Here is a 57,671-nt window from a genome sequence, read left to right as displayed (position 1 = left end):
GCATTTCCGCCTCCAGCAGGACGCCCGGAATATAATTGTCCAAGCAGTGATTGCGGGTCAAAATGCTGCTTTCAAACAGGTTGGCATAACCGCTGACCACCGCGCAGCGGATTCTGTCGTCCATAGCAGCCGTAAAGCCTGCAACGAGCCCGCCGCCGGAAATGCCCATGATGGCAATATTATTGGAATCCACATCGGCCCGTTGCTGAAAATAATCAATGACCCTGGAAGTTTCATGGACGCGCAAGCCTGCAAGCGTGCGGCCCGTCAACAGCAAATGCGTGGCTAGCAGGAAGCAGGAGTTTTTTGCAGGTGAATCCGCAGCCTTGTCCTCATCCAGTCTACGGTCACCGAAGCCAATGAGCTCAGGAGCTGCGACCACGTAACCTTCCTTTACAAGCGCGATGGCAAAATCCTTATGCAAGCCCGGATCGTCAGTGCGATCCGAGCCGTCCGGATCAAGCCCGACGATTTCCCGGCTCCCGTAGCCGTGGCCATGGCAGGCAATGACAGCTGGGGCGGGAAAAGTGGCAGGGCTATCCGGCAGCAGCACATACATGGCCATCCGCAGTCCGTCTACCGTGGCGATTTCCACACGTTCCCGTACATAACCGTCACATGGTGTTCTTTCCGTCAGGCGCGGCTCCAGAAGCTGCTCGCTGCTTGCGGCATAATGACCGAGCAGCCGCCCAAACGCCTTCTTAACACTTTCCCGGCGCTCCTTAGGATTTGCGCCAGCGCTGACGGAATGTCGATCTATCGCTGCATGCTGAACGAGCGTTTGCAAATAATGCTCAAGCTTTATGGACATGCCGTTCCCCTCCCTATTTAGCAGTCTTATTGATTAGTAGCCTTCGGGATGCCAGCCCTCGAAGATGGCGATAATGCGATAGTTGGCCGCTTCGTCTGCCCCAAGCTGCCTTGACCAAGAAACGCGCGCTTCCGAAGCTGCTCCCGCTCCGAAGCTGCCAAACTCCTCATATCGGCTTGTCGCTTCGCGATCCGGCTGCCCCCAGTTATGCCAGCCTTCAGGTGTAATCGAGCCATCAATCGATGTGCGGATGAATGCAACATGGGCATAGGGCCGCCAAGGTCTGCCTAAATAAACGTCCACAACATCTTTGGCTCCGGTAATTTTGCAATCGAGGAATACATAGCCGAACGCGGCATCCTCGGGTGTCGAGGCGGCTGTAATATAGCCTCGGGAGCGTTTGTTATGCAAGTGGCAGCTCTCAAACACAGCCGTCGCTGCTCCGAAAATATAATCGACATCGCCCTCAATGTAGCATTCGCTATAATATTGTTTGCCTTTGCCCGTATACAGCGTGTCCTGATCACCCAGCAGCCTGACACGGCGGAATACAGCTCGATCCGCATCGACGAACGCGGCTACGGCCTGGCCTGTGCCGGGTCCGGAGGCGTTGCGAATGGTTACATTCTCCGCTGTGAATGCTTCTGCTAATACATTTAGCGTGCCTGAACGAAACGTTCCGAGCGGCTCTCCTTCCGGCCCTAGCGTATGGGCATTGTCTGACCAAGTCAGGATGGTTTTATCGCTGTCCTCGCCGAGCAGCAAAATAGGCGGGGCAGAGGCGGGAATCGTGACCTTCTCCTCATAGATTCCCGGACGGATGCGAATCGTGACCGTTTCGGCAAATCCCACTGGAATAGAGTCAATGGCCGCCTGCAAGCGGCTGTAATCAGCAATGCCTTCTTTGGATACGGTAATCAGCATAGCGAGCGCTCCTTTCAAATAAGCGAGGTTTTATCTATAATGGGAGTTATTATTGCGAACCTTGCATCCATACGGAGGAATGCCCATGACCGCGTCCGATAGCCTTAATCCAAAATACCATATGGAAGACGGCAAACTGAGCATTCAGCATATGAAGCGCAAAGGCGCCACCGCGATGCCCCGTCCACACAGCCATGCATCGGTCGAGCTGTATTATCTGCTGGATGGCGAGCGTGTCTATTTTGTAGACGGGCAGGTGGTTACCGTGCACAAAGGCGAGCTTATTATGATTGCCGGGCATGAAATTCATGCAACAGCCAGCTCCGAGGTTGCGGAATTCGAGCGAATACTCATTAACTATGAACCGGTCATTTTGCCGCAAGCTTTGCAAAGGCTTGAGCTGCTGCTTCATGGACGGAGGTTTCGCGTATTTCCGCTTTCGCTGCGCGAGCAGGGGGAGACGGAACGCCTCCTTAACAAAATGCTGGATGAAAGCCGGCAGGAAAAGCCTTATTACGAATCCTTTTGCCTATCCTTGCTGGCGGAGCTCATCATTTTGCTAGGCCGCTTCGAGACTACGGCAAGCCGCTCAAATCCTTCTCGTTACTCGCTGCATAATAAGGTGTCTGAAATCGCCACTTACGTGCGGGAGCATTATCGTGAAGCTGTGACACTGGAGGGTACGGCAAAGCATTTTTATTTGAGCAGCTCCTATCTCAGCCGAATATTTCATAGGCTTACGGGCTTTCGCTTTCGGGAATATATCATTCACATCCGGGTTCTGGAGGCGCAGCGGCTGCTTGCGGGCTCCCGCCAGAAAATTCAGGAAATCGCTTTAGCTGTAGGCTTCGAGCATTTATCCCATTTCAATAAGACGTTTAAAAAAGCGACTGGGCTCACGCCGATGGAATACCGCAAGCAGGCGAAAAACGGACAGGCTCCACCGCATCAGCCTTTGTAAGAACGGCTTCTTTTGCCATCATTTTTACTGAGCGATACTAAAGGCTATTCAATGATCGAATGATTGCATTGATAAAGCTGAATCTCGGGGAGCGCGGAAGTATGCAGCTTCAGCTTCTCCAGCTTTAATTGATCGGCATAGCGGGCGATCACCCCGTTTACAGCGGTTGCCTCCAGACCCTCAATCGTTAAGCCGCTAAGCGGCAGCTCGGGAAGCCCATTAATGAGCAAGGCTGTTGCAGCTCCGTGGCAGGTCAGCTCGCGCAGTGTAATATTGCGGAAGACGGGCGTCTCCTCTGTTACTTCAAAAAGCTGCTCATCGCAGCCCTCCGAGCCTTCCACCCCGGCATAAAAGAAATGAAAGGAAATAGCCTCGCGCACAATGTCCGTCATTTGAATTCTTTCCATTACAATATCTTCAACGACGCCGCCGCGGCCGCGCACGCTCTTGAAGCGCAGGCCAATATCCGTGCTGATGAACTGGCAGTCAGCTGCATACACGGCTTTGACGCCGCCGGACATTTCGCTTCCGATAACGATGCCTCCATGGCCATGGTAGACTGTGCAATGGCGTATCGTTACGAATTCGCAGGGCAGCGCCCGCCTTCTGGCTTCTTCGCCCTTGCCTGACTTCAAACATATGGCATCGTCGCCAACGTCGAAGGTGCAATGCTCGATGAGCGAGTGGCGGCAGGACTCCAGATCAAGGCCATCTCCATTTTGGGAATACCAAGGGTTGCGTACGTTCAGCCGCAGGATCGTTACCTGCTCACAGTTATATAGGTGCAGGCACCACGCGGGCGAATTTTGAAACGTTGGCCCATCAAGCCGTACTCTGGAGCAGCCGCGCAGACTAAGCAGAGTGGGACGGAGGTAGGCTCTTGCTGGCAAATATGCCTCGCAAGCCATCACACCGCGCTGGTGCAGTCCATGTGCAAGTGCTTCTCCTTCCATCGCTTCAAGCGACGGCCACCAGAGATTGCCTTCTTCATTAACGGCCCCGCCGGATTTCAGACGTTCATTCCACTGATCCTTGGTCATCTTAAAGCGCTTGACCGGACGCCAGCCCTGTCCGCCCCCATCGAAAATGCCTTTACCTGTAATCGCGATGTCCTCCAGACCCACACCCTCAAGCGGTGCTTGGCAGCGAACAGCCGATTCACCCTCAAAATGCGACTCCACCAGCGGATACAGCTCGGCCTTCGGCTCGAACAAAATGAGCGCGCCTTGCTGGGCGTGAAGCTCAATCCGGCTGTGAAGTCGCAGCGATCCGGTCCGCCATATGCCGGATGGAATGATTACCCGGCCACCGCCCGCTGCCGAGCAGGCGTCGATTGCCTGCTGGAACGATGCGGTGCACAGCGACAGGCTGCCCGGCGCAGCCCCATATTCCGTGACGAGGAAGCTGTTGTCTGGAATAACAGGCAATGCTGGAGTGGGATATCGCATTTTTTCCTTAGTATCCATTCGCCAATCCTCCTGCCTAGTCTGAAATCGGTTCGTAGCTGAACCAGTCGAAATCCGCATCGTGTACGCGCCCTGCACTAGTGCAGGCAGCATACATCCCCATGTAGGCGCCCGTAAAACCTCCGGCCTTGTCGGTACTGAGTAGGGTGCCGTCAGCTGCTCCGCCAAGCGGCAGCCAGCTTTGCGTCCCAGCTTCACGCCAGAAGAAGCTATAGCTTTGGCCAAGCGCCTCAACCTTCAAATCCAGACAGTTCCCGCTGAAAGGACTTGCCGCGAGCACCGTTTCTTCTCCTTGCCTCCGCTCGGTAAGGCGGATTTCCGTTCTCCCGTCATAGCTGCCGTATTCTGCGCGGAATTGATAGTCGGCGTTTTGCAGCAAAACGATGCCCGCCACATCGCCAGCTTGCTCTGGCGCAAACTTCATGGTGGTTTCGGCACGGAAATTCATATGCTGCTGTCTGCGTCCGACGAAGGAAGGGTTGCTATCGGAGGCAATGGAGTTCGGCTTCAGTTTAAGGCGCAAAGAACCCGGATTTTCCGTGAGACTCCAGAAATCGCCGCGCGGGGTGCGAAGGAAGTTCCAGATCGGCGAGAGCTCCGGCTGGTCGAAATCATCGCGGGCCGGCAGCTGCGGCCATGGCGTCTCTGGCAAGCTTGGAGCCAAAGCTTCCAGCTCCAAAATTCCTTTGCCGGGATTGACGACAGGCCAGTCCCGCTCCCATACAACGGGCACAAGGAAGGTTTCACGTCCCAAATTGCGGTAATAGCCGCCATATGGCCTGGAAGCGAGACAAAGCATCCACCAATCTCCATGCTGCGTTTCAATCAACTCGCCATGGCCGACGTTGACAATGGGATAGCTGCGGCCTAGATGGCGATGGGTAAGAATCGGGTTGCCCTTATAGCCTTCATAGGGACCGGCGACCGATTCGCTGCGCGCAATCGTAATCGCATGGGTATGTCCGGTTCCACCCTCAGCGATCAATAAATAGTACCAGCTGCCGATTTTGTACAGATGCGGACCTTCCTGAGCATGGGCCACCTTGAGTGCGCCTTGCCAGATGCTCGTCTTCGGTCCGACCAGCTTCCCGCTCGCGAGATCCAGCTCTTGCAGCCAAATGTCCATATGCTTCGGGTAAAGCTGGCCTTCAGGGGGAAAGCGGTTCCCCGTATAATAAACCTTGCCATCTTCATCAAAAAACAAGGAAGGGTCTATGCCCGGCGCATCCTCCAGCCATACCGGATCGGACCAGCTTCCGGCGGGATCGGTTGCGGTGACATAGAAGTTATGGCATTCCTTGTCGTTGTCCACAAAGGTAGTAATCATATAATAGATCCCATTATGATAGCGCAGCGTCGGCGCCCAGATGCCTCTTGATGGAGCAATAGCATCCAAATTAAGCTGGGAAGGACGATCGAGCACATGTCCAATTTGTCGCCAATTGACCAAATCCTTGCTGTGGAAAATCGGAACTCCGGGGAAAAACTCAAAGCTTGAAGTAACCAAATAATAGTCATCTCCGACGCGTATCGCTGACGGATCGGGATAAAAGCCGGGGAGAATAGGGTTTTGGAACTTGCGCATGCTTTTTGCCTCCTAGCAGTAAATAAAATGTAAGCCCATACAAGTATAGTTCAAAAAAACATCATAATCTTGAAACTTTCATGCTCAATTTTATTATTTTTATACTTTCTTGTCATAATTGCATAAGTTTCAAGCGGCAGGGCAGTTAACTTTCCTTGAAGAAATGTGTATAGTGGAAACTATAAAGGGGCGATAGCAATGGCAGGAGAGAAGCAACTGCAAGTCCGTTTTTTTATGAGCTTGGCGCTCATTTCTATTTGCTCGGTGCTCGTGCTGGCCACGGTTCTATTTTTCTGGTTCCGAGAAAAAACGATAGACAATGTCAATAAGGCGAATGTGACCGTCCTTCTCAACACGGAGACGGTATTTATGAAGTATATGGACATGGTGCAAAATTACACGATGGACTTTTACCACAATCCCAACATTTATACCGTCATGCAGAGCGGTGACAACAGCTGGAGCGACCAGCTATATAGTGCGCTGAGCCAAATTCGCGGGACGCTGACGATCAACGATTATATTGAAAACGCTTATATTTTGGGGCCGGAGGCTCCCGTCATGATGTTTGAGAACAACCCGCTTAATGGGGCAGCGAAGCAGGAGCTGTTCGAGCGGGTCAGTGACAGCGAAATTAGGCATTCCCCGTTTGTCTGGAATGCGACGCTGAATAATGGGCAAAGCGAAACGATGATGACGATTTTTTATAATGATCGCGCTTTCAGCAGCAGCGAATACAATGGTGCCATCGCGATGACGATCAACCTGAGGAAGCTGCAGGAAAACCTATTTAATAAAAGCAATGAAGGAGATACACGCTATGCTGTTCTGAATGCCGATCGCATCGTGCTCATGCAAAGCAGTTCATCGGATCAAGCTTTCGACAGCAGGCTGCTGCAGCAAATTGTTTCTGTAGAGGGCAAGGAGGGTACGCTTGTATGGAAAACAGAAGGTGGCGACAAAAAGCTGATTACGTATCACCAATCGCAAAATGGAGGGCTGTGGTTTATTTCAGAAACCTCCTATAAAAACAGCATCCGCGACATCGCAAGCGCCCGCAATATAATGGTCGGGCTTTGCCTTGTGCTGATCGCTGCTGCGTCTGCCGCTGCTGCCTTCGTGTCTTATCGCATGTACAAGCCGATAGGGACATTGTTTGGGACGATACGCAATTTATCCGACGACCGTCTTGCTTTCCCGCGTGGTGGCGGCTTTGATGAAGCCAACCGGGAGCTTGAGAAAATTGGTGATCGGGTCAAAGAGCTCAAGCAGGAAAATGAAGATAGCGCCCTGCTGCGCTGGCTTACGTCCCCTTATCGGGCTGGCGAGCATGTGCCTTCTGCGCTGCCCCCGATGAGTCAAACACACGATAATGGGGCATTTTGCGTGGCGGTGCTGCATGTTGAAATGTCCAGCGGAGACGGCAGCCTGCCCGCCACAAAGTGGAGAGAGCATATCCGCAGTCTTCCAGAGCTGACGGAGCAGCTGTTTGCTGGGACGGGCACTTGCCGCGGCTTCTTCCCGCATCATGAGGCTGCTGTTCTAATAGTCAGCGAGACGGCAAGCGGGAGCTTCGGGGATTATGGGACATTCCGTGAGCGCTGGGAGCAGCTAAGCTATTCGATCAGGGAATGGGAGGGGGGAACTTGCTCCATTGGCATAAGCTCCCTATCTGCCGATTCCTTACAGTTGAAGCTAATGTACGACGAAGCCAGCAGCAGCCTTCAATATATGAAGCTGCATGAGCAACTGTCTCTTAGCTTTGCAGACGACATCATGCATTTGAACAGCAGCTCCGTACCTGACAGCACGCTTGAATTTGTGCTTCAAGCGGTCAGAAGCCAGGACCGGGAACTGCTGCCCAAAGCGGTCGAGCGTTTGCTTGCAGTAGCATGCAGCTACAAAGTAGAGCAAGCGACGGTTGCGCTGTCCAAGCTGGCTTCCGATCTTCAGAAAATAGCGGAAACCGGTCTTGCCGAGAGCATGACGCGGCATGCGGATTTCCTCGATCATTATCAGCGGATTTGGCGTATACGCAGTCACGCTGAGCTGCGGGCCTGGCTGGAGAAGCTGTGTTTTGATGCATTTGGGAAGCTGAACGATTTAAATACGGTGCAAACCCGAAATTTGGCCAGCGAAGCCATCGCATATATCCGCAACCATTTCGGTGACCAGACACTTTCCTTGAATGGTCTTGCAGAGAAGCTGACGATTAGTCCGCCTTACTTGAGCCGCCTGATTACAGAAGCGACGGGCAGCAGCTTTCCCGATTTCGTCAATTTGGTCAGACTGGAGCATGCTCGCAGCATCCTCATTGCTGAGCTTGAACTCGACATCCGCCAAATTGCGGAACAATCAGGCTACAATAGCAGCACCTATTTTACAACGTTATTCAAAAAACGCTATGGCGTAACGCCGTCCAAGTGGCGCCTGAATTATATTTTGCACAAGGAAAATTGAAGATTATGGCGTAATCTAAGGGGTTCTATGGAAACTATTGGACGAGTTCGGAAGAGGCGTTGTTTAGCCAATGTGCGAGCTCAGTTGCAAAGGCCTCCGGCTGATCCTCTTGGACATATGTGCGCGAGTTTTGTATCAGCTTGAAGGTGGACTGTTGAAAAATAGCGTCGACCCGCAGCCCCAATTGCTGCGGAAACAGCTTGTCGTCGTCGGCTCCCCACAGGACAAGCACCGGTTGGCGAAATTGGCGAAGCTGCTCGGCAGCCTGTAGCGTGATGCGGGGAGACCACCCCTTTACAACCTTCCTGAAGTCGGCCCGAATGCCGCGTTGCCTAATAAACGATGAAATATAGAGCGTGGACGCCTCATGCTTGGTCAGGCGATGAGAGAGGAGACCGAGCACGAGAGGCGTTGTAAGCAAAGCTTTGCAACGGAATAATTGGGCCATGACCCACGTAAAGCCGGGAATGCGGACACCGGCTTTCAGCGAGGCAAACGCCTTGGGAGGGAAAACCTCAAATGCATCGGTGTTGCACAGAACAAGATGAGAAACACGATCCGGATAAAGCGATGCAAAAACTTGCCCGTAAGCGCCTCCCGTGTCATTGCCGACAAGAACGATGTTGTCAAGCTTCAAGGCTTCGATTAACTGTTCTAGAATGAGCGCAACGCCGTGCGGCGAAAGATCCGCCTTGTGGGCAAGCGGAATGGCATGACCGCCAAGCGGAAGGTCGGGTACAATGCAGCGGAATTCGCTCGACAAGAGAGGAACAACTTTCCGCCATGTATGTCCGTTGCTCAAAGCTCCGTGCAAAAAAACGATGGTTCTGCCGCAGCCCTCATCCCGGTAGCGAATGGTGCCTGCCTCAATAGTTACTGTTTTCAATCGCATCAGACTCCCCATTTGGTTGTGCAGAAAGTATAACATACTCTCGGTATGTATAACATACCAAGAGTATGTTATAGGCTAAAGCTTTTCCAAATAGGCGGGTCAGCAGTTATAATACAGTTATGAGCGAAAAACGACGAAAAAAACAAGATGCCGAATGGACGAAGGAAGCATTGCTGCAGCAGGCGCAATTGCAATTTGCCGAATACGGCTATGCGGGAACTTCAATTGATGAAGTTGTAAGACGGGAACAACTGACGAAAGGAGCAGTCTACTACTATTTCAAGGATAAAAAAGATTTGTTTGCCCAGGTGGTGGATCGGCTTCTAAATCGTATGGTGCAGCAAATCGCAACGACCATTGCACAAAAGAGCGACCCGTGGGAAAAAGCGTTGACCGCCATCGATACGTATTTGGAGGGATGCCTTGACAAGGAGTACCGGCAAATCGTATTGAGGGACGCACCGGTTGTGCTGGGCTGGACGGAATGGCGGGAGAAGGAGCGGCAAAGCGTGGTTGGCTTGTCGACTTTGCTGCTGGAGCAATTAATGGAAGCGGGACTTATGAAGAGGCAGCCTTTGGACATGCCCGCCTATATGCTGTTTGGCGCGGTAACGGAAGCGGGGATCGGCATTGCCGAATCAGACGATCCGGCGCGTGCCCGGGAGCAGGCCAAACAAGTAATTAGAAGTATATTGCAAGCTCTTTAAAGTTGCGAGGCGAGAGCTGCATATCGAATGGCACCTATGCAAGTGCAAAGCGATAGAACAAAAAAGTTGGACGGAAAACATGACATGTTTCCGCCCAACTTTTTATTTTGGGGACTTATTGGACAACCCCCTTTTACTATATAAGCCTTGTGATCCGCGCTGCAAAGCCCCATTTCTAGGGGCTTTTTTGATTTTTTAAACGATTTCACTTTTTTTAAGCTCGCTACTTTCACGCTATTTAAGCGTTTTCATTTATTTATGATTGCGCTTTCATTTTGCTCGGAGCTATATTGGACCCACAGCCCGAAACTAAATCCACAAGGAGTGAATCATCATGTCAGACGAAGCTTTACAGGCCGGCAAAGCAGCTGGCGGGAGGCGACGGTTCAAGTCGCTGCGCAATGACAGCTCGCTGTTTCTGCTTGCGCTGCCTGGCGTAATTGTACTTGTGCTATTCGCCTACCTGCCTATGAGCGGGCTCATACTCGTATTTAAAAACTACAATTACAACGGCGGCATATTCGGCAGCCCTTGGGCAGGCTTCGAAAACTTTGAATTTTTCTTCTCGAGCATGGACAATGCGATCCGCGCTACCCGCAATACCGTAATGCTGAACGTGCTGTACATGCTTACAGGAACGTTTTTCTCAGTTGCCATTGCTATCGTACTAAATGAGCTGAGAGGCAAGCTATTTATTAAGATTACGCAAAGCGTCATGTTTTTTCCTTATTTTATTTCCTGGATCGTCATTGGGGCGATATTGTTTTCCTTCCTCGACTTTGACAAAGGTGTCATGAATAAACTGCTCGAGGCAGTGGGCATGCAGCCCGTTGACTGGTACTCCAATCCTTGGCTGTTCGTAGTTGTCCTTGTGCTTGCGAATATTTGGAAAAGCGCAGGCTATGGCGCCATCATTTATTATGCGGTGCTGCAAGGCATCGATCCTTCTTATTATGAGGCTGCCCGCATCGATGGCGCCTCGCGGATACAACTGATTACACGCATTACGCTGCCCCTGCTTATCCCGTCGATCATCCTGCTTACTTTGCTTGGAATCGGGGGAATGCTCAAGGGCGATCTCAGCATGATTATGGGCGTCACCTTCCTGAATCCGCTGCTGCTTCCGACTACCGACATTATCGACGTGTATGTATATCGTACAGCTATCCGCTCCGGTGAATTTGGCTTCGCTTCAGCTATTACGCTGTATCAGTCCGTCTTCGGGTTTCTGCTCGTGCTGATCGCAAACAAGCTGGCAGGCTGGTATGACAAGGAAAGCAAACTATTTTAGGAGACATGTGCTATGGCTAATCAAGAAAACAGAATGCTTATTATCGTTTTTTATGCCTGCATCAGCCTATTCGCCCTTATTTGCCTGATTCCGTTTGTAATGGCCGTCTCAGGCTCATTCTCGACAGAGTCGAGGCTCGCAGCGGAAGGATATTCCTTCCTCCCACGGGGCTTTAGTCTGGATACGTATGCTTTTATGTTTGGCTCAAAGGCGGAGCAAATTTTGCAAGCTTATTTGACCTCGGCGATCGTTACGGTGCTCGGCACAGCGTCCGCTGTGCTCGTTACGACAGCCTACGCCTACGTTATTACGGTGAAGGGCTTCCGATACCGCAACTTTTTCGCCTTTATGGCTTATTTTACGATGCTGTTCAGTGGCGGCACGCTGCCTTGGTATATTTTAGCGACAAAATATTATCATCTGGACAATACGCTTGCCGGTCTGTTCGTTCCCTATTTGCTCAACGTATTTCTCATGTATTTGCAAGCCAACTATTTCAAAAGCATTCCCCATGAAATTATCGAATCTGCCCAAATCGACGGTGCGGGCCATATTCATATCTTTTTCCGCATTATGCTGCCGCTTGGACAGGTGGGTCTCGTTACGATCTCGCTGTTCTATGCGCTGCAGTTCTGGAATGATTTCTACTTGCCGCTGCTGCTCGTTTCGGAGGAGAGGCTGTATACGATTCAATACATGATGTACAACATGATGGCCAACATTCAATATTTGGCTTCTGGAAACAGTGCGCAGATTGGCGGCGCTATAATCGCTCCCCCTCTAGAGACGGCGAAGATGGCGATGACCTGTCTGACCGTGCTGCCAATCGCGATTTTGTACCCGTTTCTCCAGCGTTATTTCGTAAGGGGAATTATCGTCGGCTCCGTCAAGGGCTGATACGACTTTTTGCGGTTGTACATGGTATGATGGACGAATTCCTTCGTTTTAGATCAGCGTCCATGCTGCCATTGAACAATATACAAACATAAAAACATTACAGGAGGGTTCACACATGGTAAAAAAACGCGTATGGTCAGCTCTGCTCTTGGCAGCGCTGCTGCTTGTCTCCGCTTGCGGCACGGGAAGCAATAATGGGAAGGAAGCTGCAACGCCAGCTAATGGCTCGAATAATGAAAGCGCTAGCAGCGCACTTAAGCCGGCCAAGCTGAAAATCGTCCTTTATGGCGATGAATCCAGCCGCATGAAGGAGCTGTCCAAAGCCGAATTCAAGGATCTGATCAAAAAAGAAATCAACGCCGAAATTGAATTTCAGTTTCTGCCCTGGACGGAATACGGTGGCGGAAAAACCGATCTGATGCTGTCCACCGGCGAGGATTTTGCCACCTACACGGATACGAATTACATGGTCAAGTCAGTGGCAAAAGGGCTGTATACCGACCTGACGCCATTTATTGAAAATTCGGCTGGCGATATGAAAAAATCAATTGACGACAATTCCTTTACCGCCTTCCAGCTTGATGGCAAGCAGTATGCGGTTCCGGTAGGCAATAAGCCTAACTCCGGTGAGTTTTACAGCGTGCTGGCGCGTCAAGATTTGCTAGAGGAGGTTGGAATGAGTGCTATTTCATCCTTGGCTGAGCTTGAGGAGTTTTATGATAAGGTCCACGCGAAGCATCCTGAGCTGATTGGCTATGCAAGCACGGATGCCCGCAAAATGCTGATGTACGAGTACACGGACAAAAATTTGTTCTGGCAAAATGATATGCTCGCGATTGATGAATCGGCCAAGGATGACAAGGTCATCAGCTGGTTTGAAAGCGAGGAGTTCAAAGCGTATGCGGCAATAATGAGGGGCTGGTACCAAAAAGGCATTATTCCTAAATATGCGGCGACAAATTTGCCCCAATTGCAATCCGATTGGAACTCCGGCAAGGCGATGTTCTGGGCTGGAACGGCAGCGCGTCCGTTTGAAGGCGCTGCCTCGATTACGCAGGCTGTTCCGACAGCGAAGCTAGCCAACTATTTTCTAAGCAAGGATCTGCCAAAGATTAGCCGTGGCACGTATAGCACTGCATGGTTCGTATCGGCTAATGCGGCTGATCCCGAGCGTTATGTCATGTTCTTCAATTTGCTTCAGAAAAATCAGGAGCTATACGATTTGTTCGCTTATGGGATCAAGGATAAGGACTACACGCTTGATGAGAACGGCAGACTGACGCGCAATACGACCGATTCGCTTATTCCGGACTGGCTGCTGATGAACAAAAACTTTATGCGCTTCGACAATACCGTTCCAGATGATTTTATTGCCCAGTATAAAGCTTGGGATGATGATGCAATTATTTCCAAGGGTGCAGGCTTCAACTTCGACAATACGCCGGTGAAAAATGAAGAAACCAAAATCAATGGCGTTTTCTCGGAGCTGCTGGCGCCTATAGCCAGTGGTTTCCTGGATTACGATGCGCATTTCCCGAAGGCGCTGGAGAAGCTTAAAGCCGCAGGCTTTGACAAATATATAGCTGAATACCAGAAGCAGTTTTCTGAGTGGTATGCAGCGAAGCCGCAAGGCTAGTCCGATTTTTTAAAAGCAGATACGCAGAATAAGGCTTGTAAGCTTGAAAATTAAGGCGGTACAGCTGCTTGTTAAGCGCTGTGCCGTCTTTTTTTGTGCTGCCTGCCTCATTGACCTTGTAGTGAAGCTCGTAAAAATGAGCAAGCAAGCTGTTCAAATAACGTCTGATTAATCACGAATTCGCCGCTTTTAGATGGGGAATACAAATTAAAAGCGAGCTTAATTATATTATAATAGGCTTATGGCCCAGAACGAACCGGGACAAAGGGGCCGGAAGGAAGGTGATACGAGGCAAAATTGTTGAGACAGCCAAATTTTTCTGTGATATAATACTAAATACCTACTAATTGGAGCTGAAAATGACGATGAATAGGAATATAAGCCTCTATGAAGCACTTGGAGGAGATAGGTCTTTAAGACTTATTGTGGAAGCATTTTACCCGAAGGTACAGGCTCATCCCCTTCTTGGTCCGCTGTTTCCGGAAGATATTAATCCGGTTATGGAGAAGCAGCACATGTTTCTCACCCAGTTTTTTGGAGGGCCAACGCTGTTTTCCGATGCTTTCGGCCATCCGATGATGCGTGCTCGGCATATGCCTTTCGAGATTACGCCACAGCGTGCTGAGGCTTGGCTCGATTGCATGAACAGAGCGCTACAGGAAGTAGGCATTGAGGACGAGCTAAGACAGTTTGTAATTGAAAGACTATCAGGACCTGCCCATCATTTTGTAAACACACCGGAATAGGAGATGTGGTCTGTATGGAACCGCTATACGAAACGAAAGTACAATGCATTTGCTGTGAGACAAGCTTTATAACCTCGCGCGTGCGTCCTAGTTTTAAGAAAGCGGTGAAGTCAGACACAGACTTCTGCGGATATTATAAAGCGGATATAAATCCCGATTATTATGTCGTTCGCGTATGCCCAACATGCGGCTATGCGTCGACGGAGAATGGAACGGAACGGCTGAGCGATAAACAGAAGATGAGCTATTATGAAAATATTGGATCGCGCTGGGCTGCACGTGAGTTTAGCGGCGAGCGCACACTTCAACAGGCTATGGCTACGTACAAGCTGGCGCTGTTGTCGGCCCAATCGGTGAGCGAGTCCCAACGTGTTATCGCTGGCATTTTGCATCACATTGCATGGTTGTACCGCTATGAAGGCAACCACGCCGAAGAGCAGCGGTTTCTGAGATTTGCGCTGCAAGCCTATTTGAGAGTTTTTGAAGGGGAAGGCGCGGAGCTTAATGGCGCTAAGCTGATGTATTTGATTGGCGAGCTGAACAGACGCATCGGCGAACGTGCTGAGGCTGTGCGCTGGTTCTCGCGCATCGTGAATGACAAGCGCATTATGGATGCCGCGATGATACGGGCAAGCCGCGAGCAATGGCAGCTCATTCGCGAGGAGCAGGAAACGAGCAGAATGCTGGAGCAAGAGCCGCATGGCGAACTGACATCTGCTTAATACGAATCAGGCATGAAGCAGTCTGGTACAAATAAAGAAGCTTTCGCATTTCCGCTGTAAGCAGCGGGTGCGGAAGCTTCTTGTTTTTGCTGTGAGGCCAGCGGGCAATTGCCTGCTAGCCTGATTTAGTTGAACGGGAGCAGGAGGCTTCAGACAAGGGACAGGCGCTCAATTTTTCATAAAAGGCTTGGAGGGCTTGTTCGCGCTGCCTGGTTAGCTGCCTAGCTTGCGCAAGCGCTCAGTTGCCAGCAAATAGTCGCCATCTACATCGATGATCGTTACTCGGTTGTGGCAGCAGGGAAAGACCAGCAGCTTTTTTTTGCCTTGCTGAATGAGCGGAATTTCCTTGGGACGAATCGGGAGTAACACATTGCTGGCCTGGCAAAATGGACAAGCATGTACATAGATATCATTCATGATGATGTCGTAGGGCCAGGTGTTCTCAAACGGAATCATACAGGCTTGTCTCCTGAAGCTTCATCTTCAGAAGGGTTCGCAGCGGCTGCGCTCGCCTGTACTTCGGCTTTGGCGAGCTCCCCGAGCTTTTGCAGCAAAATGTGTTTTGGCATATGCATTAAGTGTTCAATCGGTATGCCGAGCTGCTTGGACAGCTTGATTGCGGTATCCGCTGAAATTTGTAAAGGCTGGGACATGGTAGAAATCCTCCAATCTGTATATAATTAAGTTATACACCGCCTCCGGAGAATGCGCAAATGAAAAGCGAATCTTGCGGGCGGTTTTTAGTGAAATAGAAGCAATTATAAGTTTCACACCTATTAATAGGCTGATGATTGGGCAAGGCAAGGAGAGGAGATAGACTAATGTCAGTTGGTCATTATTCATTAACATGGAATTTGGACTCTATTTATGCAGGAGGAGCGGGCTCGGAGGCTTTTGCAGCAGAGCTGGCTGCGGTGCAGCAGGAGCTGTCGGAGCTGGAGGAGCTGCTGGCAGCACCGCAGGAGGGAGCTACATATTTAAACAAGGCAACGGAGCTTGTACAGTCGGTTTTGCTGCGGATGCGCCAGTCGGATTCATTCGTAGCTTGCTTGACCGCGCAAAATATGAAGGACAAGGCGGCAACTGCTCTGAATGATCGCATTAAAACATTGAATGCGGCTTTTCAGGGCGCGCTGACGCGCTACGATAATGTGCTGCGGAGTGTGGACGATGCCAGCTGGGCAGCGTGGATCAGCGAAGGGCCAGCGTCTGAGATTGCATTCAGCTTGACGGAGCGCCGCGAGCAGGCGAAGGAGAAGCTGTCTCCGGAGCTGGAGTCTTTAATCGAAGATATGGCGGTGGACGGCTATCATGGCTGGGGAGATTTGTACAATCTCGTCGTATCGCGAGCGAAATTTAATGATGTCGATGCAGATGGCGAGAAGCGCGAGCTTTCGGCAGGACAGATGTTTAATAAGCTGTCAGCTAGCGACCGTACGGTGCGGCAGGCGGCTTTTGCCGAGTGGGAACGGGAATGGGGCGAACAGGCTGATCTGTGCGCAGACGCCTTGAACCGAATATCGGGCTTCCGCCTGAAATTGTATGGCAAGCGGGGCTGGGATTCGGCGCTCAAGGAGCCGCTGCAAATGAACCGGATGAGCGAGAAGACGATCGGGGCCATGTGGTCGGCGATCAATGAGGGCAAGCCGGAGCTGGTCAAATATATGCAGCGCAAAGCGAAGCTGCTTGGTGTCGAGCAGATGGATTGGCATGACATGTATGCGTCCATCGGTACGGCGGAGAAGGTTGTCAGCTATGACGAGGGCGCGGCGCAAATTTTAGAGCAGTTTGCGAAGTTCAGTCCGGAGCTGGCCGCTTTTTCGGAAAAAGCATTTGTAGATAAATGGATCGAGGTTGAGGATCGTCCGGGCAAACGTCCTGGAGGCTTCTGTACTTCTTTGCCGAAAAGCAAAGAGACAAGGATTTTTATGACGTATTCGGGTACGGCATCGAATGTGTCGACACTCGCGCATGAGCTTGGACATGCTTACCATCAGCATGTCATGAATGATTTGCCAGCCTATTCGCAGGAATATGCGATGAATGTGGCAGAAACAGCCTCGACGTTCGCAGAGCTGATCGTATCGGATTCCGCGCTCAAGGCTGCTACGGACAAAGATGAGAAAATCGCTCTGCTGGAAGAAAAATTGAGCAGCGCAGTGTCCTTTTTCATGGATATTCATGCGCGGTTTTTATTCGAGACGCGTTTCTATGAGCGTCGTGCCGAAGGCATGCTGACCGTGGAAGAGCTGAACAAGCTGATGGAGGAAGCGCAGCATGAAGCATTCTGCGGCGCATTCGGACAGGTGCATCCGTTGTTCTGGGCATCGAAGCTGCATTTCTACTTTACGGATGTGCCTTTCTACAACTTCCCATATACGTTCGGCTACTTGTTCAGCGCGGGCATTTATGCACGGGCAGTGAAGGAAGGAGCAGCTTTTGCTGACCGCTATGTGGCGCTGCTGCAAGATACCGGCCGCATGACGGTTGAGGATTTGGCACAGAAGCATTTGGGCGTCAACTTGGAGGAGCCGGATTTCTGGCGGGAAGCGGTCGCTTTGACGACTGCCGATGTAAAGCTGTTCCTAGAGATGACGGAGGAATAACGTAGTTCGCTTATGATTGAAGAAAAAGAAGCCAGCAGAGCCGGGAAAAGCTTCCCAAGCCCTGCTGGCTTCTTAGGTTTAGGCTTAAATTTAAGTTTCCATGCCAATGAGCTGTTTTAGCCGCTTTTGATCTGCTTCGTTAAAAGCGGACCCAAGGCTGGTCTCCGCTGGGTGCATGATGCTCATTTGGTATTCGTCGCTGACTTTAATCCGTTGCTGCGCTTCATGAATGTCCAAAGCTATGGAGGCGGGGGAGCCTGCAAGCAGAACAATTCTCGAACCAAGCCTTAATGCTTCATCGCAGTCATGGGTGACGAGGAGTACGGTAGGCTTGTCCTTCTCCCATAGATTAAGCAGCAGCTGATGCATGTTTAGCCGTGTGGCCGGATCAAGACTTTGAAACGGCTCATCCATCAGCAGCCATTCAGGGCTTGCGGCGAATGCCCGCACGAGCGAAACGCGCTGCCGCATGCCGCCGCTGAGCTGGTGGGGGTAGTGATGGATGGCAGAGGCAAGTCCTGCTTCGCGGAGCAGCTCAATGACCCTATCGCGAGCGCTGCTGTTTTTTGCAGACCTGGAGCTGCTTTGGCCCAGCACCCACAGTACATTATCCAGCACGGTTTTGCCGGGCAGCAAGCGTGGCTCTTGGAAAACGCAGCTGATGCGCTGCTTGATGCTGCTATTGCCTTTACTGATGTTGTTGCTGAAATTAGTGCTAGTGCAATTGCTAGTGAAATTGCTAGTGAAATTGCTGTTGCGAATCACCCGGCCTTGCTCGGGCTTCTCTAAGCCTGCTGCACAGCGAAGAAGCGATGTTTTGCCAATGCCGGAGGCGCCCATTAGGCAGGTGATTTTTCCCTCGCCCAATTGCAAGGAAAAATCATGGAATAACGTTTTGCCGCCAAAGCTCAGCTTGATGTTGTCGAACTGCATCAGCGATTCTCCTTCAAGATCATGTTAATCGGCAGCTGCTGGCCCTTTGCGATGGAGCAGCTTTCGTGCGAGCTGCTCCATCGATAGGCCGAGCAGGGCAATGACGAGCGTCCATGCCATAACGTCCGGCATTTCCAAGTAAATCCGCGCCGTATTCATCGACGCGCCAACCCCCATATGTCCGCTAATAAGCTCCGCCATGACCACCGTTTTCCAGCCCATACCGAGATTGACCATAATAGCTGCTGACCAGAAGGGCTTTAATGCGGGCATGTAAATCCCAGTAATCCGTTTGCCAGTGCTTACTTGGTACACGGCGGCCATTTCCAGCAGCTCATGGGGCGCTTGTCTAACCCCTTCTACCGTATTGAAAAAGAAAACAGGCATAAGCGCAATCGTTACAATGAGCACCTGCGCACCACCGTTCGTGCCAAGCCACATGATGGCCAGCAGCATCCAAGACACCGGTGGCACCGCCTGAAGCAGTGATATGGCGGGACGAATAAACGCATGTACGCTTTCCCGCCAGCCGGCGGCTGCACCTATACCGGCTCCAAGCAGGAAGGCGAGAGCGAAGCCGGTGGCAAAACGGGCGATGGTACGCTTAAGCGGCTCCCATAGCTGACCTTCGGCAATGAGTGCTGCTAATGCTTGCAGCGTTTCGACGGGACCGGGCAAAATGACCGGCGGATATAAACGCGCCGCTCCCGCCCAAGCCAGCAGCAGAAGCAGCGCAGTGCTTATTGGACGCAAGCGATTACGGCGCGTAGTAGAAGCCATCATCCGGCAGCTTGCCCCCGACCGACTCTGGCGCCATTTTCAGCAATATATCAAAGTAGCGATCGGTTTCTTGCCTTGCCTCTGCGGCGGTTTTGAAAGCGAGCATGATTTTGCCCATGGCCTGCGTCAGCACAGCTTCCGGCATGCCGAAGGCTTCGGCGGCTGCCGTTAGATCCGCTCCTGGCTGAATGGCTTCCTCCAGCGCTGTTTTATACTGGCTTTGGAATGCGGCAATCGCCTCTTTATTGGTTTTGGCCCATTCGCTGTTGACGAATATGCCGGTTTGCGGCAAGCTTTCGCCAAATGCTTTTTGCCATGCTGCATCATAATCGACCACTTCGGACAGCTTGCCTGCCAGCTTTATGCGCAGTCCGCTAAGAACTGGCTCCGGCAGCACAGCATGCTTGATCGTTCCCGCAGCAAGCTGCTGCATCATATCCGGAATTGTCGAATAGGCGAGCTCGATGTCCGAAGCAAGTGCGGCTTCTTTTATCAAATATTTCGTCAGGGTGTCAGGAGGGCCGCCTTGGCCGGGAATATATACGGTTTCGCCTGTGAGATCGGCGAGCGTTTGTTTTTCCGTATCCGTCGATATGAGGTACATAGAGCCCCATGTATTAACTTGAATGAGCTGCACCGGCAAGCCTTTGGCATAAAGATTGCTGCCCACATTAAGCGGTGCTGCAATAAAGGCGGCATCGCCGTTTTGGATACGGGCAAGCAATTGCTCAATCGTATCCCAAGTTTCGATTTTAAGCGCAATGGTATCGGCAGGCTTGTCCGCCGCAAGAAGTGCTGGAATGAGCGAAGGCGCTTTTGGCGTTAGCAAAGTGACAGCTTGCGTTTCCTGTGCAGGTGCTTCAGTGGCCTGCTGCTGTGCCGCAGCTTCGGTCGTTGTCTCTGCTGCTGCCGTCGCATTCGAAGCGGGGCTTGAAGCCTGTGGCTCCTGCTCGCTGCTGGAGCAGCCGGCAATAATCATGGATACAGCAAGTGTGCCTGCCATTAGCAGTCTGCTGATCTGGTGACGAAATGTACCCATTTGTTTGTCCAACTCCTTAAGTGTTTGTGTGGTTTCGTTAAGAATCATTCTCAATTATAGAGGGTGGAGGAGAATGCACCATCCCATAAATGTGGGATATGACTCGCGCCTGAGGAAGACCAAGCGTCATATAGCGGTCATTTTTTTCGGAAAGGTCATTATGAGCATTATATAGTTCTCTTTAATCCGCTATCAGAAACACTAATAGCATTATGTCGTCTTATATATTGTGTATTATATTTATATGTGTTATATTAATTGCGGATAATGACCATTTAATATGATGACTATCTTATAGATAGATATGGTCGAGAGGGGGAGAGAACGGTCATACAGCTATCATCCAGGCAGTTAGAGCTTATTGAGCTGGTAAAGAAGCATGCGCCTGTTACCGGAGAGCAACTTGCAGATTATATTGGCGTGAGCCGTCCTACTCTGCGCTCGGATTTTTCGCTGCTCGTGATGCTGGGGCTTCTTGATGCCAAGCCAAAAGTCGGTTATTTCCTAGGCAATGCTTACCTCGGCATCGACAACTCGGAAACGAGGCAGCGCTTTGATCATATGAAGGTTGCCGAAATACAAGGCGTGCCAGTGAACATACCGGATACCCTTTCCGTTCATGATGCTGTTATCACTTTGTTTACCGAAAATGCGGATACGCTGCTTATTGTTAATGAAGATAAAAAATTTGTCGGCATCGTTACGCCCAAGGACTTGCTGAAAATTACGCTAGGCAATGCGGGAGCTGCATCCATTCCAGTAAGCATGGTCATGACGCGCTTTCCGAATATCGTGACGCTTTCCAGCGAGGATTCGGTGGCGGATGCGATTCGCAAAATGATTTTACATCAAGTGGACTGTTTGCCGGTTATTACGTCGGTGGACGAGTCCGGTCAAGGTCCCGAGGTTACCGGTTGGGTGTCCAAATCCAATATAATTCGTCTGATGTCGGACATCGCAGCAGCAGAGGAACTGGGGGAACAGGGTTTATGACAGAAGAAATCATATACGTGTGCTCCGATGCCGTAGGCGAAACAGCTGAGGCAGTGGCGAAAGCAACGCTGCGGCAGTTTTCTTCGGAGCATGTCAAAATTAAGCGTTATGGTCACATGAAGACGGAGGACGAGGTTATTCAGCTTGTTGCCGAAGCAGCACGCACTGGCGGCTTCATCAGCTATACGCTCGTCCAGCCGGAATTGCGCGAGCTTATGAAGCAAGAAGCTTTACGCTGGGGTGTTCGCGCAGTCGATGTGATGGGTCCGATGATGCAAGCCTACGTGGATACCTTTGGCAGCTTTCCGAAACGCAAGCCCGGCTTGCTGCATTCGATGGATGATGAATATTATCGCCGAATGGAAGCGATTGAGTTCGCGGTTAAATATGATGATGGAAAAGATGCGAGAGGTTTTATGCAGGCCCAAGTGGTGCTGATCGGCGCATCGCGGACGTCGAAGACGCCGCTTAGCGTGTTCTTGTCCCACAAAGGCATTAAAGCGGCGAATTTGCCGCTGATGCCAGAGGTAAAGCCGCCAGCTGAGCTGTACCCATTGCCAGGCCGGCTTATTGTTGGCTTGACGATGCAGCCGGAGCAACTGCTGCACATAAGGTCCGAGCGTTTGAAGACGCTGGGCTTGCCGGGTTCGGCTCAATACGCTTCCATGGAACGCATCATGGAGGAGCTTAATCATGCTTCGCGCGTCATGGAGGAGCTGGGCTGCCCTGTCATTGATGTGACGAGCCGGGCGATTGAGGAAACGGCTGGCATTATTATAGAAATGATGAACAGCTAGAATTGCTGGACGAAAAGGTATAGAAGGCGAAAAGTTGGCAATACGAAGGAGAGGGAGATAACAGATGCTGGAACGCGAATTATCTTTGGAGCTTATACGAGTAACGGAGCTTGCCGCACTTGCGGCTTCTCCATGGATGGGACGCGGCGACAAGCATAGCGCAGACGGTGCGGCAACGGAAGCGATGCGCAGCATGTTCGACACCGTTTCCATTCGTGGAACCGTTGTAATTGGCGAAGGCGAGATGGATGAGGCGCCGATGCTGTATATCGGAGAGCAGGTCGGCAGCATGAATGGTCCTGAGGTTGACGTGGCAGTAGACCCGCTTGAGGGTACTGAGATCGTTGCCAAGGGGCTAAATAATGCGATGGCTGTCCTTGCTGTAGCGCCGAAAGGCCAATTGCTGCATGCCCCTGACATGTATATGGAGAAGCTTGCAGTGGGCCCTGCACTTGCCGGGAAGCTGTCGCTGCGCGACCCGATTGTGACAACGCTTGAAAAAGCGGCCCTCGCCCTTGATAAGCCAGTATCTGATCTCACCGTCATGATTCTCGATCGAGAGCGTCATGCAGATACCATTCTAGAGCTGCGCAAAGCAGGTGTCCGAATCAAGTTTCTGTCAGACGGAGACGTAGCGGGCGCGATGGCACCTTCCTTCCCTGAAGCGGGCATTGATCTGTATGTAGGCTCTGGCGGCGCGCCTGAAGGTGTGCTGGCAGCTGCTGCCCTTAAATGTCTAGGCGGAGAAATTCAAGGACGCCTCATGCCGGAAAATGAAGAGCAGTACGAGCGCTGCATTTCTATGGGGCTGTCCGACCCTCGCAAAATTTTGTATATCAACGATATGGTCGGCACGGATGATGTGATTTTCGCAGCTACTGGCGTTACGCCAGGTGAGTTTATGGGTGGTGTTCGTTATTTGCCCGATCAGCGGGCTGAGACACATTCGATCGTTATGCGGGCCAAAACCCGTACGATTCGTTACGTGAAATCGCTCCATTACTTGCCAAACAAACCGCTGTTGCGATAGGATGCTTTTATGAAAATCGAATTTTTTAATGAAAATGAGAGGTTTACCTTCGATGTTCGCAGAAGCATTTTGCTTGGCGCGTATATGGCACAGTGGGGCATGCCGGAATATCGGGTAGTGCTGTCCAAGCCGGAAAGCGGCGTCTATATTGAAATGTACCTTTTTCCCGATCGTAAAGGCGTTTCAAGATTTGTGACGATTGGCTTGTCCAATACGCTTTACAAGTCTGGGCAACCCGTAGCCTCTGAATGGATGCTGGCGCTTCCTTCTGATTTGGGAGGAGAGAAGCAAGAGCGAATCTTTACTTATTTTGCCGATTTAATTGCTCACCATATCGAAAAAGCCTCCAGCTCGTCTGTTCCTCTCGTCATGGGCTCAAGTGCTTTAGCACCAGACAACTGGAATGCGAAAGCTTTGTTGATCGATGAGCTGCGCGGCGAAAGCGATAGCTTGGAGGAGCTGAAGGTGGGCAATGAGGTTTTTCCACTCTTATGGGCAGTTCCGATTACCGAAAAAGAAGCGGCGATTATTTTGGAAAAAGGAATTGAGGATTTCGACGAAATCTTTGAAAAGTCTGATTATTCTATAATTGATCCTTGCCGTCCGTAATCTAGCATTAGATTTGACAGGAAATGAAATGGATAATAACAGTTTAGAATAGAAGAGAGGAAGTTAGCGTATGAGTCGTACTTTTGTAATGGTGAAACCGGATGGGGTTAAACGCGGCCTAATTGGCAATATCGTAGCAAGGTTTGAGGAAAAAGGGTTTGAGCTTGTACAAGCCAAGCTGATGAATGTAGATGTAGCGCTTGCTAAGCAGCATTATGTGGAGCATGTGGAAAAACCATTTTTCGGCGAATTGGTAGATTTCATTACTTCCGGCAAGGTGTTTGCAATGATTTTGGAAGGGCCCGATGCGGTGCAAAATGCAAGAAACATCATTGGCAAAACCAATCCAAAGGAAGCCCAGCCCGGATCGATTCGCGGCGATTATGCGTTATCCGTTGAAAGCAACATCGTACATGGTTCAGACTCAGATGAAAGCGCCGCTCGCGAAATTAAATTATTTTTTCAGCAATAGAGATCAGCAATCAGGAGGGTGAAGCTCGCAAGCGAAATAAGCTGCTCGCTGTTCTTTTATTGCTTCAAGCCGCCGGTCATGGCTCATGGCCTGGCGGCTTTTCTTTTGCCGCTAGGCCGCTCCCTAATGTATGATAGAAGCAGATGGACTAAGGTACGCTTGCAAGCTGAGCGACTAGAGAAAAAGGGGAAAACAAGGAGGCTATTGGAGATGGAGATCAGAGCGCTGGAAGCCAAACATTTTGAGGAAAGATTGAAGCTGTCCGAATATGCCTTTCAATTTAAACTTACACCAAGCCAACGGGAGCAGAATGAGCAAAAATTCCGCCCGGAGCAGGAGCTTGGCGCATTCGATGAGCAGGGGCAGCTTCTCTCGGCGTTAACTCTGCTGCCACTGGAAATTTGGGTGCAGGGCAAGCCGTTCGCTATGGGCGGGCTCGCGGGGGTTGCGACATGGCCGGAGGCGAGAAGACTTGGCTGTGTAAGCGAGTTATTGAAACGGTCGCTTGAGTTAATGAAGGACGCAGGGCAGACGGTAAGCATGCTGCATCCGTTTGCGTTTGCCTTCTATCGGAAATTCGGCTGGGAGATGACGGTGGAGCGCAAGGCGTATACGATTGCAGCAGGCCAGCTTCCTCTGCGTAAAGCGACAAGCGGCCGAATGCAGCGGCTGGCAGAGGTGGATAGTGCGCTGCTGGATGAGGTGTATGCCAAGTTTGTATCGCGGTATACGGGAACGCTTGTTAGAACATCCGAGTGGTGGGCTCAGCGGGTACTCAGCAAGCCCGGTCACACAGCTGTATATTATAATGCGGACGATGAGGTGGCAGGATATGTGAGCTATCAAATTGAAAACCGTAAAATGACGATTCACGAGCTCGCTGTGCCAACAGAGGAGGCTCGCACTGCAATTTGGACCTTCATTAGCAACCATGACTCCATGCTGGATGAAGTTACTGTGACGGTGGCAAATGATGATCCACTGCCATTCCTGCTGCCAGACCCGAGAATCAAGCAGGAGCTGCAGTCTTATTTTATGACGCGGATTGTAGATGCGCAAGCTTTCGTGATCCAGTATCCTTTTGCTGCTGGTGATCAGGAAGAGACATTGGAGCTTGTGATTACAGATGCGCACGCCGAGTGGAACAACGGCCAATTCCGGTTAGAATTCGATACAGCTGGGGCGGCACATTTGATGAGAACAGAAGAAGAACAGTCGGATAAAAAGCAAGCGCCTGCTGCTCCTCAGCTTGCCTTGGATATCCAAACCCTGTCAGCGCTGCTGCTTGGTGGCCGTAAAGCCTCCTGGCTTGCAGAAGCGGGACGGATAACGGGCGATGCGGAAGCTGCTGCACTGCTCGAACGCCGGATACCGCAGCATAAGACGTTTTTGATGGACTTTTTTTAAGCGGAGTGCCGCAGCATTTGCAATAGTTAGGGCAGCAAGCAGGGTATGGGACGTTATTCGTTCCCATGCCCTGTTTTTTGATATGGATATTTATAAGCCTTCATTAATAAATAGGAGACGTGGCGATTGGGTCAGAGGCCAGTATAGTTATGGCGGGCACTGCTTCAAAACGGAGCATCCCATCTACCTACTTTGGCCGAAGCCATTAGCCTCAGGACCTTCTATCTCGTTTTGTATACAAAATGTATCGAATTTTGTCTATAAATCTACCTCACCATATTTTAGGCTGTTCCTCGCCTTTCCTCTAAGAATAAACACGCATTTTTCACATATAAGTTAGTTTGAATTATAAATAAAGTCCCATTTTCCTTAGAGAATACAGAGTTTTTCAGTGAAAACGCTCTCTTTGTTTGGATTGCGCTTTCAGTTACATTCTGACGCATTTTTATGAAAATATGTGAAAAAGCTATTGACATGATACGTATTGTATCGTAAAGTTAGGGTTGTAAAAATACATAATGTATCAATCGACAGGCGGCAGACGCTTATGAAAAATGGCGCTAAAAGCATCCGTATTTGTCAGAAGAAAAAAGAATAACAGAATGAAAGGGTGGATGAGTGACGTCATTATGTCAGCTGCTGAGAAGGCTCGACTCTAAGAGACAAGTTTCAGCTTTTTCGAAATAGACATAGAAATACGGATAGCCTGTGGAGGGATAACAGTGGAGTTGAAACAATATATGAAAATCGTCCGAAAAAAAATAGGGCTGGTTGCGGTCATTGTTCTTATCGCCTGTGTGGCAGCAGCGGTAAAAAGCTTCTTTTTTACGACCCCTATCTATCAAGCTCATGCCCGGCTGCTCGTCAATCAAACCGCCCTGCCTGACGGCCAGTTTTCCCCAAGCGTAGGAACGCTGCAAACGAATATTATGATGATAAATTCTTACAAGGTCATTATAAAATCAGAGACGATACTTAGTCTGGTGACCGAGCGTTATCCCGAGTTGAACATTACACCGACGCAGCTGGCTGGGCGCATATCCGTCTCCTCCGCCGAAAATTCGCAGGTTATGGATTTGCTGATTCGAGATCAATCGTATGTACGGGCTGCGCAAATGGTCAATGCGGTATCCACAGTCTTCAAGGAACAAATTCCCCTCATTATGAAGGTCGACAACGTTACAGTCCTGGATAAGGCGAATGAAACGGCCGCTGCGTATCCCATAAACAACAATCCCATTTTCGTCATTCTGGTTAGCTTTATTGCAGCGCTTATGCTTGCGATTGGACTTGTGTTTCTGATTGAGTATTTGGATGACACGTTTAAGATGGAGTCCGAGGTTGAAGCGGTGCTGGGTATTCCGGTCATTGCCTCTGTACCGAAGATGACGAAGGAAGATGTCCGTCCTTCCCGCAAGCGTGTAGTGAATAACCAAGGGGTAGGTGAAGGGCAGCATGCGACGATTAACCAGTGAGACGAATTTAGTAGCGTTAACGAATCCCAATTCTCCCATTTCGGAAGTTTACCGAACGCTTCGCACCAACATCCAATATGCCGAAATCGATACGCCCAAGCAAATTTTAATGATCGCCTCCTCACAGCCGGATGAAGGCAAGACGACGACGATCACCAATCTGGCGGTCACGATTGCCCAAGAGGAACGCAAGGTGCTGCTGGTTGATGCCGATATGCGCAAGCCGTCCTTGCATCAAGTGTTTGACAAGCCGAATCGCATCGGTCTCAGCAGCGCCATATCCAATCAATTTTCGTGGCAGGAAGCGGTCATGGATACGATGGTCGAGCATTTATCGGTCATTACCTCCGGCCCGATTCCTCCGAATCCCTCCGAAATGCTGGGCTCTAATAAGATGAAGTCGCTCGTGCAGGAGTGGAAAGAGCATTATGACGTTATTTTGTTTGATACCCCGCCGGTGCTTGCTGTAACGGATGCCCTAATCGTAAGCGCGTTTTGCGATGGCGTTGTGCTGGTTGTGCTGGCAGGCAAGGTGAAGAAGGAAATGGTCAAAAAGATGAAGGCGAATCTGGACCGTGTCCAGGCGCAAATCGTCGGAGTCGTCATGAATAAAATCAATCCGAAGGACAGCGAGGATATTCAGCTGCAATATTATGAAACAGCTAAATCCTAAGCGGTCTGCCATAGCTTGATTTTCAGAAAAAAGAAACGAATTACGGAGCCAAACGGCTCAGGTCATGCCTATAACACCTTTATCAGGGTAGGCACTCGGTCACGCTGTGGGTTAAGCGACCTTAGACATGATTGTCGAGGGTGTGATGTGAGGAAGGGTTAAATGCCCTGTTAAAAATAATAGTTATTGTCTTTTGCTTTAGGCAAGAGGCAATAACTAGCATTTTTAACTTCTAAGAATGGCAGCCATAGATAAAGAATAAATAGGGATAGGGTGATGGATGATGAAGAAGGTCAAAAAAGCAATTATACCTGCTGCAGGGCTTGGAACACGTTTCCTGCCAGCGACGAAAGCAATGCCGAAGGAAATGCTGCCTATCGTGGATAAGCCGACGATCCAGTATATCGTTGAAGAAGCGGTGGCATCAGGAATTGAAGACATTATTATTGTAACGGGCAAGGGCAAGCGGGCGATTGAAGACCATTTTGACCATGCCTTCGAGCTGGAGAACAATCTGTTCAGCAAAGGGAAATTTGATCTGCTGGACGAAGTCAGACGCTCCTCCAATGTAGATATTCATTATATCCGGCAGAAGGAAGCGAAGGGGCTTGGCCACGCCGTATGGTGTGCACGCAATTTTATCGGCAATGAGCCGTTTGCGGTACTGCTCGGAGATGATATCGTCCAAGCGGAAGTGCCTTGCGTGAAGCAGCTGATTGAACAATATGAAAAAACGCAAAAATCAGTGATTGGCGTCCAGACGGTGGCGGATGATCAGACGGATCGTTACGGCATCGTAGATATATTAGAAAAATTTGACCGCCTCTATGAGGTGAACCATTTCGTGGAAAAGCCGGCGAGAGGCCAGGCGCCGTCGAACCTGGCGATTATGGGGCGATACATATTAACCCCTGAAATATTTGGCTTTCTGGAAAAGCAGGAAGAGGGCGTCAGCGGCGAAATTCAGCTCACCGACGCGATTCAGAAGCTGAATGAGCATCAGGGCGTATTTGCTTATGATTTCGAAGGCATTCGGTACGATGTCGGCGAAAAGCTCGGCTTTATTAAAACGACGCTCGATTTCGCCTTGCAAAATCAAGAGCTTCGCGGCCAGCTGCTATCGGTCCTTGAGGACATTTTGGTCAGAGAGCAGTTGATTAAAGCGAACTAGCGCAGCGCACCCCACCCCACCCCACTGTTTTTTCAAATATAGGAAAGTATATGATTTCGTCATACTTTCTCTATATTTCTCGACAAAGCTCTTCGCACGTCCCAGAAGGACGACGAAGTCGTTTTTGCTTGGAGTATTGAAATCGTTATTCTACTATTTAATTGAGGTGATTGCGAATGCCCCCATCCCCGCAGCGCAATGATGCCAGGGCCGTATTGGAAGGCGGTTTTAATGCAAGCTTTGAAAAAAGAAGGTCGCTACGCCTCTATTTAATGGCAAAGCGGGCAGTGGATATTATCGGGGCAGCTACAGGCATTATGATTTTATCGCCGATTCTTATTCTCGTGGCTATTCTCATCAAGCTGGAGGACCCGCGCGGCAAAATCTTCTTTTACCAGACGAGGGTTGGACGTAATGAGCGGACGTTTAAAATGTACAAATTCCGCTCCATGGTTTCCAATGCCGAAGATATGCTGGAGGATTTGCTTAGCAAAAATGAAGTAGAGGGCGCCATGTTCAAAATGAAGGAAGACCCGCGCATTACGAAGATCGGCCGTTTTATACGAAAAACGAGCATTGATGAGCTGCCGCAGTTTTGGAACGTGCTGTGCGGCGATATGTCGCTCGTCGGTCCCCGTCCACCACTGCCGCGGGAAGTGGAAACCTACAGCAGCTATGACAAGCTGCGTCTGCGCGTAACGCCTGGCTGCACGGGCCTATGGCAGGTGAGCGGCCGCAATGAGCTGAATTTTCATGAAATGGTGGAGCTCGACCTCCAATATATTAAGCAAAGAAGCATTATTTTTGATATAAAAATTATTTTATTGACCGTTAAGGTGATGTTCGGTTCAAAGGATGCGTATTAGGGGCGGTGCTTCGAAACCTTTACTTAAAAGAATGATGAAAAAGAAGCTTCGCTGCATGAAAAGCTTGGCTTCCGATCGCCATTGACCCCCAATTTCTTCATCTTAACCGCATCTGCGGTGGAAATTGTGGGCCAAAAGCGAACGCTGACGCTTCTCCAGTCCAAGCTTTTCATTCCGCTTCGTCTTTTTCAACCTTCTTTTCAGTAATATGAGATTTTAAAAGCACAGCCCGCTAAAAGGGAGAGGAAAAAAGGGATGGAAATAGGAGCTAAAATTTATGTGGCGGGACACCGGGGGCTTGTTGGCTCGGCTATCGTCAGAGCCCTTCAAGAGCAAGGCTATCAAAATCTTGTATATCGCACGAGCGCGGAGCTGGATTTGCGCAAAAAGGATGAGGTGCTCGCTTTTTTTGAGCAAGAAGCTTTCGATTATGTGTTTCTCGCTGCGGCTAAAGTGGGCGGCATCGTGGCAAACAACGATTACCCAGCCGACTTTATTCGCGATAATTTGCTCATTCAAACGAATGTCATAGATGCCGCTTATCAGACGCGTGTTGGTAAACTATTATTTCTGGGCTCAACCTGCATTTATCCTAAATTTGCTCCGCAGCCGCTGAAAGAGGAATATTTGCTGACGGGCGAGCTGGAGCCGACAAATGCGCCTTATGCAATTGCCAAAATCGCCGGCATTCAAATGTGCCAATCGTATAACCGGCAATACGGAACAACCTTCATTTCCGCTATGCCAACTAACCTCTATGGGCCTAATGACAACTTCGATCTAAAAACTTCGCATGTGCTGCCCGCCCTTATTCGTAAATTTCATGAAGCTAAGCTATCCGGCCAGCCATCAGTGGAAGTATGGGGCTCCGGCAATCCAAAGCGCGAGTTCCTGCACTCCGATGATTTGGCGGATGCCTGCATCTACTTAATGCGCCATTATGATGGCAATGACATCGTCAATATTGGCGTAGGCGAAGATATTTCAATTAAAGAGCTCGCAGAGCTAATCGGTTCTATCGTGGGGTATGAAGGGGAAATTACATTCAACACCACCGTTGCTGATGGAACGCCGCGCAAGCTCGTCGATGTATCGAAGCTGAACAGGCTCGGCTGGAAATCCAGCATTACGCTTGAAGAAGGACTACGCTCCGTATATGACGCGTATCAGAAGGAAGCTCTAGTAAACCACTAATGCAGATAGAAGTGTCATGAAAAAAAGCGTAGCGGAATGAAAGGATGGAGCTGGAGAAGCGTCAGCGTTCGTTTTTACCCTTGAAATTCCCCCTTTAGGGATCATTCGAAGAAATTCAAGGGTAATGGCGATCGTAAGCCCATTCTTTCATGCAGCGCAGCTTCTTTTTCAGCATGCTTTTAAAACGGCATTCATACAATAATCCCTTTGGAGGAATGAAAATGAAGAGAGCGCTAGTAACGGGTGTAACGGGGCAGGACGGATCGTATTTGGCAGAGTTTTTGCTGGAAAAAGGCTATAAGGTATATGGCATGAGAAGAAGAACGAGCACGCCAAACTATGAAAATGTCGCTCACATTAAAAATCAGATCGAATGGATTTCCGGCGATTTGACGGATCTTGCTTCTTTAATCGAAGCGGTACGCATTTCCGATCCGGATGAGGTATATAATTTGGCGGCGCAATCGTTCGTGGCGGCTTCCTGGCCACAGCCTCTGGCTACCGCGCAGCTGACGGCGCTTGCCGTCACGAATATGCTGGAAGCCGTTCGCATCGTTAAGCCGGAGGCACGTTTCTATCAAGCATCCAGCAGCGAAATGTATGGCAAGGTGCAAGAGACGCCGCAAAAGGAAACGACTCCTTTTTACCCGCGCAGTCCGTACGGCGTAGCCAAAGTATACGGTCACTGGATTACGGTCAACTACCGCGAAAGCTTTAATATGTTCGCTTGCTCAGGCATATTGTTCAACCATGAATCACCTCGGCGCGGGCTTGAGTTCGTAACGCGCAAAGTAACGGACGCCGTTGCCCGCATTAAGCTCGGTGTGCAAAATGAGCTGCGCATGGGCAATTTGGATGCACTGCGCGATTGGGGCTTCGCAGGCGATTATATTAAAGCGATGTGGCTGATGCTCCAGCAGGATGAAGCGGATGATTTCGTCATTTCGACGGGTGAAATGCACACGGTTCGTGAGCTGCTGGAGGTTGCGTTCTCCTATGTTGGGCTTGATTACAGCAAATATGTCGTTATTGATCCTGAATTTGTGCGTCCTGCAGAAGTGGATTTGCTGCTGGGTGATTGCACGAAAGCGAAAGAGAAGCTTGGCTGGGAGCTGGAGGTTGGTTTCCAGCAGTTGATTCATATGATGGTCGATGCGGATTTGAAACGGGTTCGTGCTGAAACAGCCTACAACAACAGCTTGATTGGCGCAGCAGGGGCAGGCGTTTAATAAAAAGCAGAACAGGGCGGCAGAGCAATTCTGCCGCTCTTTATTTTTGAAGAAAGCTGGAGTGAGCGATGATTAAAATTAAACCGGTAATCGAGCATGAAGGCATTTGCCGGCACTGCGGCGTTGTTCTTGCCAATGAACGAGTGCTGTGGCAGGGCATTCATGTATGCGTGGAAGCGTGCTGCCCGGCCTGCGGCGGCGAATACGTGGAGGATTTGAAGGTCGGGCATGCAACGACTTATCCGTATTTGATTGACCTTTCGTCATACACGCTTAGTGGTCATGAGGAATCCAGAGGCTGGCTCGGGAATCCGTTGCTTCATAGCCTACAGCATCCAACTGCTGATGAACAGATCAGGCTTGAGGTAGAGATACGCGAGGCTTGCCGCGATGTAATTATCATTAACTGCATCGACTTTCTTTACGGTCATTCCCTGCTCAAGCTGCTGAATGCTGAACGTGAACGTACCGAAAACCCGGATATTGGCATAGTCGTCCTCGTGCAGTCGTTTATGAAATGGATGGTACCAGATTATGCGGCGGAGGTGTGGACAGTCAATGTGCCGCTCTCCAAGGCGCAGCGGTTCTATCCGCAGCTGGATGAGCAAATCTCAGCGCAATGCGAGCGTTTTGAGCAGGTTTTCGTCAGCAGGGCCTATTCGCATCCGAGCCGGTTCAATATTGAGCATTTTACGAAAATGCGCCCATTCCAGATGGAGGAGCCCCAGCCTGGGCCGACGCGGATTACTTTTATTTGGCGTGAGGATCGGGTATGGCTCGATAATCCTTATGTCATTAAAGCGGCGAAGCGCTATAAGCTGCTGCGAATGCTGCTTAAGCCGATTATTTGGTCGCAGCGCAACAAGATCGTCAAGCTTTTTAGCAAGATTAGAAAGCAGGAGAAGGACGTCAAGTTCAGTGTAGTCGGCCTCGGACGCTCCTTCGCTTTCCCCGATTGGATTGATGATTGCCGTGTAAGCAAATTCAATCTGGAAGCGGAGCTGATGGCTTGCGAGATTTACGCCTCCAGCGCGGTCATTGTCGGGGTGCATGGCTCCAATATGCTGCTGCCCTCGGCGCTTGGCGGCATGGTTGTTAATTTAATGCCCGCGGACAAATGGGGAAATTTCGCTCAGGATATTTTGTTCACGGAAGAGAATAACCGCATTTCGGCTTATATGTACCGTTTTCTGCCATTGGAGACGAAAATTAAGGTGCTGGGCAAAATCATTTCCAGCCAAATTTCCGGCTTCACGCATTATCACGATCAAATGAAGGAAGACATTATGATGAGTAGGAATGGGTAGGCTTATGGGCAAAATAAACCAAATCTTGCAAGCGAAGGACCACCCGTTCTGGGTCATTGTCCAGCAGTTCGTGACGAAGGTGCTGACGGGCGTCAAGTTTCTCATTATCGCTCGCATGCTCGGACCAGCCGAGATGGGGCTGGTCAGCATTGCGCTCGTGAGCCTGTCCATTATTGAGCTGCTCACGCAGCTTGGCGTCATGGAGGGCATCATTCAGAGAAAAGAAGACTTGAACAATGAGCAGAAAAACGCGCTTTGGACGATGATGCTGGCGAGAGGCGTAGGCATCAGCCTTGTACTGCTCGTAACCGCGCCTTATATTGCGCAGCTGTTCGGCGAGGGACGGGCGACGTCCTTGCTGCTGCTGGCAGCGGGCGTTCCACTCGCAACCAATGCGGTCAGCATTAAATGGTATGAGCGAATGCGTCATAAGGATTTTCGCTCGACGGGCATTTTGCAGCTGATTACGGTTATGCTCGATTTAAGCTTATCCGTCATGCTCGTCGTTGTGCTTAATTCGCCAATCGGCGTCATTGCCGGTCAGCTTATCGCTCAGTTGTTCCGCTGCACGGCTTCCTTCGTCTGGTTCAAGGATAAGCCGAAGCTGAGCCGCGATATGGGCAGCATTGCCGATATTCGCAAATATGGCAAATGGATTTGGGCGAACAGCATTTCGACACTTGTGCTTTATCAATTGGATAAGGTCATTGCCTCCCGCTTTCTGGGAACGACGGTGCTCGGACTATATCAGACGTCCCAGAAGCTCAGCCAAATGAGCATCAGCGATGCGTCTTATGCGCTCGGGCAATATTTTTTTCCGGTGCTTTCCAAGCTTAATCGGGAGGATCATAGCCAGCTGAAGGTGCAGTTTATGCAAATGCTGCTTATTATCTTCTCGTTTTCAATTGTTACTTCGGGCTATGTGTTATTCAACGCAGAAACAATTATTGTTTTATTATTGGGTAATGAATGGATTGAGTTAAGTCCGTTGCTCGGTCTAATGCTGCTTAACGCAAGTATTGCTGGTATTATGAATGTTTTTGTTGTTGCCTTGCGTGCGATAGGTAAGCCACGGGTAGTAACCATTACTTCTTATATTCAGTTGGGTATTTATTTGCCACTCGCTATAGCTGGCGTTTTCTATTATCAGGTTTATGGGCTGATTTACGCCAGTATTATAGGAGCAACCACCACCACGGTCTTATTGTTTATTTCCTGTTTTAAAAGAATGAATCTATGGGGTGAGCTCGTTTATTTAAGAGGGGTTTTTGCTAACCTCTTATTTGTCATTATTATGTTTATGATTTCAATTACAGCTGGAAATCAACTGACCTTTATTCTGTCAACATTCTTATATCTACTATTTGCATACAGGCTAGCAGCGAAGCTAAAAGAAAAAAAAGTGCAGGCGATTGATGAAATAAGCGTACCTGTAAAAATTTAATTGCGCAAAAGGAACGTGCTTATGGAACCTAAATTAGCTGTGCATAAAAACATTTCAATTGATTATATGGTAGGGTTTTATTTCATTTTCTTTTGCTACACAGCTATTCTAATTCCTTTACTGGAGCTTTATAAAACGGTATTGCTAGCTGCGTCATTTAATTATCTTAACCTGGGCTTGAGCTGGTTTATTATGTTTTATGCAATGGGACGGCTTTCTTTGCTTATGATGGGCGGTACAAGAAGATTAATTGAACTTTTTTTCTGGATTTTTGTATACATTTGGATGGGGTATGTTCCTTTCCAACAAGTCCTTACGGAGAGTTTTCCTTTGTCCGGAACTTACTCCAGTGATGATATTCGCTTTGCGTTGTTTGTTGTTATAGCGGGTATTCTTTCCTTCGACCTTGGTGGTTTTCTTCATAATAGCTTGAACAAGAGACGGGAGAGAAAAGCCGATGATGATGAAAGATCAAATATAAATTTGTTTGAAATCGACAAAATACAAGTAAACGAGAAAAAATTTATTGTTTTTACGCTGATTGCGCTGTTTATATGTGCAATTATTATTTTGAAAATTGGCGGCGTAAGTGCATTATTTCTCAATAGACAAATCTTTAATGCTCAGTTTGGTGGGAAAATTGAGTTTCTTGTGTTATCCAGTTTTTTAAAGGTATCCATATTCGTATGTCTTGTACTTGGCGTTATTTATTATAAGCATTCAAAAATAAAGCTTTCCTTAGGAACAAAGCTATGGATCTTCTTTATTGGTATCGTTAATTTTATGATCAATAATCCTATTTCGGGAGCTAGATACTGGATAGGCTCCATGTTATTAACCCTATGCTTTTTACTATTGCCATGGGGGAAGCGGTCATTTTATAAATGGGTCATTACGCTTTTATGTTTATTGCTATTTATATTTCCTAAGTCAGATATGTTTAGGCATACAACAGATACGGAGAAAATTGTTCAAAGCCTTACTACCCAAAGTAATATGGCGACAGATGGAGATTATGATGCCTTTCAAATGACGCTTAACACAGTTAGATATGTTGATCTGTTTGGTCATACGTATGGGGAGCAGTTATTAGTTGCTTTTCTTTTCTGGGTGCCAAGATTTATTTGGGCAGATAAACCATTTGGCTCAGGAACGACAGTAGCGGATGCCCTCGGATACGACTTTACTAATTTATCATGTCCTCTATGGGCAGAGTTTTATATTGACTTTGGTTTGCCTGGAGTTGTGCTTCTATTTATATTGTATGGTTATTTTACTCAGAAGGCACAGAAGGCTTATGAACGAGCGGTTACATCGAATGAAATTTCACTAGCGAGATTATGCGTGCCTTATTATGCTCCGTTTCAAATTTTTTTGCTAAGAGGAGAGCTGATGAGCGGAACCTCCTATTTAACGGCTTATCTTTTCTTTGTTTTAATCGGATATTGGTTTTTTAAGCAAAAACAGAAGCCATTGAATCAGGCATATCCAGACTTTAAAAGTGTCTCGAGTTAAATGAATATAAAAATGATTGGAGCAAGCCTATGAACAAGGTACTTCTTCTAACCAATACAATTGCGCCATATCGCATACCCGTATTAAATAAGCTGCACCGTGATGACAATACGAGCCTGACGGTCTGGTATTTGGAGGAGAAGGAGCAGAATCGCAAGTGGGATATTGATTATGGCGAAATCGAATATGCGTACAAATGTCTGCCGGGCGTGCATGCTTTTATTCAAAAATTGGATATGGGCATTCATCTTAATCCCGGCATTTTTTTGCGGCTGATGAAGCATAATCCCGATGTGGTCATTACCTCAGGCTACGATTCGCTTGGTTATTGGTCGGCACTGCTGTACAGCAAGCTGTTTAGGAAAAAATTTATCATTTGGTGGGGCAGCACGCTGGAAAGCAGCCGGGTACAAAATAAACTGGTGAACACGGTGCGCAGAGTATTTTTCAAGCTAACCGATTCCTTTATTACATACGGTACACAGTCAGCGGAATGCCTAGAGTATTACGGCGTCAGCAAGGATAAAATCGTAATTGGCTACAATACGGTGGACATTCGATTTTTCCATAAAAAATATACCGAGCATAAGCAGAGCAAGCTGCGAAGCGATGAGGGGCCGATCAAGCTGCTTTTCATCGGACAATTGATTGAACGCAAAGGGCTCGCGCAAATTATTGACGCCATCCAGCAAACGCATAGCGATGCGGCCTGGCAGCTGACCATTGTCGGCTCGGGCCCGGATGAGCAGAAGCTTAAGTCACGTGTGGAGCAGTATGGGCTAACGGGGCAGATCAGCTTCGAAGGCTATAAGCAGAAGGATGAGCTGATTGGGTATCTGGTGGAAGCCGATTGCCTGATTTTTCCCTCCCTAATTGAGGTGTGGGGGCTTGTGGTCAATGAGGCGTTAAGCACGAACACGTTTGTACTGGCGTCCAAATATGCCGGAGCAACGAAGGACATTATCGTCGATAAGCAAAATGGTCTCATTATTGATCCGCTTGATCCGCAAAACTTAAAGGAATCGATGGACTGGGTGTTCGCAAACAAACGGTATATTCAGTCGAGCTGGAAGCTGAAGTTTGGGCTGTGGCGCAAAATGCACCCGAATTATTATGCCAGAGCGGTATCATCAGCCGTAAACCGGGCTTTGTCAACGGAGGGATAGCAGGTGGAAAATATTCTTTATATTCAGCCGTATGCAAGCCATGTTGGCGGTGTGGATACGGTGCTGCTGCAGCTGGTTCAAGGTCTGGACCAGGCGAAATACAAGCCTTATGTGGTGCTGCCGGAATGGAGCCCTTATGTGGAAAAATATGAGGCGAGCGGAGCAACGGTGCTGTTCGCAGCCCTTGCCGTCTTCGGCAAGCCGACCGATGCGCTTTATTATTTTCGCAATACGGTTAAATTGGTCAAATCCATGCGGGCACTGCGGAAAATCATCAAGCAATATCATATTAAGCTCATTCATTCGCATAAAATGGAAGTCATTGGCGGCAATATTGTCGGTAAAATGCTCGGTATTCCGACGCTGCAAACCGTCCATGAGCTGCCGAGAAAGCCGCTGATCGCCTATAAATTTGTCGGCTATTTGGACCATCTGTTCAATGACCGCATTATCGTCTTATGCGAACGCAGCAAAATCATGTTTCAGTGGGGCGGCCATACGTCAAAGAAGCTGATTAAAATACATAATGGCATTGAGGTGGCCGCGCCCTCCGCGTCTAGTGAAACGGCCAGCAGCCTGCTGCGCCAGGAGCTGAATTTGGCCGAGACAGACCGCATTGTCATTACGGTGGCAAGGCTGTCGCCGATGAAAGGCATTGAATATTTGCTCAAGGCTGCGCACTTGATGAAGAGGAAAAAAGTCGAGCAAAACCTGCATTTTGTCATCGTAGGCGATGTTGCCTTTGATACGGATCAGGAGTATAAGCAAGGCTTGCTCGCCATGGCTCAGCAATACAAGCTAGGCAATGTCCATTTCCTCGGCATGCGCAGGGATGTTGCCGATTTGCTGCAGCAGGCGGATTTGTTCGTGCTTCCTTCGGTCTATGATATTTTTCCAACGGTACTGCTGGAAGCGATGGCGGCTTCGCTACCGATAGTAGCGACGGATGTAGGCGGCGTGCCAGAAATGCTGAATGGGGCGAATGGACTGCTTGTTCCGCCGCAGGATGAGCTGGCGCTTCAAAAGGCGATAACGAGCATTTTTGAACAAAATTACAAGCTGATGGGGGAAGAAGGCTATTCGCTGCTCCAGCAATCCTTCACCCGGGAGCAATATGTGAAACGAACGACGGCGGTTTATGAGGAGTTGTTGAACATCGGATGAAAAATCTCATACGTTTGGACCAGTATGAGCAGGCTGGCTATTCAAGGGGCAGAAGCGGCGCGTATGTTCTGTTATGGTGGCTCATTCAAGGCACGCTGTTCCGGTTCTCCCTGCACAATATGTACGCGTGGCGAAGCTTTCTGCTTCGTCTGTTTGGCGCGAATATCGGCAAAGATGTATTAATTCGTTCAACGGCGAAGTTCACGTATCCTTGGAAGGTCAGCATTGGCGACTTCTCCTGGATCGGTGATCATGTCCAGTTTTATAGCTTGGATGAAATTGTAGTGGGCAGCCACTGCGTTATTTCCCAAAATGCTTATTTATGCACAGGCAGCCATAAAATCAATGATCCTGCTTTTTCGCTGGAGGTTCGGCCGATTGTCATTAAAGATGGCGCTTGGGTGGCGAGCGATGTATTCGTTTATCCCGGCGTCACCTTGCATGAAATGGCCGTTGCGGCAGCAAGAAGCACGGTGTTGAAAAGCATCCCGGCCAATGAAATTCATGCCGGTTATCCGGCGCAATATTTAAGAGAGCGATTCGCGAAAGAGGTCATGGCATGAAGCCTAATATCGTATTCGTAATAAATTATTTTTATCCTGATTTTGCTTCTACGGGGCAGCTGCTGACGGAGCTTTGCTTATATTTGCAGGATGATTTCAACATTACGGTCATCGCGGCACAGTCCGAGCAGGGCGAGAAGGAAGCGGAAGCAAGGGGAGATAAAAGTCGCATCGTTTATGATCGTTTGGAGGACATTCAAATTATCCGCATTCGCCTGCCCAAGGTGGATAAGCGGAGCAAAGCAAGTAGGCTGCGTTATATTGCATCCTACTTTTTTCATGCCAATATTCAGCTGCTGAAGCAGAAAAAGGTTCATTTCATTTATACGATATCGCAGCCGCCGATTTTGGGCGGGTTGATTGGAACCATTGGCAAGACGCTTAAGCGCTCCAAGCATATTTACAATATTCAGGATTTCAACCCTGAGCAGGCCGCCGCCGCAGGCTATATGAACAATAAAGCGGTGCTGGGATTGGCGCGCTGGGTGGATACGCTGAATTGCAAATACGCCGATCATATTATTACCGTTGGCTATGACATGCAGGATACCCTTCTTAAGCGTTTTGCCAGCCGGAGGGTGACGGACAATACGGTCATCAACAACTGGACGAATGAAGAGGAAATAATTCCGCTGTCCAAGGAGCATCCACAGGTTCAAGCGTTTCTTCGCGAGCATCATTGGCAAAATAAATTCGTTATTATGTATTCCGGAAATTTAGGCCTTTATTACGACCTGGAAAAGCTGGTTGAGCTTGCGAGCCGATTTCGTGATTACCCGGATGTGATTTTCGCTTTCATCGGCGAAGGCGCTGTGAAGAAGCAGATGCAGGATTATGTGCAGCGGGAGGGGCTGGCGAACGTAGCCTTTCTACCTTTTCAGCCGAAGGAGCAGCTTCGTTATTCGCTTAATGCGGCGGATGTGCATCTCGTCGTGAACCAGAAGGGCATTAAGGGCGTGTCGGTGCCGAGCAAAATTTATGGCGTCATGGCAGCAGGCAAGCCGGTTCTAGGGGTATTGGAGCAGGGCAGCGAGGCGTATCGGATTATTGAAGAGAGCGGCTGCGGCATCGTGGCGGAGCCTCAGCAGTATACGGAGATTGCGCGAAAGCTGAATGCGATGATTGAGCTTGGAGGAGTGGAGCTGGAGGAGCTTGGTCTCAGTGGACGGGATTATTTAGAGGCTCATTTGCGCAAGGAAATATCGCTTAATAAGTATCGCAAGCTGCTGCTTTCCATATAAGAAGGGGAGGAATCCATGATGAAGCTGGTATTATTGTCCGGAGGTTCAGGCAAGCGGCTATGGCCGTTATCGAATGATGCGAGATCGAAGCAATTTCTGAAGGTGCTGGAAAATGAGAACCGGGAAATGGTTTCCATGGTGCAGCGTGTATGGGGGCAAATTAATGAAAATGGCCTAGGCGATTCCAGCTATATTGCTACGAGCCAGGCCCAGATCGAAATGATGCAGACCCAAATTTCACCGGAGGTTCCGCTCATTATTGAGCCGGATCGGCGGGATACGTTCGCGGCTATATCGCTTGCCGCCACCTATTTATATTCCCATGCGGGAGTAGGGCTGGATGAGGCAGTGGCTATTTTGCCCGTTGATCCTTATGTGGAAAGTCATTTTTTTGAAGCGGTTAAGCAGCTGGAGGACGTGCTGAACCGCTCTGATGCCGAGATTGCGCTCATAGGCGTGAAACCAACTTATCCATCGTCCAAATACGGCTATATTATACCGGAAAAGGCTGCTTCAGCAGCAGCGGCAGCGGGTACAGCGATGGCAAGTAAGACAGATAGGGAATACGTTGCGGTCAGCCACTTTCGGGAAAAACCGACTGAGGAAATCGCTGAGCGGCTTATTGCAGACAATGCCTACTGGAATTGCGGCGTTTTTGCCTTCAAGCTGGGTTATGTGATTGAGCTGCTGGCGAGCAGAGGGCTGCCGATTCAATATGAGGAGCTTTCAAAGCAATACCAGCTGCTGCCGAAAATCAGCTTTGATTATGAAGTAGTCGAGAAAGCGTCGAGCATCGTCGTTCTGCCTTATGAGGGCTGCTGGAAAGACCTTGGCACGTGGAATACGCTGACCGAAGAAATGAAGAACAAACAAATAGGCAGAGGCATCATCAGCGAGGATTGCATTAACACGCATCTCATTAATGAAATCGACATTCCCGTTTCTATTCTTGGCTTGTCGAATATCGTAGTTGCGCTAAGCCCCGATGGCATCTTGGTGACGGATAAAAGCGCGAGTCCGCGCATTAAGGACTTTATCAGCTCGGATCAGGGGCCAATGTATATCGAGCGCCAATGGGGCTGGATCAGAGTGCTTGACGATCGCACCTATGAGGATGGCCGCTGCGTATCCACGAAGCGCGTAGGCATTCAGCTCGGCAAAAACCTCAGCTATCGCCTGCATTCGGCGCGCGAGGAAGTGTGGACCATCGTCAAAGGCAGCGGAGAGTTTATTCAAAATGGCAATTTTATGCGCGTCGGAGCAGGCAATGTGCTGCATATACCGATGAAGATGCTGCACAGCATCCGTGCATTGACGGAGCTTGAAATTATAGTCGTGCAAAGCGGCATGGCCGAGGAGCGCAATCAGGTTGTGGAAATTTATCATACCTGGGACGAAGTGTCCGAGCATTGCATTAAGGTATAACCATGCTTGGTGCTCGGGATACGAACGGCCGTTTAACAACGATTGGATACTATATTTCAGATTATGGCTATGGCCATGCAACGCGCAGCATTGCGCTTATTCGAACGCTGCTGCTTTATTCACCTTGGCGTTACCGGCTTATGATCTGCTCGGGCAAAACGCTTCCCTTTATCCAGGCTTCATTAGCGGAATACAGCGCTGAATATAGCCCGGAACGGTTAGAGTTCCGCAGCTGCTCATCGGATCTTGGCTATGTGCTTGGCAGAGGCACAGGCTCGGTTGAGCCTGATCAGGAAAGGTTCAAGCTTGGTTATGAGCAATATATGGCGGGATTTTCAGCTGAGATAAGGCGAGAAGCTGATTTTATGATGAGTGAGCGGCTGGATATGGTCATTTCGGATATTTCTCCGATTCCGATAGCTGCAGCCGCGATCGCGGGAGTGAAATCGGTGGGCATATCCAACTTCACCTGGCATACCGCCTATGGGGCTTTTCTGCAGCAGGAGCAGCTGGCTCCGCTGCATCAGGCGTACGAACAACTGAATTATTTCCTTCCGCTGGCTGGATCGGATTTAGGGGAACGGAAATGGACAACGGGCAGCGAGCCAGAGACAGGCTTTTATTGCCGAACGCCGCAAGCTGCTGAAGTGCAGCGGATCGTGCAGGAGCTTAATCCGGACGGCAGCAAAACGATCATTTATTTTGCTCTAGGCATGGGAATGGAGACAGAAGCGCTAGACTCGCTTTCGCTGTGGAACGATCATTCTTGTGTATTTATCGTATCGGAAAATATGCAGGTGAGCGGGCCAAATATTGCTCAAATTCCGCAAGGCTACACCGAGTCGCAAAATTATGCGGCAGCAGCTGATCTCATCATTTCGAAGCCGGGCTGGGGTGTAGTTGGGGAGGCGGTAACACTTGGCAAGCCTTTGATTGTGCTGGTCAGATCATCCATGACGGAGGATCGGAATACGCTTCAAGCATTGCAGGGCAAGCATCCGCATATGCTGGTAACTTGGCAGGCTTTAAGAGAGCTGGACGTGCAGCAAAGCTTATCGCAGCTAGCAATGGTAGGATGGAGCAAGCGCGCTTCTATCGCTAGGAATGAGCGGTGTAAATACCAAATTATCCAATGGATTGAGCGGATTGCCAATGAAACGAATGCCATTCGTTCCTATCGCTCCTCGGTTTAGCATGTAGAGTTAGTTATAAAAGGCTTTGTATAAGGATGCAAAGGGTAAGTGGGAAGGTATATAAAGCAGCGGCCTGCGATCAGGCACCCTTGCTGCATATGGAGAGGAGTGGGCAGCATGAAGCTTGCTGTAATTGGAACAGGTTATGTGGGGCTGGTATCAGGCGTATGCTTCTCCGAGCTGGGCAACGATGTCATCTGCGTTGACCACCTGGAGGAGAAGATTGCCTTGCTGAATAAAGGCGAGGTGCCGATTTATGAGCCGGGCTTGAAAGAGCTTATAGCGAGCAATAAAGCGGAGGGACGCTTGCAATTTACTACGGATTTGCCAGAAGCGGTGAGGCAATCCGATATGATTATCATTGCGGTAGGGACGCCATCGCTGCCAAGCGGCAAAGCGAATTTGAGCTATATTGAACAGGCAGCCCGCGAAATCGGCTTGGCCATGAATGGCTTTAAAATTATTGCTACGAAAAGCACGGTGCCAGTTGGCACGAATGAACATATTCAAGCGATTATAGCTAGCCAGACGGCATATCCGTTTGAGGTCGCTTCCGTACCAGAATTTCTCCGGGAAGGCACAGCGGTTCAGGATACGCTGCACCCAGACCGCATTGTCATTGGCACATCGGGCGATACGGCGCGCAAGTGTTTGACGGAGCTGCATAGGCCGCTCACCAAGCATATCATGAGCACCGATATTCGCAGCGCCGAAATGATTAAATATGCCTCCAACGCTTTCCTTGCAGCCAAAATTTCCTTCATTAATGAAATAGCCAACATTTGCGAAAAGGTAGGCGCTGATGTGACGGAGGTAGCGGAAGGAATGGGCTATGATCAGCGAATCGGTTCCTCTTTCTTAAAAGCGGGAATAGGTTATGGGGGCTCCTGCTTCCCGAAGGATACGCAGGCGCTTATTCAAATTGCCGGACAAATGGATTATGACTTCAAGCTGCTTAAATCGGTCGTCGATGTGAATCGCGACCAGCGCTTTAACGTCATTCGCAAGCTGGAAGCTTCGCTTGGCGATTTGGGGGGCCGGACCGTTGCCATTTGGGGGCTGGCCTTCAAGCCGGAAACGGATGATGTCCGCGATGCACCTGCCTTTGAAATTATTGAAGCGTTAGTAAAGCGAGGCGCAAAAGTCAAAGCCTACGATCCGATAGCGACGACTAATTTTCGCCAGCAATTTGGCGAATCGGGTGTCGTATACTGTGAAGATCCGGAGGAAGCGGCAATTCAGGCGGATGCGCTGTGCATTTTGACAGAATGGAAGGAATTCCGCGATATTAAACCATTAAGTATTCAATCCTGGCTGCGAACGCCTAATCTCATTGATGGGCGCAACATTTATAGTGAGCATGAACTAGCCCATACACAGCTCATTTATTATTCGGTTGGCCGTCCCAATATGAACCATGGAGTAAAGGAACAAAAACCATTATTATCGCTATGAAAAATGGTGAAGCATAGGTTAAAGCGAATAATTGTTTTGACAAAAATGATACAAATTGTATCTTTATGTGCTATAATAAATACAGTTAGTATCAAAAAGGAGAGGGGCACAGCATGAGCGCAATCGCCGCTATTTATCAGAAGGATTCCGAAGCTCCCGTTTCCGTAGAAGCGGGGTTGCGCCTAATGCAAGCCCTGCAAAAATATCCAGCGGATGCCGTCGATACTTGGCATGACGGACGCGTTTTCCTAGGCTGCCATGCCCAGTGGATTACGCCTGAATCGGTCGGACAGCCGCAGCCCTTTCACGCAGCCGAGCTGGGATTAACGATTACGGCTGATGCCATGATCGATAATCGTCCATTTCTATGGGAGCAGCTGCTCATCGATCGCGAGCGGCGAGCCAGCATGCCGGATAGCGAGCTGATTATGCTGGCCTATGCCAAATGGGGAGAGGAAGCACCGCGTTATTTAATTGGCGACTATGCCTTCATCATTTGGGATCAGCGCAAATCCGAGCTGTTCGGTACGACCGATTTGTTCGGCAGCCGTACGCTTTATATCCACTCTGATGCTCGGCAAAGCTCCTTTTGCACCACCATTGCGCCGCTGCTTGCCGCCCATCATGTGGAGAAAAAGCTGAATGAAAGCTGGCTCGCTGATTATTTGGCGGTTGCTATTGTTCATGAGTCGAGCGACCTATTCGCAACACCCTATGAGCATATTCGCCAAGTGCCGCCGGGGCATGCTTTTCGCATCAAGGACGGCAAGCTTGATTTTTGGCAGCACAGCAAGGTGGAGTCCCCCGAGCAGCTGAGGCTGAAGCGACGTGAGGAGTACACGGAAGCTTTCCAGGAAATTTTTCAGGAAGCGGTCAATGCACGGATGAGGACGTTTCGGAAGGTAGGCGCAACGCTTAGCGGCGGCCTCGATTCTGGCTCGGTCGTCAGCTTCGCGGCAAAATCACTGCAGGCGCAGCAAAAGCAGCTGCATACCTTCAGCTATGTGCCAGAGCCGAATTTTCAGGATTGGACGTCCAGGCGGCATATGGCGGATGAACGTCCCTTTATAAAGAAAACCGTAGAGTTTGTCGGCAATATTACCGATCAATATTTGGATTTGCAGGGCCGCAGCCCGCTGTCGGAAGCGGATGAATGGCTGGAAATGCTGGAGATCCCCTTTAAATTTGCAGAAAATTCATTTTGGATTAAAGGGGTTTACGAGCAGTCGCAGCAGCAGGGAATGGGCATTCTGCTTACGGGAGCAATGGGAAACCATTCGATCTCGTGGGGGCCTGCCATCGATTATTATTCGTTGCTCCTCAAGCGGCTGCAATGGCTGCGGCTGTACCGGGAAGTGACGATGTTTGGCAAGCGCAAGGCAGTCGGGCGAAAACGGCTTATGTATTATGTTGGGAAAAACGCCTATCCGAAGCTGTTTCCTCGGGATCAGGATCATGGGCAGCAGGAGATGCCGCTCATGATCAATCCGGCTTTTGCCAAGCGGATGAACGTTTTTGCCAGATTGAAGGAGCGGCAGGCAGGGGCAGGCAGCGTTTTTGAAAAAGATGCGATTAAAGCGCAGCCGGGGCCTTTTCAGGATATGGCGATGACCAATATGAGCGGTACGCAGCGCACCAAGCTATCGCTGAGCTATGCGCTGTGGGAACGAGACCCGACCAGCGATCCGCGGGTTGTGAAGTTTTGCTTGTCTGTTCCGATTGAGCAATACGTTCATGACGGTTACGACCGTGCTTTAATCCGCGAGTCAACGGCGAACTATTTGCCTGATCAAATTCGGCTAAACCAGCGGGTGCGCGGCATTCAAGCAGCGGATTGGGTTCATCGAATGACGCCGGTTTGGTCTGCATTTGTAGAGGAGCTGCGGCAATATTGCAATGATTCGTATCTTGCACAGTTTTTCAATGTAGAGCAGATGAGGGCTTCGCTGGAACAGGTCGGCTTAGTGCCGAAGCCGGAATACGCGGTTGATTTAAACAGCCGTTATTTATTGCATTGCCTCGTAGCCTGCCGGTTTGTTCGGCAGTTTAATTTGAAGGGAGGTGAATAAGCATGGAGAAACAACAATGGCAAGCTCCGGTTCTCGAAACGCTGCAAGTGAGCGAGACGATGGCTGGCGTAGGTACACGTTACATTGATTTTGTAAAAGCGGGGGACTTTGACGTCACTGATGACCCAACTCCGTTCCCTATCGATCCAGGCACTTCCTTTTCCTAGAAATAAATCCATTATACTTATGCAGTAAAAGTGATCAACAAGGTCCTTATACAGCAGGATATCCTTGTACAAGGACTTTGTTGATTTTGTTCAAATATAGGAAAGTACAGGTTTCACCGCGAAACGATTACTTTTGATGGCTTGAAGCAACGCGATTTTATTCATATAAGGGTGAACGCGATGATATTAACTGGAAAAAAAGCAATCTACGACGCTTTCGGCTTATGTATCAGCAGTGAAATTGAGCTGCCTGAGCTGCTTGAGGCGGAAAATTCGAAAGCGTTTGCAGATGTTGAAATAGAGCTGGCTAAGCCAGAATTTACGTGGCCGATTTTGGAGCAAACGCAGGATCATTACGTTGTTCACGGCGCAAAATTGTTTTTTTATATTCACGAGGTCGCAAGCTTCTGCATTCAAGAGGGCAAACGGATTATTGTGGCGCCATGCGAAAAAGTGGATGAGGGCAGGCTCCGGCTTTACCTGCTTGGAACATGCATAGGCGCGCTGCTCCTGCAGAGAAAGCAGCTGCCGCTGCATGGGAGCGCTATAGCCATAGACGGCAAGGCCTATGCTTTCGTAGGGGACTCTGGGGCAGGAAAGTCGACGCTGGCCGCAGCTTTTATAGACCGTGGCTATCCCCTGCTTAGTGATGATGTAATTGCCTTAAAGGAACCGGAGGCTGGCGCAAATGGCGCGTCAATTGTCATGCCCTCCTATCCGCAGCAAAAGCTGTGGCAGCAAAGCGTCGAGCAGCTCGGAAGAACGAGTCAGCTTTACAAGCCGCTTGCCTATTCCGTATCCAAATTCGCTGTTCCGTTATCTGCCAGCTTCCTAGCCTCTCCACTTCCACTCGCCGCCGTATTTGAGCTTTCGCGCACAGAAGCAAATGCGGTATCGCTATCACAGCTGCATTCACTAGCGAAGCTGCCTGTATTGCTGAACCACACCTTCCGACATTTTCTAATTGCGCCTTTAAAGCTGCAAAATTGGCATTTTTCTGCTGCTGTTCGGCTTGCAGCAAGCGTGCAGGCTTATCAATTGCAGCGTCCCGCAGAAGGAGCATTTTCCGCTTATGAAATGGTTGATCTAATACTAGCAGCGACTCAGAAAGGACGTGAGGCAAATGTCTAAACAAGCTAGACCGCTTCTGCAGCCTGAACAGATTATCCAGCGGACAGAAGGTCATTTGGCTACTGATATGGATGGCGATAAAGTGCTGTTAAGCCTGTCTTCGGGCAAATATTACAACATGGGCAAGCTGGGCGGCATCATTTGGGAGCGGACGGCATCGCCCGTGACACGCCGCGACATCGTGGCCCAGTTGCTCAAAGAGTATGAAGTGGAGCCAGCGGCATGCGACCAGCAGGTGGCAGATTTTTTACAGGATCTGTACGCGGAAGGGCTGCTTGAGCCTGTCTCGAATGCGGGCGCACAGAATGGCGGAGCAGGAGATACGGTAGGTTAGTGAATAGTTCAAGGAAAGGGCGGTTCAATTGTCTTGCTTAAAAAATGGAGCCAGTTCACCTTGCTGCCGCTTCGCAGCAAGCTTCTTCTGTTCGAAGCCTACATGCTGCTCGCCTGGGCGCGTCTTCTCAAACTGATTCCTTTCGCTAAAGTTGCCCCTACTCTAGGTGTTCCGATGAAGGAGACGCCCTATGAGCGGGTAGCGGAGCATGAGCAGATGCTCAGTGAGGTGGCGAAAGCGATACGGCAGATGAGCCGCTATACTTGGTGGGAAAGCGAATGTCTCGTTAAGGGAATCGCTGCGATGAAGCTGCTGAAACGCAGAAAAATAGCGAGCACGCTCTATTTGGGCACAGCCAAGGACGAATCAGGCAAAATGATTGCCCATGCCTGGCTTCGCAGCGGTCCCTACTACATAACAGGTGTCGAAGAAATGGGTCGTTTCACCGTCGTTGGCTTGTTCGGTAATCAGATTAAGCGGAAGAAGGAGCATCGCTATGGATAAAACGTATGAATGGGAAGTGGCTAACCTTCCGCTTGAGTTGCAATTTATTCTCGAGTGCCTGCGGCCAAATACCGATCCGGCAGTCATTGGCCGCCGCTGGGCCGGCAGCAGGCTGAACGGGGAGAAGATTATCGAATTGGCGCGTCATCACCGTGTATATCCAAGCCTCTATTTGAAGCTGAAGCAGCTTGTGAAGCCGGTGCTGCCGAAGTCGGTGCTGCTGACGCTCCAGCAGGATTATTACGCCAATACGCTGATGATGCTGAGGCTCAGCGCCGAAATGCAGCGGATTGTAGCGGCTTTGGCAGAGCGCGGCATACGCTCCTTGCAATTGAAAGGGCCAGTTATTGCACATGAGCTTTACGGCGATATTTCCCAGCGCACGAGCAAGGACCTGGATATTTTAGTGCCAATAGAGGATGTTGACCGGGCCGAGGCGGTGCTTGAAGAGCTTGGTTATTATGATCGGGACCCGGCGCCGCGTTTGTTTAATGATTTAAAGTGGAAAACGCATCATAGCTGCTTCGAGCATACGATCAATCAGACGCAAATTGAGCTGCACTGGCGACTCAGCCCTGATGCGGTAAAGGAAGTGTCCTTCGAGCAATTGTGGGCGCAGCGCAGAATCTATGAGCAGACGGGAAGTCCGATCCCTTATTTAGGGCCGGAGCATCTGTTTCATTATCTCGCCAGCCATGGCGCAAGACATGGCTGGTTCCGGCTGCGCTGGCTGCATGATATTGCCCAGCTTGCTTCTGCCTGCGAGGACGGCGGCGAATCGCTGATAGAGGAAACACGTAGAAACGGAGGAGCGGCGGCCATAGGGCAGGCGCTTGTTTTGGCGCGGGAGCTATTCGGTGTTGTGAAGCTTCCCGAGAAACTGCTGCCGTTGACCGACAGCCCCCTCGTGCATAGGCTTGTCCGCTGCATTTTTCCATTTATTCAGGAGACGGTTACGATCAGCCCGATTCCAGAGGAGAAGAAGATGGCGCTGCTTTATAAGCGTTATACCTTTATGCTGCTGACAAGCAGGGAGAAGCTGACCCATTTCATCGGCAAACTTTATCCAAGTGCCTGGGATGCGCAGACTTTGCCTTTGCCTAAGGGCCTGCATTTTCTATATTTTCCGCTGCGGCCGTTTCTGTATTTTTATCGAAGGCTCAAGCAGCCTCGCAAAAGGGTGAGTATATGAAACCGATTTTGCTATATATGAAAAAGCTGCATCAGTTTGCAGGAAAGAAGCTGTACCTAAACATGCTGGGTATTATGGTTGTCAGCTCGCTTGAGGGCGTAGGGCTGCTCGTCTTAATCCCGCTGCTGGGCATCATCGGTTTATTTGATGTGCAAAGCGCAAGCTTGCCGGTCGTACCGCAGGTCAGCGTCTGGCTTGGCGAGCTTCCGCAGGAGCTGCTGCTTGCAGCTGTACTGGCTCTCTTCATCGGCATTAATGTTGGGCAGGGCCTGCTGCAAAGACAGCAGACGAATCAGGGCTTTGCCCTGCTTCAAAGCTTTGTAACGAAATTGCGGATGGATATTTATCAGGCGCTGCTGCAATCGAACTGGGCTTTTTTTCTCGGCAAGCGCAAGTCGGACTTCAATCATATTCTGTCCTCCGAGCTATCTCGGGTTAATCAGGGTGTGCAGCTCTCACTTCGTTTAGTTACGACGGGAATATTTACGCTTGTACAAATCGGGCTAGCCTTCTATCTGTCGTATCAGCTGACGCTGCTTATTTTAATTTGCGGTGGCCTACTCAGCTTGTTCTCACGTAAATACACGCGAGGAGCAAGGTCGCTTGGCACCCGGCTGACAGAGCTGTCGCAGAGCTATGTAGCGGGCATAACCGATCATTTCAATGGCATTAAGGAGATCAAAAGCAATCGGCTGGAGGAAAGTCAGCTGTCCTGGTTCAGCAAGCTGACGCAGCAAATGGAGCACAATAATGTGCAGTTTGTGAAGCTGCAATCCAATAGCCAGCTCCTATTTAAAAGTATCTCAGCGTTGATGATTGCGGGCTGCGTATTTTTATCGGTACAGGTTCTGCAGGTTGGGGTAGCGCAGCTCACATTAATTGTGCTGATTTTTACAAGGCTGTGGCCGAAGCTGACGCTCATTCAAACCTCTATGGAGCAAATCGTGCTGACGCTCCCGGCATTCAAGAGCTTGAATGACTTGATGAAGGAATGTGGCGCTGCTGAGGAAATGCAGCTGAATAAGCCTGCTGAACGAACAGAGCGAACAAAGCGGACAGAGCAGGAGGAGCCTGCTGCGCTGAAGCTTGTGCATGAGCTGGTCTGCCAAGATGTGTATTATCGCTACCGGGAGAAAGATGAGACGTATGCGCTGAAGCATATTAATTTGCATATTCCGGCGAACAGCATGACGGCAATTGTCGGCAAGTCCGGGGCGGGAAAAAGTACGCTGATCGATACGTTAATCGGGCTAATCGTACCCCAGCACGGAGCGGTGCTGCTCGATGGTGCCCCGCTGGACGATAGCAATCGCTTTGCTTACCGCAGCGCGGTGAGTTATGTCTCGCAGGACCCATTTCTTTTTAATGCCAGCATTCGTGAAAATTTAAAGCTCGTATTGCCGGGAGCGACGGAGGAGCAATTGTGGGAGGCGCTCGCTTTTTCAGCGTCTGATGCCTTCGTTCGCGCACTGCCGCAGGGACTGGACACGATCGTGGGCGATCGCGGGGTAAGGCTGTCTGGCGGTGAACGGCAGCGCATTGTATTGGCGCGAGCGATGCTCAGGAAGCCGTCGATCCTTGTACTGGATGAAGCAACCAGCTCACTCGACAGCGAAAATGAGCTGAAAATTCAGCAGGCACTTGAGCAGCTGAAGGGCAAACTAACGATTATTGTCATTGCCCACCGACTGTCAACGATTCGTGACGCCGATCAGGTTATCGTTTTGGAAGAGGGCAGAATCATCCAGCAAGGCGGCTATAATCAGCTGTATCGCGAGTCCAAAGGGACGTTCAGCAAGCTGCTGGAGTATCAGGCGGGCGGGCCGGGATAAGTACCGGGATAAGCAACGGGAAAGTGGAAAAAGCAAGAGAGTGCAGCAGAATTGCCTGTGCTCTCTTGCTTTTTTTTAGTTTATAGAGATTATTTATGTACTAAAGCAGGAATCTATTATCATTGCAAAAGCTTACACACACAATGGAGCCAAGCAGAATATTTTACTTGTATCAAGCTTTTATCCTCCATTGATTGAAAATCTTAATCATCTGTAAGCAGCTTAATGAAATGAATTTTCAAATAATACGTTATTTAGATAATGAGAAGCAGTGAAAATTTATAATCAATAGGAGGAGAGGTATGTGGCATCTAATGAGACAGATAATCTCAAAATGAGTGTTAATGCTGGAGATGAAAGCTTGAAAATTAATGAAATAAAAAATAATTTTCAGAAAATTGATAAGGAGTTTGAAAGTCGTGGTTCCAATATTGAATGGTTTAGTGCTGATAAAACTGGAATGACCAATTCGACTCAGGCATTTATTGATCTTGAAGCCTTTATTCAATCGCGAATTACTAATAATGTAAGTGAAATAACGAATCCACAAGGAAATACGGTCATTGATTTGCCTGCTGGTACCTATGTCGTTTCAAGCAGTAATCCGAAAATTTTAGGGAATTCCAATACAAAGAGGGCTCGTGGCTTAGCTTTCCGAGGCTCTGGAAGAGGAATTACAAGGATTTTATTTAAACCAAATTCAGGTACGAACGGTTATTTGTTTTACAATAATGACAAATGGCTGCACATTCATTTTGAAGGAATTACATTTGTCGGTGATTACGAAAAACAAACCAATTTTATGTATTCGTATTCGAAAGGCGGAGCTCAAAACTATACGTTTGATAAATGTGATTTTATTAATTTTAATTATGGTTGGAAGCTAGAAGGGTTAAATACAAATAGTGAATTCACGTGGTTTCACTGTGGTTTTTATGGGAAATGGAATAAAACGATATTTTCGGAAAGTACAACAGCAAATGACCAATTCCTAAATTATAATTTTTTTGCTTGTCAATATGAGGCTTCTAGAGGGGACTTTCTGCATTTCGAAAAAGGTGGAAATATCAATATTTGGGGCGGAAGCTTCATAAATACGGATAGTAATGGTGGCAACACTACTTTTTTTAAATTGCTTGGAGCTTCACATGTAAGCGGTGTACAAAGATTTTTATGTATAGGGGCTAGATTTGAAACAAAATATGGTTTAGCGAAGCTAATTGAATGTGAATGGGCGGATGGTGCTGTTTCATTCATAAGCTGCGATTGTGATTCTCAGCAATACAATAATGGGAGCCATCAGTGGGTTACCGCCTTATTTAAATCAACGAATGTGAAAATGCCCATTATTAAATTTGATGGCTGTACGCTTATGGGGCAACATCAATATTATTACACGGGTAATTCATGGGCATTCCCTCATAATATCATTTATGAGAATTGCCAGATTGCCAAGCATACTAGACCGAAGGATTTTATTTCGTATGTAAGTACAAATTCGCTTGGTAATCTTGGAGGGCAGCCCCAAATTAAATTTAGAAATTGTCGTGGTTTAAATGACAGCCCTAAAAATATATGGGAATGTACGCTCGGATACGAGAGGGCAAATGTTGGAATTGTGCAAAAGAAGATTATATCTGTAAAGGGACCGAACGGGAGATTTCCTTATTTGGGCAATCAAAATTCTGAAATTATATTACCTATTAATTCGATTATTACGCAAGTGAGGCTCTATTCCCCTGCCAACGCTGTAACGGAAGATACCCCTGCAACATTCACGCTTAAAACCGCGGAAGCCAATCCAACTATATTAGCAGTAGCAGATGTAGCTCGTCATAAATATGGTTTTAATGTTACGGCCGAGCTTTTTTTCGTATGTGATACCGATGACAAATGCAATATTATCATTTCATCAAGTAATGGTGTTAAACAGTCGAATCCGTCTGCCCTATGTTTAATTGAATATATCGGGTAAATGTAGGTTTGATAAATACTAAATTTGCTTGTATCTACTGACGAAAAGCCGTAAAAGGTCATATGTAAATATGGTCTTTTACGGTGTAATTGTTTTTACAATTAGATCAGCGAATGGAGGAGGGCTAAGGGAAATAGGTATAAGCGGCATATTTCTATTTTATGAAAAATAAATATAATTAAATCTTATCCTATTTTAAGCCTAAAACTAGAAATGGACTCGCAAAAGAAAAAAAGCAGTTGACAGGATACATATCGTCGTGATAAATTTTTCTCAATCTTAAATTGGATGACTACGGAAGCACCGTAAAGGACCGCAGGTAAACTGCGCCTTTACGGTGCTTTTTTGCGTTGTCTGATCTCAGATTGCTGGTTGTAGCTTTGCTTCGAAAGGAGGGTGAATGGTGCGTTATCAATTAGCTGTTGCAGTAAGTGAGCTGGAGTATGCAAGAAGACTTGCAGAATACGTGAGGGATAGTTCCTTCGGTGAGCAGTGGCAGCTCACAGCTTTTACGAACCCGGCCTCTCTCATCCAGTTTCTCAAGGGAGGCTATGCTGTTGATTTAATCGCGGCGCAGCCTGCTATGCTGGCTGCTGCAGCTCCACACCTGCCCGCTGGTGTGCCAGTGGCGGCATTCGTAGCTGCCAAGGGGCAATATGCTCAGTATGCTGCGGAGCTGCTGCAATATCAGCCGCTCCCGGAATTATTGCAGAGCTTGGCGGCTCTGCATGGAGCAGTCCGGTCGAGCGCAGTTCATGCAGGCAGTGAGGGCGGAGCGTCAGTTATTGCTATCGGCTCGGCCTCTGGCGGAGTTGGCAAGACAGCCCTTGCGCTCAAGCTGGCGAATACAGCTGCCAAGCATGGCTGCCGCGTCTTTTATTTGACGCTGGAGCGCTGGAGCGCCCTTGAGGTGTGGCTGGGAGCGGGAGATCAGCGCGTGCTGCCCGAGGGAGAAGGCATGTCACAGCTGCTTTATCACCTGAAGGCTGAGCCAGATAAGGCAGGAGCATGGCTTTCGCAGCATCGCAAGCGCCACCCGGCGCTGAAGGCCGATTTTATTTTGCCCTGCGACAATGAGGAGGATCGTTACAGCCTATTGCCAGCGGATGCAGTGGCGATGGTGGAACTGCTCCGAGCTACAAGGCAATATGATCTCATTTTAATCGATTTGCAGGATGGGATGGGCGAGCTCGAGCTGTCGATTTTGAGGAAAAGCAGCTTGGTTTTGTGGCTAGTTACCGATGACCCATCCATTCAGCGGAAGGCAGAGCTGGCGTTTGGCTGTGCCGAACGCAGGTGGAAAGAAGATTTTCAGTCGCTTAGCCGCCGCATCCGACTTGTTGTTAATCGCCGTAATACGCCAGCCGGAGGTGATGGAGCAGAGGGGAGGCCTCCAGATATGTTTACGATTAAGCTGCGAAATGGAAGCCGTTCGATTGCCGCAGCGCTGCCTGAAGCTGCTGAAGGGAGTCCATCACCGGTTGTAGTTGCTGCATCGCCATTGTATAAAGCAGCCGTAGAGCGGTTGTTTCAGCAATTGGTAAGCGAGGGAGGTATTCGGATTGCTAACCGATGAGCTGGTGCTTGCATTAAGAAACCAGATTAGGTCGCAGCTTGATTTCAGCGGCGCTGTAACGGATGAAGAGCTGACGCGAAACGTGGAGCAGACGGTATTTGACTATTGCAATAGTGGAAGTCCGCTTACGGCGGCAGAGAAGGTCCAGTTGGTGCGGAGGCTGTTTCATTCCTTTCGGGGTTTGGATATTTTACAGCCGCTGATGGATGATCAGGCAGTTACTGAAATTATGATCAATCATCACGGCGAAATTTTTATTGAACGAAGCGGAACGATGACACAGCTGCCAGCTGCCTTTGAAAGCAAGGAGCGGCTGGAAGACTTGATCCAAGCTGTCGTTGCAGGTGTCAATCGTGTCGTGAACGAGTCTTCGCCTATTGTTGATGCCCGTCTTAAGGATGGCTCTCGCGTCCACGTTGTACTGCCGCCTGTAGCCTTGCGCGGACCAGCGATGACGATTCGTAAATTTCCTGAGCGCCCAATGACGATGGAGCTGCTCGTTGCGGCGGGAGCTTTAACCGCAGAGGCAGCAGGCTTTCTGCAGCAGCTGACCGCAGCGCAATACAATATTTTTATTAGCGGAGGGACAGGGACGGGCAAGACAACTTTTCTGAATGCGTTGTCCCAGTTTATTCCTGCTGATGAGAGAGTTGTGACCATTGAAGATTCTGCTGAACTGCAAATTCGCAGCGTTGCCAATCTAGTATCGCTGGAGACGCGCAATGCCAACACCGAGGGCAAAGGTGAAATTACGGTTCGCGATCTTATTCGCGCATCGCTGCGGATGCGTCCTAATCGAATCATCGTCGGCGAGGTAAGGGGAGCGGAAACGCTGGATATGCTGCAAGCGATGAACACCGGGCATTCAGGCATGTCCACTGGTCATAGCAACGGTGCGCGCGACATGATGGCAAGGCTCGAGACGATGGCACTTGGAGCAGCTGATTTGCCCGTTCAGGTCATTCGGCAGCAAATCGTCTCCGCATTGGACATTGTCATTCATCTATCGCGGTTTCGCGACCGTACGCGCCGTGTAACGGAAATAGCTGAAATTACCGGCATAGATGGTGGGGACATCGAGCTTCGCCCTTTGTTCCGTTTTGAAGAGGAGGGGGAGAAGAACGGCAAGGTATTAGGAGCTTTAAAGCATACCGTTCATTCACTTCTTCACCGGGACAAGCTGCAAATGGCAGGTCTAACACTGGAGGAGGAGCGTTTTGAATATATTGGGGAATGCCATGAAAGCGGAGAAAGCCGAGAAAGTGGATAAAGCTAAGAAAGCCAAGGATACAGGGATAGACGGGCAATCGCTGCTCACTAGAGTGCTTTTCTGGTGCGGGCTTGAGCACGAGGGTTGCAGAAGTGAAGGTGAAGACGGGAATGGGAGTAATGCCGGCTGGCAGCCAGCCAAGACCGGATATTTAACGAATTATGATAGGTATGTGCTGTCTTATCGCGAGTTCGGAGTGGCAGCGATTATCGGTTATGCAGCTGTTTTTACTGCTCTGTATACGGTGTACCATTCCCTTCTGGTTTGTCTCATCGCAGCCGGATTGGGATTATGCGCACCACGTTATTACAAGGCTTCATTAATTTCGCGTCGCAAGGAGCGGTTGAAGCTGCAATTCAAGGAGGCGCTTTATTCGCTGACATCCTGTCTTGCGGCAGGAAGATCGGTGGAAAATGCCTTTATTGCGACGTTGGATGATTTAAAGCTGCTTTATCCTGACCCAAGAACGGAGCTGCTGCTGGAGTTTCAAATTGTTAAGCACCGTCTTGAGCATGCGGAGCCGCTGGAGCATGCGCTGCGAAGCCTAGCAGCCCGCGCTCATGTAGAGGATATCGAACAATTCGTTGATGTGTTTGCTGCCTGCAAGCGCACTGGAGGCGATTTGGTAGAGGTGATGAAGCGTACGGCGCAGACGATTGGCGAAAAGCTGGAAATCCAGCAGGATATTATGGTGCTGCTGGCACAAAAACGCTTTGAGGCACGCATTATGATGGCGATTCCCTTTATATTTCTTGGCTTTTTGAATCTAATGGCTC

At 49.3% G+C, this 57,671-nt stretch carries 52 protein-coding genes (2 of these 52 only partly in view); 42 read left to right on the top strand and 10 right to left on the bottom strand.

What is annotated here, in order from left to right; all coding sequences use genetic code 11:
* Together ACSR9A_RS26530 and ACSR9A_RS26525 are read right to left on the bottom strand one after the other, a co-directional pair.
* On the bottom strand, positions 1–811 hold the 5' portion of the coding sequence (locus ACSR9A_RS26530; protein ID WP_473760950.1) for a dienelactone hydrolase family protein. 224 nt of this gene lie to the left of the window's left edge; 811 of the gene's 1,035 nt are visible here — the first part of the coding sequence; it begins with the start codon at positions 809–811; its stop codon lies off the left edge, out of view.
* A 33-nt stretch (positions 812–844) separates the two neighbouring features.
* A complete protein-coding gene (locus ACSR9A_RS26525) occupies positions 845–1,735 on the bottom strand; it encodes a pectinesterase family protein (RefSeq protein ID WP_473760948.1) in 891 nt (296 codons plus the stop codon).
* A gap of 85 nt (positions 1,736–1,820) precedes the next feature.
* Here ACSR9A_RS26525 and ACSR9A_RS26520 point away from each other — a divergent pair, with 85 nt between their 5' ends.
* Complete coding sequence (locus ACSR9A_RS26520) at positions 1,821–2,696, top strand: helix-turn-helix transcriptional regulator (protein WP_473760946.1); 876 nt, start codon at positions 1,821–1,823, stop codon at positions 2,694–2,696.
* Positions 2,697–2,740: 44 nt separating this feature from the next.
* On the opposite strand, the gene ACSR9A_RS26515 is transcribed toward ACSR9A_RS26520, so the two are convergent.
* Together ACSR9A_RS26515 and ACSR9A_RS26510 are read right to left on the bottom strand one after the other, a co-directional pair.
* A complete protein-coding gene (locus ACSR9A_RS26515; protein WP_473760944.1) occupies positions 2,741–4,162 on the bottom strand; it encodes a glycoside hydrolase family 28 protein in 1,422 nt (473 codons plus the stop codon).
* Positions 4,163–4,178: 16 nt separating this feature from the next.
* Positions 4,179–5,747: a glycoside hydrolase family 43 protein gene (locus ACSR9A_RS26510; RefSeq protein WP_473760943.1), complete on the bottom strand. Its 1,569-nt coding sequence runs from the start codon at positions 5,745–5,747 to the stop codon at positions 4,179–4,181.
* A 198-nt stretch (positions 5,748–5,945) separates the two neighbouring features.
* Between ACSR9A_RS26510 and ACSR9A_RS26505 the strand changes: the two genes are divergently transcribed.
* Positions 5,946–8,207 carry a helix-turn-helix domain-containing protein gene (locus ACSR9A_RS26505; RefSeq protein WP_473760942.1) on the top strand — a complete coding sequence of 754 codons (2,262 nt, stop codon included), beginning with the start codon at positions 5,946–5,948 and terminating at the stop codon, positions 8,205–8,207.
* A 34-nt stretch (positions 8,208–8,241) separates the two neighbouring features.
* Here the strand turns inward: ACSR9A_RS26505 and ACSR9A_RS26500 are convergent, their stop codons facing one another.
* Positions 8,242–9,093 (bottom strand): alpha/beta fold hydrolase, encoded by an 852-nt coding sequence (locus tag ACSR9A_RS26500; protein WP_473760940.1) that lies wholly within the window; start codon positions 9,091–9,093, stop codon positions 8,242–8,244.
* A 125-nt stretch (positions 9,094–9,218) separates the two neighbouring features.
* Here ACSR9A_RS26500 and ACSR9A_RS26495 point away from each other — a divergent pair, with 125 nt between their 5' ends.
* The 6 genes from ACSR9A_RS26495 to ACSR9A_RS26470 all read left to right on the top strand — a co-directional run bounded on the left by ACSR9A_RS26495 (position 9,219) and on the right by ACSR9A_RS26470 (position 15,098).
* Complete coding sequence (locus ACSR9A_RS26495; protein ID WP_341279105.1) at positions 9,219–9,806, top strand: TetR/AcrR family transcriptional regulator; 588 nt, start codon at positions 9,219–9,221, stop codon at positions 9,804–9,806.
* A 334-nt stretch (positions 9,807–10,140) separates the two neighbouring features.
* Complete coding sequence (locus tag ACSR9A_RS26490; protein ID WP_473760938.1) at positions 10,141–11,097, top strand: ABC transporter permease; 957 nt, start codon at positions 10,141–10,143, stop codon at positions 11,095–11,097.
* Between the two features lie 12 nt (positions 11,098–11,109).
* The gene (locus ACSR9A_RS26485; RefSeq protein ID WP_473760935.1) at positions 11,110–11,994 is read left to right on the top strand and encodes a carbohydrate ABC transporter permease; all 885 of its coding nucleotides are present in this window, start codon (positions 11,110–11,112) and stop codon (positions 11,992–11,994) included.
* Between the two features lie 115 nt (positions 11,995–12,109).
* Complete coding sequence (locus ACSR9A_RS26480) at positions 12,110–13,630, top strand: DUF3502 domain-containing protein (RefSeq protein WP_473760932.1); 1,521 nt, start codon at positions 12,110–12,112, stop codon at positions 13,628–13,630.
* Between the two features lie 365 nt (positions 13,631–13,995).
* Entirely contained in the window at positions 13,996–14,376 is a 381-nt protein-coding gene (locus ACSR9A_RS26475) for a globin domain-containing protein (RefSeq protein ID WP_341279104.1), read from the top strand.
* 14 nt (positions 14,377–14,390) lie between these two features.
* Entirely contained in the window at positions 14,391–15,098 is a 708-nt protein-coding gene (locus ACSR9A_RS26470) for a DUF2225 domain-containing protein (protein WP_341279103.1), read from the top strand.
* A gap of 213 nt (positions 15,099–15,311) precedes the next feature.
* Here ACSR9A_RS26470 and ACSR9A_RS26465 read toward each other — a convergent pair whose 3' ends face one another.
* A complete protein-coding gene (locus ACSR9A_RS26465; RefSeq protein ID WP_341279102.1) occupies positions 15,312–15,554 on the bottom strand; it encodes a hypothetical protein in 243 nt (80 codons plus the stop codon).
* Entirely contained in the window at positions 15,551–15,751 is a 201-nt protein-coding gene (locus ACSR9A_RS26460; RefSeq protein WP_473760929.1) for a YycC family protein, read from the bottom strand. The genes ACSR9A_RS26465 and ACSR9A_RS26460 overlap by 4 nt, the downstream gene beginning before the upstream one ends.
* Positions 15,752–15,919: 168 nt before the next feature.
* Between ACSR9A_RS26460 and ACSR9A_RS26455 the strand changes: the two genes are divergently transcribed.
* Entirely contained in the window at positions 15,920–17,704 is a 1,785-nt protein-coding gene (locus tag ACSR9A_RS26455; RefSeq protein ID WP_473760927.1) for a M3 family oligoendopeptidase, read from the top strand.
* A 90-nt stretch (positions 17,705–17,794) separates the two neighbouring features.
* Here the strand turns inward: ACSR9A_RS26455 and ACSR9A_RS26450 are convergent, their stop codons facing one another.
* From ACSR9A_RS26450 to ACSR9A_RS26440, 3 genes are read right to left on the bottom strand one after another with little or no spacing between them, the layout of a single operon-like run.
* The gene (locus tag ACSR9A_RS26450; protein ID WP_473760924.1) at positions 17,795–18,637 is read right to left on the bottom strand and encodes an ABC transporter ATP-binding protein; all 843 of its coding nucleotides are present in this window, start codon (positions 18,635–18,637) and stop codon (positions 17,795–17,797) included.
* 24 nt (positions 18,638–18,661) lie between these two features.
* Entirely contained in the window at positions 18,662–19,420 is a 759-nt protein-coding gene (locus ACSR9A_RS26445) for an ABC transporter permease (RefSeq protein WP_473760921.1), read from the bottom strand.
* The gene (locus ACSR9A_RS26440) at positions 19,395–20,456 is read right to left on the bottom strand and encodes an ABC transporter substrate-binding protein (RefSeq protein ID WP_473760920.1); all 1,062 of its coding nucleotides are present in this window, start codon (positions 20,454–20,456) and stop codon (positions 19,395–19,397) included. The genes ACSR9A_RS26445 and ACSR9A_RS26440 overlap by 26 nt, the downstream gene beginning before the upstream one ends.
* A 294-nt stretch (positions 20,457–20,750) precedes the next feature.
* On the opposite strand from ACSR9A_RS26440, the gene ACSR9A_RS26435 reads away from it, so the two are divergent.
* The 33 genes from ACSR9A_RS26435 to ACSR9A_RS26275 form a co-directional block, all read left to right on the top strand.
* Complete coding sequence (locus ACSR9A_RS26435) at positions 20,751–21,449, top strand: helix-turn-helix transcriptional regulator (RefSeq protein WP_473761263.1); 699 nt, start codon at positions 20,751–20,753, stop codon at positions 21,447–21,449.
* Positions 21,446–22,246 carry a pyruvate, water dikinase regulatory protein gene (locus ACSR9A_RS26430; protein WP_341279096.1) on the top strand — a complete coding sequence of 267 codons (801 nt, stop codon included), beginning with the start codon at positions 21,446–21,448 and terminating at the stop codon, positions 22,244–22,246. Before ACSR9A_RS26435 ends, ACSR9A_RS26430 begins: the two co-directional genes overlap by 4 nt.
* A gap of 67 nt (positions 22,247–22,313) precedes the next feature.
* Positions 22,314–23,276: a class II fructose-bisphosphatase gene (gene glpX, locus ACSR9A_RS26425; RefSeq protein WP_056041492.1), complete on the top strand. Its 963-nt coding sequence runs from the start codon at positions 22,314–22,316 to the stop codon at positions 23,274–23,276.
* A 9-nt stretch (positions 23,277–23,285) separates the two neighbouring features.
* The gene (locus ACSR9A_RS26420; protein WP_473760917.1) at positions 23,286–23,885 is read left to right on the top strand and encodes a suppressor of fused domain protein; all 600 of its coding nucleotides are present in this window, start codon (positions 23,286–23,288) and stop codon (positions 23,883–23,885) included.
* A gap of 70 nt (positions 23,886–23,955) precedes the next feature.
* Positions 23,956–24,357 carry a nucleoside-diphosphate kinase gene (gene ndk, locus ACSR9A_RS26415; RefSeq protein ID WP_341279094.1) on the top strand — a complete coding sequence of 134 codons (402 nt, stop codon included), beginning with the start codon at positions 23,956–23,958 and terminating at the stop codon, positions 24,355–24,357.
* Positions 24,358–24,567: 210 nt separating this feature from the next.
* On the top strand, positions 24,568–25,764 hold the full coding sequence (locus tag ACSR9A_RS26410; RefSeq protein WP_473760914.1) for a GNAT family N-acetyltransferase: 1,197 nt from the start codon (positions 24,568–24,570) through the stop codon (positions 25,762–25,764).
* A 722-nt stretch (positions 25,765–26,486) separates the two neighbouring features.
* Positions 26,487–27,239: a YveK family protein gene (locus ACSR9A_RS26405; protein WP_473760911.1), complete on the top strand. Its 753-nt coding sequence runs from the start codon at positions 26,487–26,489 to the stop codon at positions 27,237–27,239.
* Entirely contained in the window at positions 27,220–27,912 is a 693-nt protein-coding gene (locus tag ACSR9A_RS26400; protein WP_338552660.1) for a CpsD/CapB family tyrosine-protein kinase, read from the top strand. Before ACSR9A_RS26405 ends, ACSR9A_RS26400 begins: the two co-directional genes overlap by 20 nt.
* A 283-nt stretch (positions 27,913–28,195) precedes the next feature.
* Complete coding sequence (galU, locus tag ACSR9A_RS26395; RefSeq protein ID WP_056041290.1) at positions 28,196–29,083, top strand: UTP--glucose-1-phosphate uridylyltransferase GalU; 888 nt, start codon at positions 28,196–28,198, stop codon at positions 29,081–29,083.
* Positions 29,084–29,259: 176 nt separating this feature from the next.
* Positions 29,260–29,949, top strand: coding sequence for a sugar transferase (locus ACSR9A_RS26390; protein WP_473760908.1), 690 nt, complete (start codon positions 29,260–29,262; stop codon positions 29,947–29,949).
* 255 nt (positions 29,950–30,204) lie between these two features.
* A complete protein-coding gene (locus ACSR9A_RS26385) occupies positions 30,205–31,143 on the top strand; it encodes a GDP-L-fucose synthase family protein (protein WP_473760906.1) in 939 nt (312 codons plus the stop codon).
* A 221-nt stretch (positions 31,144–31,364) separates the two neighbouring features.
* Positions 31,365–32,372 carry a GDP-mannose 4,6-dehydratase gene (gene gmd / locus ACSR9A_RS26380; protein ID WP_341279087.1) on the top strand — a complete coding sequence of 336 codons (1,008 nt, stop codon included), beginning with the start codon at positions 31,365–31,367 and terminating at the stop codon, positions 32,370–32,372.
* A 68-nt stretch (positions 32,373–32,440) separates the two neighbouring features.
* On the top strand, positions 32,441–33,679 hold the full coding sequence (locus ACSR9A_RS26375; protein WP_473760902.1) for a hypothetical protein: 1,239 nt from the start codon (positions 32,441–32,443) through the stop codon (positions 33,677–33,679).
* 4 nt (positions 33,680–33,683) lie between these two features.
* The gene (locus tag ACSR9A_RS26370) at positions 33,684–35,123 is read left to right on the top strand and encodes an oligosaccharide flippase family protein (protein WP_473760899.1); all 1,440 of its coding nucleotides are present in this window, start codon (positions 33,684–33,686) and stop codon (positions 35,121–35,123) included.
* Positions 35,124–35,144: 21 nt separating this feature from the next.
* Positions 35,145–36,638 (top strand): O-antigen polymerase, encoded by a 1,494-nt coding sequence (locus tag ACSR9A_RS26365; RefSeq protein ID WP_473760897.1) that lies wholly within the window; start codon positions 35,145–35,147, stop codon positions 36,636–36,638.
* A 29-nt stretch (positions 36,639–36,667) separates the two neighbouring features.
* On the top strand, positions 36,668–37,804 hold the full coding sequence (locus ACSR9A_RS26360) for a glycosyltransferase family 4 protein (RefSeq protein WP_473760895.1): 1,137 nt from the start codon (positions 36,668–36,670) through the stop codon (positions 37,802–37,804).
* A gap of 3 nt (positions 37,805–37,807) precedes the next feature.
* Positions 37,808–38,968, top strand: a complete 1,161-nt coding sequence (locus tag ACSR9A_RS26355; RefSeq protein WP_473760893.1) for a glycosyltransferase family 4 protein — start codon at positions 37,808–37,810, stop codon at positions 38,966–38,968.
* Positions 38,965–39,531, top strand: coding sequence for a putative colanic acid biosynthesis acetyltransferase (locus ACSR9A_RS26350; RefSeq protein WP_341279081.1), 567 nt, complete (start codon positions 38,965–38,967; stop codon positions 39,529–39,531). Before ACSR9A_RS26355 ends, ACSR9A_RS26350 begins: the two co-directional genes overlap by 4 nt.
* Positions 39,528–40,772 carry a glycosyltransferase family 4 protein gene (locus tag ACSR9A_RS26345; RefSeq protein WP_473760890.1) on the top strand — a complete coding sequence of 415 codons (1,245 nt, stop codon included), beginning with the start codon at positions 39,528–39,530 and terminating at the stop codon, positions 40,770–40,772. The genes ACSR9A_RS26350 and ACSR9A_RS26345 overlap by 4 nt, the downstream gene beginning before the upstream one ends.
* Before the next feature lie 18 nt (positions 40,773–40,790).
* On the top strand, positions 40,791–42,197 hold the full coding sequence (locus tag ACSR9A_RS26340) for a sugar phosphate nucleotidyltransferase (protein WP_473760888.1): 1,407 nt from the start codon (positions 40,791–40,793) through the stop codon (positions 42,195–42,197).
* A 2-nt stretch (positions 42,198–42,199) separates the two neighbouring features.
* Positions 42,200–43,390, top strand: coding sequence for a glycosyltransferase (locus tag ACSR9A_RS26335; protein WP_473760885.1), 1,191 nt, complete (start codon positions 42,200–42,202; stop codon positions 43,388–43,390).
* A 117-nt stretch (positions 43,391–43,507) separates the two neighbouring features.
* Positions 43,508–44,845: a UDP-glucose dehydrogenase family protein gene (locus tag ACSR9A_RS26330; RefSeq protein WP_473760884.1), complete on the top strand. Its 1,338-nt coding sequence runs from the start codon at positions 43,508–43,510 to the stop codon at positions 44,843–44,845.
* A 113-nt stretch (positions 44,846–44,958) separates the two neighbouring features.
* Entirely contained in the window at positions 44,959–46,914 is a 1,956-nt protein-coding gene (locus tag ACSR9A_RS26325; protein ID WP_473760882.1) for an asparagine synthase-related protein, read from the top strand.
* A gap of 2 nt (positions 46,915–46,916) precedes the next feature.
* Positions 46,917–47,081: a paeninodin family lasso peptide gene (locus tag ACSR9A_RS26320; protein ID WP_143088617.1), complete on the top strand. Its 165-nt coding sequence runs from the start codon at positions 46,917–46,919 to the stop codon at positions 47,079–47,081.
* Between the two features lie 180 nt (positions 47,082–47,261).
* Positions 47,262–48,212, top strand: a complete 951-nt coding sequence (locus ACSR9A_RS26315; RefSeq protein ID WP_473760881.1) for an aldolase — start codon at positions 47,262–47,264, stop codon at positions 48,210–48,212.
* Positions 48,205–48,546 carry a lasso peptide biosynthesis PqqD family chaperone gene (locus tag ACSR9A_RS26310; protein WP_473760880.1) on the top strand — a complete coding sequence of 114 codons (342 nt, stop codon included), beginning with the start codon at positions 48,205–48,207 and terminating at the stop codon, positions 48,544–48,546. Before ACSR9A_RS26315 ends, ACSR9A_RS26310 begins: the two co-directional genes overlap by 8 nt.
* A 27-nt stretch (positions 48,547–48,573) precedes the next feature.
* The gene (locus tag ACSR9A_RS26305) at positions 48,574–49,050 is read left to right on the top strand and encodes a lasso peptide biosynthesis B2 protein (RefSeq protein WP_473761261.1); all 477 of its coding nucleotides are present in this window, start codon (positions 48,574–48,576) and stop codon (positions 49,048–49,050) included.
* Complete coding sequence (locus ACSR9A_RS26300) at positions 49,043–50,242, top strand: nucleotidyltransferase domain-containing protein (protein ID WP_473760879.1); 1,200 nt, start codon at positions 49,043–49,045, stop codon at positions 50,240–50,242. The genes ACSR9A_RS26305 and ACSR9A_RS26300 overlap by 8 nt, the downstream gene beginning before the upstream one ends.
* Entirely contained in the window at positions 50,239–52,074 is a 1,836-nt protein-coding gene (locus ACSR9A_RS26295; RefSeq protein ID WP_473760878.1) for an ABC transporter ATP-binding protein, read from the top strand. Before ACSR9A_RS26300 ends, ACSR9A_RS26295 begins: the two co-directional genes overlap by 4 nt.
* Before the next feature lie 304 nt (positions 52,075–52,378).
* Positions 52,379–54,049 (top strand): hypothetical protein, encoded by a 1,671-nt coding sequence (locus ACSR9A_RS26290; protein ID WP_473760875.1) that lies wholly within the window; start codon positions 52,379–52,381, stop codon positions 54,047–54,049.
* Between the two features lie 403 nt (positions 54,050–54,452).
* Positions 54,453–55,625, top strand: coding sequence for a P-loop NTPase family protein (locus tag ACSR9A_RS26285; RefSeq protein WP_473760873.1), 1,173 nt, complete (start codon positions 54,453–54,455; stop codon positions 55,623–55,625).
* The gene (locus ACSR9A_RS26280; protein WP_473760872.1) at positions 55,612–56,895 is read left to right on the top strand and encodes a TadA family conjugal transfer-associated ATPase; all 1,284 of its coding nucleotides are present in this window, start codon (positions 55,612–55,614) and stop codon (positions 56,893–56,895) included. The genes ACSR9A_RS26285 and ACSR9A_RS26280 overlap by 14 nt, the downstream gene beginning before the upstream one ends.
* Positions 56,843–57,671 carry the 5' portion of a type II secretion system F family protein gene (locus ACSR9A_RS26275; RefSeq protein ID WP_473760868.1) on the top strand. 116 nt of this gene lie beyond the right edge of the window, so only the first 829 of its 945 coding nucleotides appear in the window; it begins with the start codon at positions 56,843–56,845; its stop codon lies off the right edge, out of view. The genes ACSR9A_RS26280 and ACSR9A_RS26275 overlap by 53 nt, the downstream gene beginning before the upstream one ends.

This window comes from Paenibacillus sp. R-74696, assembly GCF_055814915.1.
Note: the sequence above shows the minus strand (reverse complement) of the source record. Positions and strands in the feature narration are given on the sequence as shown.

Excerpts from the sequence above, each read along its gene's own strand:
- ACSR9A_RS26365 (WP_473760897.1), top strand. The coding sequence starts at position 35,145 with ATGGAACCTAAATTAGCTGTGCATAAAAACATTTCAATTGATTATATG.
- ACSR9A_RS26520 (WP_473760946.1), top strand. The coding sequence starts at position 1,821 with ATGACCGCGTCCGATAGCCTTAATCCAAAATACCATATGGAAGACGGC.
- ACSR9A_RS26320 (WP_143088617.1), top strand. The coding sequence starts at position 46,917 with ATGGAGAAACAACAATGGCAAGCTCCGGTTCTCGAAACGCTGCAAGTG.
- ACSR9A_RS26450 (WP_473760924.1), bottom strand. The coding sequence starts at position 18,637 with ATGCAGTTCGACAACATCAAGCTGAGCTTTGGCGGCAAAACGTTATTC.
- ndk (WP_341279094.1), top strand. The coding sequence starts at position 23,956 with ATGAGTCGTACTTTTGTAATGGTGAAACCGGATGGGGTTAAACGCGGC.
- ACSR9A_RS26345 (WP_473760890.1), top strand. The coding sequence starts at position 39,528 with ATGAAGCCTAATATCGTATTCGTAATAAATTATTTTTATCCTGATTTT.
- ACSR9A_RS26370 (WP_473760899.1), top strand. The coding sequence starts at position 33,684 with ATGGGCAAAATAAACCAAATCTTGCAAGCGAAGGACCACCCGTTCTGG.
- ACSR9A_RS26340 (WP_473760888.1), top strand. The coding sequence starts at position 40,791 with ATGAAGCTGGTATTATTGTCCGGAGGTTCAGGCAAGCGGCTATGGCCG.
- ACSR9A_RS26310 (WP_473760880.1), top strand. The coding sequence starts at position 48,205 with ATGTCTAAACAAGCTAGACCGCTTCTGCAGCCTGAACAGATTATCCAG.
- ACSR9A_RS26315 (WP_473760881.1), top strand. The coding sequence starts at position 47,262 with ATGATATTAACTGGAAAAAAAGCAATCTACGACGCTTTCGGCTTATGT.
- ACSR9A_RS26495 (WP_341279105.1), top strand. The coding sequence starts at position 9,219 with ATGAGCGAAAAACGACGAAAAAAACAAGATGCCGAATGGACGAAGGAA.
- ACSR9A_RS26400 (WP_338552660.1), top strand. The coding sequence starts at position 27,220 with ATGCGACGATTAACCAGTGAGACGAATTTAGTAGCGTTAACGAATCCC.
- ACSR9A_RS26330 (WP_473760884.1), top strand. The coding sequence starts at position 43,508 with ATGAAGCTTGCTGTAATTGGAACAGGTTATGTGGGGCTGGTATCAGGC.
- gmd (WP_341279087.1), top strand. The coding sequence starts at position 31,365 with ATGAAGAGAGCGCTAGTAACGGGTGTAACGGGGCAGGACGGATCGTAT.
- ACSR9A_RS26505 (WP_473760942.1), top strand. The coding sequence starts at position 5,946 with ATGGCAGGAGAGAAGCAACTGCAAGTCCGTTTTTTTATGAGCTTGGCG.
- ACSR9A_RS26385 (WP_473760906.1), top strand. The coding sequence starts at position 30,205 with ATGGAAATAGGAGCTAAAATTTATGTGGCGGGACACCGGGGGCTTGTT.
- ACSR9A_RS26445 (WP_473760921.1), bottom strand. The coding sequence starts at position 19,420 with ATGATGGCTTCTACTACGCGCCGTAATCGCTTGCGTCCAATAAGCACT.
- ACSR9A_RS26455 (WP_473760927.1), top strand. The coding sequence starts at position 15,920 with ATGTCAGTTGGTCATTATTCATTAACATGGAATTTGGACTCTATTTAT.
- ACSR9A_RS26375 (WP_473760902.1), top strand. The coding sequence starts at position 32,441 with ATGATTAAAATTAAACCGGTAATCGAGCATGAAGGCATTTGCCGGCAC.
- ACSR9A_RS26325 (WP_473760882.1), top strand. The coding sequence starts at position 44,959 with ATGAGCGCAATCGCCGCTATTTATCAGAAGGATTCCGAAGCTCCCGTT.
- ACSR9A_RS26525 (WP_473760948.1), bottom strand. The coding sequence starts at position 1,735 with ATGCTGATTACCGTATCCAAAGAAGGCATTGCTGATTACAGCCGCTTG.
- ACSR9A_RS26475 (WP_341279104.1), top strand. The coding sequence starts at position 13,996 with ATGAATAGGAATATAAGCCTCTATGAAGCACTTGGAGGAGATAGGTCT.
- ACSR9A_RS26420 (WP_473760917.1), top strand. The coding sequence starts at position 23,286 with ATGAAAATCGAATTTTTTAATGAAAATGAGAGGTTTACCTTCGATGTT.
- ACSR9A_RS26335 (WP_473760885.1), top strand. The coding sequence starts at position 42,200 with ATGCTTGGTGCTCGGGATACGAACGGCCGTTTAACAACGATTGGATAC.
- ACSR9A_RS26390 (WP_473760908.1), top strand. The coding sequence starts at position 29,260 with ATGCCCCCATCCCCGCAGCGCAATGATGCCAGGGCCGTATTGGAAGGC.
- ACSR9A_RS26460 (WP_473760929.1), bottom strand. The coding sequence starts at position 15,751 with ATGTCCCAGCCTTTACAAATTTCAGCGGATACCGCAATCAAGCTGTCC.
- ACSR9A_RS26440 (WP_473760920.1), bottom strand. The coding sequence starts at position 20,456 with ATGGGTACATTTCGTCACCAGATCAGCAGACTGCTAATGGCAGGCACA.
- ACSR9A_RS26300 (WP_473760879.1), top strand. The coding sequence starts at position 49,043 with ATGGATAAAACGTATGAATGGGAAGTGGCTAACCTTCCGCTTGAGTTG.
- ACSR9A_RS26350 (WP_341279081.1), top strand. The coding sequence starts at position 38,965 with ATGAAAAATCTCATACGTTTGGACCAGTATGAGCAGGCTGGCTATTCA.
- ACSR9A_RS26515 (WP_473760944.1), bottom strand. The coding sequence starts at position 4,162 with ATGGATACTAAGGAAAAAATGCGATATCCCACTCCAGCATTGCCTGTT.
- ACSR9A_RS26465 (WP_341279102.1), bottom strand. The coding sequence starts at position 15,554 with ATGATTCCGTTTGAGAACACCTGGCCCTACGACATCATCATGAATGAT.
- ACSR9A_RS26470 (WP_341279103.1), top strand. The coding sequence starts at position 14,391 with ATGGAACCGCTATACGAAACGAAAGTACAATGCATTTGCTGTGAGACA.
- ACSR9A_RS26485 (WP_473760935.1), top strand. The coding sequence starts at position 11,110 with ATGGCTAATCAAGAAAACAGAATGCTTATTATCGTTTTTTATGCCTGC.
- ACSR9A_RS26490 (WP_473760938.1), top strand. The coding sequence starts at position 10,141 with ATGTCAGACGAAGCTTTACAGGCCGGCAAAGCAGCTGGCGGGAGGCGA.
- ACSR9A_RS26430 (WP_341279096.1), top strand. The coding sequence starts at position 21,446 with ATGACAGAAGAAATCATATACGTGTGCTCCGATGCCGTAGGCGAAACA.
- ACSR9A_RS26295 (WP_473760878.1), top strand. The coding sequence starts at position 50,239 with ATGAAACCGATTTTGCTATATATGAAAAAGCTGCATCAGTTTGCAGGA.
- ACSR9A_RS26410 (WP_473760914.1), top strand. The coding sequence starts at position 24,568 with ATGGAGATCAGAGCGCTGGAAGCCAAACATTTTGAGGAAAGATTGAAG.
- ACSR9A_RS26360 (WP_473760895.1), top strand. The coding sequence starts at position 36,668 with ATGAACAAGGTACTTCTTCTAACCAATACAATTGCGCCATATCGCATA.
- ACSR9A_RS26510 (WP_473760943.1), bottom strand. The coding sequence starts at position 5,747 with ATGCGCAAGTTCCAAAACCCTATTCTCCCCGGCTTTTATCCCGATCCG.
- galU (WP_056041290.1), top strand. The coding sequence starts at position 28,196 with ATGAAGAAGGTCAAAAAAGCAATTATACCTGCTGCAGGGCTTGGAACA.
- ACSR9A_RS26480 (WP_473760932.1), top strand. The coding sequence starts at position 12,110 with ATGGTAAAAAAACGCGTATGGTCAGCTCTGCTCTTGGCAGCGCTGCTG.